At 43.4% G+C, this 57,671-nt stretch carries 53 protein-coding genes; 48 read left to right on the top strand and 5 right to left on the bottom strand.

From position 1 onward, the window contains the following. Positions 1-253: 253 nt before the first annotated feature. From hprK to pfkA, 7 genes are all read left to right on the top strand, one after another. Positions 254-1,219: an HPr(Ser) kinase/phosphatase gene (gene hprK, locus GMA13_RS04350; protein WP_255882917.1), complete on the top strand. Its 966-nt coding sequence runs from the start codon at positions 254-256 to the stop codon at positions 1,217-1,219. A 4-nt stretch (positions 1,220-1,223) separates the two neighbouring features. Beyond that, on the top strand, positions 1,224-1,946 hold the full coding sequence (locus GMA13_RS04355) for a phosphatase (protein WP_255882918.1): 723 nt from the start codon (positions 1,224-1,226) through the stop codon (positions 1,944-1,946). A gap of 9 nt (positions 1,947-1,955) precedes the next feature. Further along, a complete protein-coding gene (gene murB, locus GMA13_RS04360) occupies positions 1,956-2,870 on the top strand; it encodes a UDP-N-acetylmuramate dehydrogenase (RefSeq protein ID WP_255882920.1) in 915 nt (304 codons plus the stop codon). A 144-nt stretch (positions 2,871-3,014) separates the two neighbouring features. Beyond that, a complete protein-coding gene (gene rapZ, locus GMA13_RS04365) occupies positions 3,015-3,878 on the top strand; it encodes an RNase adapter RapZ (RefSeq protein WP_255882921.1) in 864 nt (287 codons plus the stop codon). A 12-nt stretch (positions 3,879-3,890) separates the two neighbouring features. Further along, positions 3,891-4,808, top strand: a complete 918-nt coding sequence (whiA, locus tag GMA13_RS04370; RefSeq protein WP_255882923.1) for a DNA-binding protein WhiA — start codon at positions 3,891-3,893, stop codon at positions 4,806-4,808. Positions 4,809-4,817: 9 nt separating this feature from the next. Next, complete coding sequence (locus GMA13_RS04375; protein WP_255882925.1) at positions 4,818-8,360, top strand: DNA polymerase III subunit alpha; 3,543 nt, start codon at positions 4,818-4,820, stop codon at positions 8,358-8,360. Positions 8,361-8,521: 161 nt separating this feature from the next. After that, the gene (gene pfkA, locus GMA13_RS04380; RefSeq protein ID WP_255882926.1) at positions 8,522-9,490 is read left to right on the top strand and encodes a 6-phosphofructokinase; all 969 of its coding nucleotides are present in this window, start codon (positions 8,522-8,524) and stop codon (positions 9,488-9,490) included. Positions 9,491-9,548: 58 nt separating this feature from the next. Here the strand turns inward: pfkA and GMA13_RS04385 are convergent, their stop codons facing one another. The 3 genes from GMA13_RS04385 to GMA13_RS04395 are packed head-to-tail and all read right to left on the bottom strand — an operon-like array spanning position 9,549 to position 11,511. Next, positions 9,549-9,878 (bottom strand): inorganic pyrophosphatase, encoded by a 330-nt coding sequence (locus GMA13_RS04385; protein WP_255882927.1) that lies wholly within the window; start codon positions 9,876-9,878, stop codon positions 9,549-9,551. After that, the gene (tadA, locus tag GMA13_RS04390) at positions 9,875-10,330 is read right to left on the bottom strand and encodes a tRNA adenosine(34) deaminase TadA (RefSeq protein ID WP_255882928.1); all 456 of its coding nucleotides are present in this window, start codon (positions 10,328-10,330) and stop codon (positions 9,875-9,877) included. The genes GMA13_RS04385 and tadA overlap by 4 nt, the downstream gene beginning before the upstream one ends. A gap of 2 nt (positions 10,331-10,332) precedes the next feature. After that, positions 10,333-11,511: a type II CAAX prenyl endopeptidase Rce1 family protein gene (locus GMA13_RS04395; protein ID WP_255882929.1), complete on the bottom strand. Its 1,179-nt coding sequence runs from the start codon at positions 11,509-11,511 to the stop codon at positions 10,333-10,335. A 276-nt stretch (positions 11,512-11,787) separates the two neighbouring features. On the opposite strand from GMA13_RS04395, the gene nusB reads away from it, so the two are divergent. From nusB to GMA13_RS04525, 26 genes are all read left to right on the top strand, one after another. Beyond that, the gene (gene nusB, locus GMA13_RS04400) at positions 11,788-12,243 is read left to right on the top strand and encodes a transcription antitermination factor NusB (protein WP_255882932.1); all 456 of its coding nucleotides are present in this window, start codon (positions 11,788-11,790) and stop codon (positions 12,241-12,243) included. Next, positions 12,236-13,165: a peptidase M22 gene (locus GMA13_RS04405; RefSeq protein ID WP_255882933.1), complete on the top strand. Its 930-nt coding sequence runs from the start codon at positions 12,236-12,238 to the stop codon at positions 13,163-13,165. Before nusB ends, GMA13_RS04405 begins: the two co-directional genes overlap by 8 nt. Positions 13,166-13,170: 5 nt before the next feature. After that, a complete protein-coding gene (gene xseA / locus GMA13_RS04410) occupies positions 13,171-14,364 on the top strand; it encodes an exodeoxyribonuclease VII large subunit (protein WP_255882934.1) in 1,194 nt (397 codons plus the stop codon). Beyond that, positions 14,357-14,560 (top strand): exodeoxyribonuclease VII small subunit, encoded by a 204-nt coding sequence (gene xseB, locus GMA13_RS04415; RefSeq protein ID WP_255882935.1) that lies wholly within the window; start codon positions 14,357-14,359, stop codon positions 14,558-14,560. Before xseA ends, xseB begins: the two co-directional genes overlap by 8 nt. Next, positions 14,550-15,434, top strand: a complete 885-nt coding sequence (locus tag GMA13_RS04420; RefSeq protein ID WP_255882936.1) for a polyprenyl synthetase family protein — start codon at positions 14,550-14,552, stop codon at positions 15,432-15,434. Before xseB ends, GMA13_RS04420 begins: the two co-directional genes overlap by 11 nt. 34 nt (positions 15,435-15,468) lie before the next feature. Beyond that, a complete protein-coding gene (gene dxs / locus GMA13_RS04425; protein ID WP_255882937.1) occupies positions 15,469-17,337 on the top strand; it encodes a 1-deoxy-D-xylulose-5-phosphate synthase in 1,869 nt (622 codons plus the stop codon). 2 nt (positions 17,338-17,339) lie between these two features. Further along, entirely contained in the window at positions 17,340-18,158 is an 819-nt protein-coding gene (locus GMA13_RS04430) for a TlyA family RNA methyltransferase (protein ID WP_255882938.1), read from the top strand. A 5-nt stretch (positions 18,159-18,163) separates the two neighbouring features. Further along, entirely contained in the window at positions 18,164-19,027 is an 864-nt protein-coding gene (locus GMA13_RS04435) for an NAD(+)/NADH kinase (protein WP_255882939.1), read from the top strand. A gap of 12 nt (positions 19,028-19,039) precedes the next feature. Beyond that, positions 19,040-19,486: an arginine repressor gene (gene argR / locus GMA13_RS04440; RefSeq protein WP_255882940.1), complete on the top strand. Its 447-nt coding sequence runs from the start codon at positions 19,040-19,042 to the stop codon at positions 19,484-19,486. A 12-nt stretch (positions 19,487-19,498) separates the two neighbouring features. Further along, entirely contained in the window at positions 19,499-21,163 is a 1,665-nt protein-coding gene (recN, locus tag GMA13_RS04445; protein WP_255882941.1) for a DNA repair protein RecN, read from the top strand. 35 nt (positions 21,164-21,198) lie between these two features. Next, positions 21,199-23,253, top strand: a complete 2,055-nt coding sequence (recJ, locus tag GMA13_RS04450; RefSeq protein ID WP_255882942.1) for a single-stranded-DNA-specific exonuclease RecJ — start codon at positions 21,199-21,201, stop codon at positions 23,251-23,253. 27 nt (positions 23,254-23,280) lie between these two features. After that, positions 23,281-25,461 (top strand): bifunctional (p)ppGpp synthetase/guanosine-3',5'-bis(diphosphate) 3'-pyrophosphohydrolase, encoded by a 2,181-nt coding sequence (locus GMA13_RS04455; RefSeq protein ID WP_255882943.1) that lies wholly within the window; start codon positions 23,281-23,283, stop codon positions 25,459-25,461. A gap of 11 nt (positions 25,462-25,472) precedes the next feature. Beyond that, entirely contained in the window at positions 25,473-25,928 is a 456-nt protein-coding gene (dtd, locus tag GMA13_RS04460) for a D-aminoacyl-tRNA deacylase (RefSeq protein WP_255882944.1), read from the top strand. Next, positions 25,928-26,569, top strand: a complete 642-nt coding sequence (locus tag GMA13_RS04465) for an MBL fold metallo-hydrolase (RefSeq protein WP_255882945.1) — start codon at positions 25,928-25,930, stop codon at positions 26,567-26,569. The genes dtd and GMA13_RS04465 overlap by 1 nt, the downstream gene beginning before the upstream one ends. Before the next feature lie 60 nt (positions 26,570-26,629). Further along, positions 26,630-28,102: a coproporphyrinogen dehydrogenase HemZ gene (hemZ, locus tag GMA13_RS04470; protein ID WP_255882946.1), complete on the top strand. Its 1,473-nt coding sequence runs from the start codon at positions 26,630-26,632 to the stop codon at positions 28,100-28,102. Continuing rightward, complete coding sequence (locus tag GMA13_RS04475) at positions 28,089-29,045, top strand: uridine kinase (protein ID WP_255882947.1); 957 nt, start codon at positions 28,089-28,091, stop codon at positions 29,043-29,045. Before hemZ ends, GMA13_RS04475 begins: the two co-directional genes overlap by 14 nt. 101 nt (positions 29,046-29,146) lie before the next feature. Next, complete coding sequence (locus GMA13_RS04480) at positions 29,147-29,614, top strand: hypothetical protein (RefSeq protein WP_255882948.1); 468 nt, start codon at positions 29,147-29,149, stop codon at positions 29,612-29,614. Positions 29,615-29,687: 73 nt separating this feature from the next. Further along, positions 29,688-31,454, top strand: coding sequence for a polysaccharide biosynthesis protein (locus GMA13_RS04485; protein ID WP_255882949.1), 1,767 nt, complete (start codon positions 29,688-29,690; stop codon positions 31,452-31,454). Between the two features lie 56 nt (positions 31,455-31,510). Continuing rightward, complete coding sequence (mazG, locus tag GMA13_RS04490) at positions 31,511-32,305, top strand: nucleoside triphosphate pyrophosphohydrolase (protein ID WP_255882950.1); 795 nt, start codon at positions 31,511-31,513, stop codon at positions 32,303-32,305. A gap of 27 nt (positions 32,306-32,332) precedes the next feature. Beyond that, a complete protein-coding gene (locus GMA13_RS04495; RefSeq protein ID WP_255882951.1) occupies positions 32,333-32,608 on the top strand; it encodes an HU family DNA-binding protein in 276 nt (91 codons plus the stop codon). 68 nt (positions 32,609-32,676) lie between these two features. Next, positions 32,677-32,916, top strand: a complete 240-nt coding sequence (locus tag GMA13_RS04500) for an RNA-binding S4 domain-containing protein (protein ID WP_255882953.1) — start codon at positions 32,677-32,679, stop codon at positions 32,914-32,916. Positions 32,917-32,971: 55 nt separating this feature from the next. Next, entirely contained in the window at positions 32,972-33,253 is a 282-nt protein-coding gene (yabP, locus tag GMA13_RS04505) for a sporulation protein YabP (RefSeq protein ID WP_255882955.1), read from the top strand. Then, entirely contained in the window at positions 33,253-33,828 is a 576-nt protein-coding gene (gene yabQ / locus GMA13_RS04510; protein WP_255882956.1) for a spore cortex biosynthesis protein YabQ, read from the top strand. Before yabP ends, yabQ begins: the two co-directional genes overlap by 1 nt. Continuing rightward, positions 33,773-34,096: a septum formation initiator family protein gene (locus tag GMA13_RS04515; RefSeq protein WP_255882957.1), complete on the top strand. Its 324-nt coding sequence runs from the start codon at positions 33,773-33,775 to the stop codon at positions 34,094-34,096. Before yabQ ends, GMA13_RS04515 begins: the two co-directional genes overlap by 56 nt. Positions 34,097-34,126: 30 nt before the next feature. After that, positions 34,127-34,573 (top strand): S1 RNA-binding domain-containing protein, encoded by a 447-nt coding sequence (locus GMA13_RS04520; RefSeq protein ID WP_255882958.1) that lies wholly within the window; start codon positions 34,127-34,129, stop codon positions 34,571-34,573. A 178-nt stretch (positions 34,574-34,751) separates the two neighbouring features. Beyond that, positions 34,752-35,366: a hypothetical protein gene (locus tag GMA13_RS04525; protein ID WP_255882959.1), complete on the top strand. Its 615-nt coding sequence runs from the start codon at positions 34,752-34,754 to the stop codon at positions 35,364-35,366. A 111-nt stretch (positions 35,367-35,477) separates the two neighbouring features. On the opposite strand, the gene GMA13_RS04530 is transcribed toward GMA13_RS04525, so the two are convergent. Beyond that, positions 35,478-35,903, bottom strand: a complete 426-nt coding sequence (locus GMA13_RS04530) for a hypothetical protein (RefSeq protein ID WP_255882960.1) — start codon at positions 35,901-35,903, stop codon at positions 35,478-35,480. A gap of 203 nt (positions 35,904-36,106) precedes the next feature. On the opposite strand from GMA13_RS04530, the gene GMA13_RS04535 reads away from it, so the two are divergent. The 14 genes from GMA13_RS04535 to glgA all read left to right on the top strand — a co-directional run bounded on the left by GMA13_RS04535 (position 36,107) and on the right by glgA (position 56,017). Continuing rightward, on the top strand, positions 36,107-36,676 hold the full coding sequence (locus tag GMA13_RS04535) for an ANTAR domain-containing response regulator (RefSeq protein WP_255882962.1): 570 nt from the start codon (positions 36,107-36,109) through the stop codon (positions 36,674-36,676). Between the two features lie 34 nt (positions 36,677-36,710). Next, positions 36,711-37,784 carry a carbamoyl phosphate synthase small subunit gene (locus tag GMA13_RS04540; protein ID WP_255882963.1) on the top strand — a complete coding sequence of 358 codons (1,074 nt, stop codon included), beginning with the start codon at positions 36,711-36,713 and terminating at the stop codon, positions 37,782-37,784. Positions 37,785-37,829: 45 nt separating this feature from the next. Next, positions 37,830-41,876, top strand: coding sequence for a carbamoyl-phosphate synthase large subunit (gene carB, locus GMA13_RS04545; RefSeq protein WP_255882965.1), 4,047 nt, complete (start codon positions 37,830-37,832; stop codon positions 41,874-41,876). Positions 41,877-41,967: 91 nt separating this feature from the next. Further along, positions 41,968-43,569 (top strand): CTP synthase, encoded by a 1,602-nt coding sequence (locus tag GMA13_RS04550; RefSeq protein ID WP_255882967.1) that lies wholly within the window; start codon positions 41,968-41,970, stop codon positions 43,567-43,569. A gap of 38 nt (positions 43,570-43,607) precedes the next feature. Beyond that, positions 43,608-44,819: an LL-diaminopimelate aminotransferase gene (locus GMA13_RS04555; RefSeq protein WP_255882969.1), complete on the top strand. Its 1,212-nt coding sequence runs from the start codon at positions 43,608-43,610 to the stop codon at positions 44,817-44,819. Positions 44,820-44,853: 34 nt separating this feature from the next. After that, on the top strand, positions 44,854-45,141 hold the full coding sequence (locus GMA13_RS04560; protein WP_255882970.1) for a hypothetical protein: 288 nt from the start codon (positions 44,854-44,856) through the stop codon (positions 45,139-45,141). Positions 45,142-45,259: 118 nt separating this feature from the next. Beyond that, a complete protein-coding gene (locus tag GMA13_RS04565; RefSeq protein ID WP_255882971.1) occupies positions 45,260-46,309 on the top strand; it encodes a D-alanine--D-alanine ligase in 1,050 nt (349 codons plus the stop codon). A 13-nt stretch (positions 46,310-46,322) separates the two neighbouring features. Then, positions 46,323-47,693 carry a UDP-N-acetylmuramoyl-tripeptide--D-alanyl-D-alanine ligase gene (gene murF / locus GMA13_RS04570; RefSeq protein ID WP_255882972.1) on the top strand — a complete coding sequence of 457 codons (1,371 nt, stop codon included), beginning with the start codon at positions 46,323-46,325 and terminating at the stop codon, positions 47,691-47,693. Continuing rightward, positions 47,693-49,048, top strand: coding sequence for a sodium-dependent transporter (locus GMA13_RS04575; RefSeq protein WP_255882973.1), 1,356 nt, complete (start codon positions 47,693-47,695; stop codon positions 49,046-49,048). Before murF ends, GMA13_RS04575 begins: the two co-directional genes overlap by 1 nt. A 24-nt stretch (positions 49,049-49,072) precedes the next feature. Then, positions 49,073-49,654, top strand: coding sequence for a uracil-DNA glycosylase family protein (locus GMA13_RS04580; protein WP_255882974.1), 582 nt, complete (start codon positions 49,073-49,075; stop codon positions 49,652-49,654). 351 nt (positions 49,655-50,005) lie between these two features. Further along, positions 50,006-52,111, top strand: a complete 2,106-nt coding sequence (gene glgB, locus GMA13_RS04585; RefSeq protein WP_370687051.1) for a 1,4-alpha-glucan branching protein GlgB — start codon at positions 50,006-50,008, stop codon at positions 52,109-52,111. A 94-nt stretch (positions 52,112-52,205) separates the two neighbouring features. Further along, positions 52,206-53,429: a glucose-1-phosphate adenylyltransferase gene (locus GMA13_RS04590; RefSeq protein WP_255882975.1), complete on the top strand. Its 1,224-nt coding sequence runs from the start codon at positions 52,206-52,208 to the stop codon at positions 53,427-53,429. Beyond that, complete coding sequence (gene glgD, locus GMA13_RS04595; RefSeq protein ID WP_255882976.1) at positions 53,429-54,556, top strand: glucose-1-phosphate adenylyltransferase subunit GlgD; 1,128 nt, start codon at positions 53,429-53,431, stop codon at positions 54,554-54,556. Before GMA13_RS04590 ends, glgD begins: the two co-directional genes overlap by 1 nt. A 24-nt stretch (positions 54,557-54,580) precedes the next feature. Then, entirely contained in the window at positions 54,581-56,017 is a 1,437-nt protein-coding gene (glgA, locus tag GMA13_RS04600) for a glycogen synthase GlgA (RefSeq protein ID WP_255882977.1), read from the top strand. Between the two features lie 80 nt (positions 56,018-56,097). On the opposite strand, the gene GMA13_RS04605 is transcribed toward glgA, so the two are convergent. After that, positions 56,098-56,559, bottom strand: a complete 462-nt coding sequence (locus GMA13_RS04605; RefSeq protein WP_255882978.1) for a low molecular weight protein-tyrosine-phosphatase — start codon at positions 56,557-56,559, stop codon at positions 56,098-56,100. A gap of 238 nt (positions 56,560-56,797) precedes the next feature. Here GMA13_RS04605 and GMA13_RS04610 point away from each other — a divergent pair, with 238 nt between their 5' ends. Continuing rightward, positions 56,798-57,445, top strand: a complete 648-nt coding sequence (locus tag GMA13_RS04610) for a sugar O-acetyltransferase (protein ID WP_255882979.1) — start codon at positions 56,798-56,800, stop codon at positions 57,443-57,445. The last annotated feature ends 226 nt before the right edge of the window (positions 57,446-57,671 follow it).

Raw genomic sequence — 57,671 nt, forward strand, 5'->3', positions numbered from 1 at the left:
GGTGTTCTCGCATATCCATTATAACACCTATTTTGAATTCTGCACTATATACTTTGTTTTTTCTTCCTGTTTTACCCATAAAAATATGCACCTCCAAAAGTGTCTAACTTTTGGGGTGCATATCAAAGTTCCGTCCTGCATTTTTTATCTTTATTTTTGTTTATAATAAAATAATGGAATTTTCTCTTTAAATTTTTGAATTGATACGATATAATAACTATGTATAAATTATTCCGCTGAAAGGAAGATAATAATGGAACCCACCTTTACAGTCCCTCTTTCCGAGATTATTAAGGAGCTTGCTCTCGAAACAGAGTACACTCCTTGCGACACGAAGGAAATTTTAATTTCATCAAGAGATGTCACCCGTCCGGGGCTTGAGCTTACGGGATTTATGGAATTCTTTGACCCTCAGAGAATCATACTGTTCGGTAATACCGAAACAGGTTTTTTAAATAAGTACGGCAGCGAACAGAAGTTCCATGTGCTTGAACGCTTATGCAAGCTGAAGCCGCCTGCAATAATAGTTACAAGAAATCTTCAGCCGTTTGACGAGCTGATGAAGGCTTCAAAGATGCACGGCGTGCCCATTTTACGCTCAAGCGACACAACCTCTGCTTTAAGTGCTGCGCTTGTGTCATACCTTAACGTTCAGCTTGCTCCGAGAGTCACCCGCCACGGCGTTCTTGTCGAGGTTTACGGCGAAGGTATACTTCTTATTGGTGACAGCGGTGTAGGTAAAAGTGAAACGGCGATTGAGCTTATTAAGAGAGGTCACCGTCTTATTGCGGATGACGCTGTTGAAATCAGGCGTGTTTCAAGTAAATCGCTTGTCGGTTCCTCGCCTGAAAATATCCGCCACTTTATCGAGTTGCGAGGCGTGGGCATTATCAACGCACGCCGTATCTTCGGTATGGGTGCTGTTAAGCTTACCGAGAAGATTGATATTGTTATCAATATGGAGGCATGGGACAGCTCAAAGGTGTATGACAGAATGGGTATAGACAATGAATACACTGAAATACTCGGCATTGATGTTCCGGTTCTGACAATCCCAGTAAAGCCGGGCCGTAATACGGCGGTTATTATTGAGGTTGCCGCAATGAACAACAGACAGAAGAAGATGGGTTACAATGCTGCGCAAGAGCTTCTGCAAAGCCTCGGTATGGAGGTTGAAACAGACGAAAGCAGCGGCAAGACTAATATAAACTGGTTGTGATTTTATGAGAATTATTGCTGATACACACACTCATACTATTGCATCAACTCACGCATACAGCACGGCTCAGGAGATGATAGCCGCAGCAGCCGAAAAGGGGCTTTATGCCATTGCGCTTACAGACCACGGCTATGCTATGCCCGGCTCGCCCGGAAAGTGGTTTTTTGAGTCGCTCGGGGCTATTCCATCCACTTATAATGGTGTTCGTGTTCTTAAAGGTGTTGAAGCAAATATACTGGATAAGGACGGCACTCTTGATATGACGGATGAGGTGCTTGCCGACCTTGAGTGGGTGGTAGCTTCTATTCATGGTTTGCTTTGGAAGGGCAAGCCGAGCGTTGAAGCCGTAACAAACGCATATCTGAACCTTGCGAAGAATCCAAATGTAAATGTAATAGGTCATTCAGGTACGCCAAAATTTAAGTATGATTATAATACGGTTATCCCTGAGCTTGCAAGAAACGGTAAGCTCATTGAGATAAACGACAACACCTTTTTCTTCCGTAAAAGCTCTTGCGAAAACTGTGTAGAAATTGCAAAGACCTGCAAAAAGTTTGGCGCATATGTTGTGGTTAATTCAGACGCTCATTTTTCCTCAAAGGTAGGACATTTCTCATGTGCCATTGAAATGCTTAATGAAATTGATTTTCCGCAGGAGCTTATTATAAATTCAGATGAAATCCGTTTCAAAAAGTATCTTGAGCAAAACGGAATTTCACTTGTATAGGAGTAGTATATGGTAAATATTGAAAATATAAAGCAGCTTGCACTCTCAAGAGGCTGTGACGTTAAGGAAAATGAGCCTATGAGCCGCTACACCACTTTTAAAATCGGTGGTGAAGCACAGCTTCTGGTTTCAGTGCCGAGCATTTCGGTGCTGAAAGCAATACTTATGCAGTGTGATAAGGACGAAGTTCCGGTATTTATTCTCGGCAAAGGCTCTAATTTGCTTGTTTCAGACAAAGGAATTGAGGGTGTTGTACTTAAGCTTGAGGATGATTTTAAACAGATAACGCTTGTTGAAGATGACACTGTTTATTGCGGCGCAGGGGTTAGCCTTGCAAGGCTTTGCCGCTTTGCGCTTGATAACGGACTTTCCGGTCTTGAATTTGCCTGGGGAATACCCGGCAGTGCAGGAGGAGCGGCGTATATGAACGCCGGAGCCTACGGCGGCGAGATGAAGGATGTTCTTATAAATTGTAACCATATAACAAGAAGCGGCGAAATCGGCAGTCTTTCGGGTGAAGATTTAAAGCTTTCTTACCGCCATAGTGCTTATACCGAAAACGGCAATATTATTACAGGTCTGTCGGTAAGGTTAAAAAAGGACTCTAAATCAGAGATTAACCGCAGAATGGACGAATATATGCAAAGGCGTAAGGATAAGCAGCCTCTTGAATATCCGAGTGCGGGCAGTGTGTTTAAGCGTCCGGAGGGGTATTTTGCCGGTGCGCTTATACAGGAAAGCGGACTTAAGGGAGCAAGCGTGGGCGGAGCTATGGTAAGTCCTAAACATGCCGGCTTTATTATTAATGCAGGCGGAGCAAGCTGTGATGATGTGCTGTCGCTTATTGAACATATTAAGAAAACGGTTAAGGATAATACCGGCGTTGAGCTTGAATGTGAGGTTAAGCCTGTCGGCGTTTTCTAAGGCAGGTTTTACTTTGACGAAGGCAAAAGTTCACTTCAACAGTTATTGCAAGAGGAGTAAGGCTCTCTGAGTTTCACTTTGAAGAAGGCAAAAGTTCACTGCAATGTTGTTAATATAACAATATAGCCATTATGGGGGTTAGTTATGGAATTTTTAATAATTGCGGGTCTTTCCGGCGCAGGCAAAACAGTTGCTATGCATTCGCTTGAGGATATCGGCTTTTACTGCGTTGATAATTTGCCCTCAGCGCTTATTACAACCTTTTATGATTTGTGCGGCAATTCAAATGATGAAAAAATGAAGCGTGTTGCGCTTGTTACGAATATCAGAAGCAAGGATGACTTTCTGCTTTATGACGATAGTCTTACAAAGCTTAGAAACGATAAGAAAAGTTTCAAGGTTTTATTTCTTGACGCAGCTGAAAATGTGCTGCTGACACGTTACAAGTCAACTCGCCGTAAGCATCCTTTGCACGGCAGCGGAGCATCAACAACCTCAGCCGCCGTCAAGTTAGAGTATACTCTGCTTGAGCCTATAAAGGAAAGAGCCGATTTTGTAATCGACACAACAAACCTGTCTGCCGCACAGCTTAAGGAGCGTGTTACAACGCTGTTTTTGGGTGACAGCCGTTTAGGCTTTTCAGTTACCTGTATGTCGTTTGGTTTTAAATACGGTCTGCCAATGGAGGCCGACCTTGTTTTTGACGTGCGCTGTCTGCCAAACCCGTTTTATATTGAGGAGCTTAAGTTTAAAACAGGTCTTGATCAGGATGTGCGTGATTACGTTCTCAAATGGGAGCAGACAAAAGGACTTTATGAAAAAATTGAACAATATATAGACTATGCTCTCCCGCTTTATATCAAGGAGGGTAAAAGCCAGCTTATAATCGCTTTCGGCTGTACCGGCGGTAAGCACAGGAGTGTAACTTTCGCCGGAAAAATGTATGAGCATCTGCTCGAAATCGGGCAGCCTGCGGCGGTACACCACAGGGATATTCGCAAAGCATAAAGGAATGATAATATGTCATTTTCGTTTGAAACCAAGAAAGAGCTGTGCAGCTTCGTCAACCAAAACGCTGTTTCACTGCGTGCGGAGTGCTACGGCCTTTTGCTTTTTGCAAAGCTTTTTTCACACGATAATATAATTTTTAATACAGAAAACCCGTACACAGCGGCTCGCTTTATGGATTTAATGGTTGAAGCCTTCAATGCAATAACGGAAAAAAAGACAGCCCTCACGGGTAAAAAGGATAGAGAACGGCTGTTTACACTTAGTATTCCGCTTGAGAGTGACTGCAAAAGAATTTTTTCAGAGCTTGGTCATTCGCGCAGAAGCGTTAGCCTGAGAATTAACAGGGCGAATCTTGAGGACGATATGTCGGTAGCGTCATTTTTACGGGGCGCATTTTTGTGCTGCGGAAGTGTGTCAGACCCGAAAAAGGACTACCACCTTGAATTTTCTGTGCCGTACAAAAACGCCTGTAATGATTTATGCAGGGTTATATCTGAGGTTTCCTCTCGTGGAAAAGAACCGAAGCAGCTTATGCGCAAGGGTGTGTATGTTGCTTATATAAAGGACAGCGAGGAGATAGCAGACCTGCTTGCACTTATGGGAGCGCCGATAGCGTCGATGAATCTAATGCAGGAGAAAATCCTTAAAAGTATAAGAAACGATGTAAACAGAAAGATGAATTCTGAGATGGCGAACATCAATAAAACAGCAAAGGCGAGTGCTGTTCAGCTTGAGGCAATAGAGAAGATAAAAAGGCTCAGAGGGCTCGACAGCCTGCCCGATGACTTGAGGAGCATAGCGGATTTGCGTATTGAATACCCTGAGCACTCTTTGCGTGACTTGGGTGAAATGCTGCTGCCGCCGATAAGCCGCAGCGGCGCAAACCACAGAATGAAGCGTATTTTAGAGATAGCCGAGAATATATAGGAGGAAATTATGGCGTTTGTTCATTTGCATAACCACAGCGAATACAGCTTGCTTGACGGTGCGTGCCGCCTTGAGGAGCTTGTTAAAACGGCAAAGGAAATGGGTATGAGTGCCGTTGCCGTTACAGACCACGGCTGTATGTACAGCGCCGTTGATTTTTATAAGCTTGCAAAAAAGAACGGAATAAAGCCTATTATAGGTTGTGAGGTTTATGTTGCCCCTAACAGCCGATTCGATAAAAACGGAGAGCTTGACCGTGCCAATTATCATATGGTGCTTCTGTGTGAGAACAACACAGGATATAAAAACTTAGCACAGATTTTGTCGCAGGCGTGGACAGAGGGATTTTACAATAAGCCAAGAATAGACGATAGCTTGCTTGAAAAGCACCACGAGGGGTTAATCTGCCTTTCAGCCTGCCTTGCCGGTGAAATTCCACGTCTTATCAGCCGAGGAAACTTAAATGCCGCTAAGGAAAAGGCTCTTTATTACAACAGCCTTTTCGGGCAGGGAAATTTCTATCTTGAAATGCAAAATCACGGCATTGACGAGGAACGACACGTTGCCCTTAAAATACAAAAATTAGCGGAGGAAACGGGAATACCGCTTGTTGTTACAAATGACTGTCACTACATAAATAAAGATGACAGCTACCTGCACCAGATTCTTTTGTGCATACAGACAAACCACACGATAAACGACCCTGACAAAATGGAGTTTACAACAGATGAATTCTATTTTAAGTCAGAGGAGGAGATGCGCTCACTTTTCAAGGCGTATCCTGAGGCATATGACAATACGGTGAAAATCGCACAGAGGTGCAATGTTGAATTTGAGTTTGGCAAAACAAAGCTTCCGCACTTCGAGATTCCGAACAATCAGGACCACTTTGAGTATTTTAAAAACTTATGTATTGCAGGACTTCACCGCAACTACGGCGAAAATTTATCTGATGAGCTAAAAAAAAGACTTGATTATGAGCTTTCAATAATTAAGGAAATGGGCTACACTGACTACTTCCTGATTGTTGCAGACTTTATAAACTATGCAAAATCGCAGGATATTCCTGTTGGCCCCGGCAGAGGCTCCGGCGCAGGCAGCTTGGCGGCATACTGCATAGGCATAACGGGAATAGACCCTATAAAATACAATCTTATCTTTGAAAGATTTCTCAATCCGGAAAGAGTAAGCATGCCCGACTTTGACGTTGACTTCTGCAAGGACAGACGTCAGGAGGTAATAGACTACGTTATAAGAAAATACGGCAGTGACCATGTTGCACAGATTATTGCCTTTGGCACAATGGCGGCAAGGGGAGCAATCCGTGATGTAGGACGTGCGCTTGCAATGCCATACGGAGCAGTTGACGCAGTTGCAAAGCTTGTTCCGAATGAACTCGGAATGACAATAAAAAAGGCTCTTACAATGTCCAAAGAGCTTGAGGAAAGATATAGAAATGAGGAACAGGTTAAGGTTCTTATAGACACCGCAATGAGTCTTGAGGGAATGCCGAGAAACGCCACAACCCACGCCGCAGGCGTAGTTATTACAAGAGATCCGGTAAGCTCTTATGTTCCTCTTGCAAAGAACAACGAGGCGGTTGTAACTCAGTACACAATGACAACTCTTGAGGAGCTTGGTCTTCTTAAAATGGACTTCTTAGGACTTAGAAACCTTACGGTTCTGAAGGACGCCGAAAATATGATTCTGAAGGTCAATCCGTCTTACAGCGAGCAGGACATAACCGAGAACGATAAAGCGGTATTTGAAATGCTGTCAAAAGGACAGTCGGACGGCGTTTTTCAGTTTGAGTCGCCCGGAATGAAGAGTGTGCTTGCACAGCTTAAGCCAAGCTCTGTCGAGGATCTCATAGCTGTTATTTCGCTCTACCGACCCGGACCGATGGATTCAATTCCAAGATATATCGAAAACAGGCATAATCCCAATAAGATAAAATACAAGCATCCGCTTTTAAAGAGCATACTTGACGTTACCTACGGCTGTATAGTCTATCAGGAGCAGGTAATGCAGATATTCAGAACTCTTGCAGGATATAGCCTTGGCAGAGCAGATATTGTTCGCCGTGCCATGTCAAAAAAGAAAAAGGACGTAATGGAACGTGAGCAGGAGATTTTTTTAAACGGACTTGTAGGCGAAAACGGAGAGATTGAGGTTGAAGGCTGCCTGCGCAGAGGAGTAGACAGGGAAACAGCCGTTTCTATTCTCAAAGAGATGGAGAGCTTTGCTTCCTATGCGTTCAACAAATCGCACGCAGCGGCATATGCAAACGTAGCTTACAAAACAGCGTGGATGAAGTGCCATTATCCAAAGGAGTATATGGCAGCCCTGCTTACCAGCGTGCTTGATAACCCGAACAAGCTTGCTGTTTATACATCCGAATGTGCAAGGCTGGGAATAAAGGTTTTGCCGCCGGATGTGAACATAAGTAATGTAGGCTTTACTGTATCGGGAAATGATATACGCTTTGGCTTGCTTGCAATTAAAAATCTTGGCAAGAATGTTATCGACGCTGTTATCACTGAGCGACAGACAGGCGGCAGATTTACAGGTTATTACAACTTCTGTAAGCGTTTAAACGGCAGAGGACTAAACAGTCGGGCACTTGAAAGCTTGGTGAAAAGCGGCTCGCTTGACGGTTTAGACCTTAACCGTCGTGAAATGCTCATAAATTCATCGGTAGTTCTGGACAGCCTTGACTGGGAGAGAAAGCACAATGCCATAGGACAGCTCAGCTTTTTTGACGACGAGGTAAGTGAAAAAAGCATAAACCTTGTTCGCATGGATGATTTCGGGCAGAATGACAAGCTGGCTATGGAAAAGGAAACAACAGGTATGTACTTAAGCGGCCACCCGTTGTCGGAATACGCACCGTTTTTGAAAATGATGAGAGTAGACCAAATCGGAAGAATCCTTGACCAACCTGAGCAGGGAAGCCGTGGGTACAATGATGGACAAAGAGTACGTCTGCTTGCGATAATAACCGCAGTCAAGATAAAGTCAACAAAAAATAACGATATGATGGCTTTTGTGACTGTCGAGGATATGACAGGTTCGGCAGAGCTTATTGTATTCCCTCAGCCTATGCGTGAGGGCGGCGGTGCAATTTTTGAGGGTGCAATAGTCGATGTTCAGGGTAGTGTAAATGTACGTGAGGACGAGGAGCCGAAAATACTTTGCAATGTAATCAAGCTTGCTCCCGATATAGCGCATATAGAGGAGATAGCAAAAAACGCCGCAAGGCAAGGTAATGCGCAAAATCAAACTGCTCATACACAAAACAACACTTGTCAAGCAGGCGTTGAGTGTCTGTGCCTGAGAGTGCCGAGTCTTGAAAGCGAGGAATATTTTGAGGCAAAGCTGCTTATAGATGTTTTTGACGGCAGAACGCCGCTTGTATTATATCTCTCTGAGGAAAAGCGTTATGTAAAAGCTCCAATGAATATGTGGGTAGATTTAAACCCTGTCTTGGTTTCGGAGCTTAAGCGCAGAATAGGCGAGAGCAATGTTGTTGTTAAAACAATGAGGATGTAATATGCGGTAAAATGTAAAATCAAATGACATCCTTGTTAATCTTTTGTCAATTTTGCAAAAATTAGGAAAAAGGTCTTGATTATAGACCGGATTATGTACTATAATAGTAAAAAGTAAATAGGTATAACTACTGAAATTATATATACATCGGAGGAATAAAAATGTTAAAAGATGCTATTGCTGTATTAACAAGCGGAGGAGACGCACCGGGAATGAATGCGGCTGTAAGAGCCGTTACAAGGTCTGCTATTCAAAAGGGTATCAGAGTTATAGGTGTTCACCGTGGTTACAACGGTCTTTTGAACGGTGACGTTTTCGAGATGAATCTGCGCAGTGTTTCAAATATTATTCACATCGGCGGTACAATTCTTTACACCGCAAGAAGTGAGGAGTACAACACTCCCGAAGGTGTTAAAAAGGCTGCCGACACCTGCCGTGAGCTTGGTGTTAAGGGCGTTGTTGTTATAGGCGGCGACGGTTCTTTCAGAGGCGCAAGAGATTTAACAGGTCAGGGCATACCGTGCGTTGGTATACCGGGCACAATTGATAATGATATTGCCTGCAGTGAATATACAGTTGGCTTTGATACTGCTATGAACACTGCAATGGAAATGGTAGATAAAATCCGTGATACTGCTCAGTCACACGACAGGTGCAGCGTTGTTGAGGTTATGGGAAGACGCTGCGGCGATATTGCGCTCCAGACCGGTATTGCAATCGGCGCAACTTCAATTCTTGTTCCTGAGGTTCCGTATGACCTTGATAAGGACGTTATTGCAAGAATGCTTGATTCACAGCGCAGCGGCAAAAAGCATTTCATCATTGTTGTTGCCGAGGGTGTTGGCGGCGTTGATAAGATTGCGAAGGAAATTGAGGCTAAGACGGGTATTGAGTCAAGAGCCACAGTTCTCGGTCACGTTCAGCGTGGCGGATCGCCGTCACTTCGTGACAGAGTTGTTGCAAGCGCAATGGGTCACAAGGCTGTTGAGCTTCTTTCACAGGGAATTGGAAACCGTGTTGTTGCAGTTACAGACGGCAGAATTGTTGATTATGATATTACCGAGGCTCTAAATAAGAAGAGGAAGTTTGACTATGACCTCTACAAAATTGCAATGGAGATTTCCATCTGATAATAAAATACATAGTAATATATCAGCCGAGCGGTTTTGTCCGCTCGGCTGTTTTGCGTTATATCTCAATTTCGGTTTTAAAATATTGCTCCTGAAAATTCACCTGCGCCATTATCTGCTCAGCGGTATAGTGCTTGCCAAAAGGAGCAACAACCCATTTGTCTTCAATATCATCAAGCCGGTGTATTACTGCAATTACTATGCCGGTAAATTTCTGCACAGGTGTTGATATACCGATAATGTAAGCGTCCTGTTCTTCTCCGTCAAAAGCATATATATCCTTTACATAACCGTAGTTAATCGGGTAATATATATCGGCGTGTTCCGGGTGATATGTTCCCATTTTTCTGTCAACCGTAACGGTGACTGTTTTTCCGATAATACTCATTTTTTGCTCCTCATCTCCCTGAAAAAGCTTTTCAGTATCTCGGCACATTCTTCCTGCAATACACCGCCTAAATACGGCGGTCTGTGATTATACGGCAGCTCAAGCATTTTAACAACACTTTCAATCGAGCCTGCTTTTTTGTCGGAAGCACCGTATACAAGCCGCCTTATCCGTGAGTTGATTATAGCCCCTGCACACATCGGGCAAGGCTCAAGAGTGACGTAAAGCTCACACTCCCACAGCCGCCAGCCGCCGAGCCTTTTGCAGGCGTTGTCAATTGCAATCAGCTCAGCGTGAGCTACTGCATTTTTGTCGGTTTCACGGCGGTTGTAGCCTGTGCCGACTACCTCTCCGTTTCGCACCACAACAGCTCCAACCGGGACTTCTCCTATTTTATAAGCTAAATGCGCCTGCTCAAGTGCAAGGCGCATATATTTTTCATCATTGTTCATAGTTAACCAAAAGAATAGTATGCAAAAACCGTTTCAAGCGCCATAATGACGATAAAAACTATCATTCCGGGCGACGAGATGAATGCAAGCGATTTCTGCGAGTCGGATATTTTAGATTCGGGTCGTTCAAAGTGCATAAAATCCTTGTCTCGCTTTGAAAGCATTGCAAAGGCTACAATTGCCAAAATGGAGAAAAGAACATAATACGCAATCATAACGGCGTACACTATATTTTCGTCAACTACCTGAACAAGAATACTCTGCACAACAGACAGCAGATTATTAATGCAGTGCAAAATCATTGAGGGAATAAGCGAGCCGGTATAAATCGTTAGAAATGCAAAGAACATTCCACCGGCGATTGCAAACGGAATTTGCCCCAAGTTGCCGTGAATCAAGCCGAATATAACTGAGGACATAACTATTGCAAACCCCTGACCGTAAGGCTTTAGCGAGCCGAGCAGTGCTCCACGAAAGAAAAACTCCTCGCTTATCGCCGGAACAATGGCTGTGCAAAGTATTTGAACGACAATATAGAATAAATCTATCTCAGTAGAAAAACCGCTGGTTTCATATGATTTGTTTTCAATGCCGATAAGAGAAAGATTGTTTGCAACAAGCTGGGCAAGAAGATTGCAAACAGGGATTGCGCCAAGCCCTACAAAAAAAGCGGCAGTGCAGCGTTTTAAGCTTTTGGTGCGCTTAAACGTCATCACGTTCTTAAGCTTTGTGTGAGTAAGCCCAAGAAGCATAAAGCCGGAGATGAACATTGCAATCATCGCTCCAATTGAGTTGACAAGGCTTGCAATATTTTCGTATTGCGGTGAATCCTGAGATGGCAATAGGGCGATTGTAAGAAAAATAACTATTATATACATTGCCATATGCACAGTAAAGGCTGCCCAGCCGGCTCTGTTTCCGAGCTTTCGTACAATGTGTTCTTCATTATGCTTTTGCCGAACGAGTATCTCTTCCGGTGAAGGAGTATAGCTGTATTGCCGTTGCTGAGGCGGTGCGTACATAGCAGGCTCAGGCGGTAAAAAATAATCCTGCGGATTTGTGCCTGCGGTGTAGCCTTGCTGAGGGCTGCTGTTATAAATTTGCGGCTGAGTATATCCCTGAGGTGGTTGATTGAATGGCGGATAAACACTGCCGTTTGGGCCAAAGCTTTGATTGTTCATTATAAAACCTCGTTGTTTTTGATAAATTTTTACAATGCAATTATAGCATTTCAGGGTAAATAAATGCAACCTTATAAATATAAAGTTTTAATTAATTTGTAGATAAGGCAAGGACGTTTGGCTTATCTTTACGCTTATGTTATTTCTCTCAAGCTTTTGCACATAAATTTTTCTTGAAAATAATTGGTTATTATGTGAAAATTTATTTGAATGATTGATAAAAATAAATTTTATGGTATAATTATAAGAATAAAATACAAGAGGATGGGAAAGCAGATGGGTTCAGATAACAACAGAATTAAAGCCAGAGAACAGGCATTCTGCCTTTGCTTCAGCGCAGAGCTTGCACAGGATAAGCCGGACGAGGTAATTGAGGCATATTCAGAGGTTGAAAAGCCGCTTGAATTTGCCTGTGAGCTTGCAAGAGGTTGTGTGAGCAATGCTGAGAAATGCGACGAAATTATTAGCCGCTACCTTAAAAAATGGAAGCTGTCAAGAATTCCGAAGGTGTCTAAAACACTTTTGCGCCTTGCGGTATATCAGCTTGTCTTTTGCCCTGACAATACAATAGGTGAAAACCCCGTCGGAATTATTATAAACGATGCGGTTCGCCTTGCAAAAATATACGCAACAGACGAGGACGCCGCCTTTATAAACGGTGTTTTGGGCAGCGTTGCAAATGCGCTTGAAAGCGGCGAGCTTACAGCTGAGGGTGTAAAAGCCGATGAATAAGGCTTATCTTGCATTCGACACAAGTAACTACACAACCTCGGCGGCTGTATATTCAGGCGGTGAAATTCTTCAGAGCAAAAAACTTTTGCCCGTAAAAAAGGGTCAAGCAGGACTTAGGCAGAGTGATGCGGTGTTTCACCATACGGCGCAGCTTCATACAGTTTTAGATGCGCTTGATTTGTCGGACTGTAAAATTGAGGCGGTTGGAGCGTCGTTCACACCGAGAAGTGAGGAAGGCTCATATATGCCGTGTTTTACAGTCGGAAGCTCGTCAGCACATATAGCGTCAAAGCTTTTGGGTGTGCCGCTGTATTCGTTTTCACACCAGCAGGGGCATATTGCCGCCGCAGTTTATTCAAGCGGAAGAAACGACCTTTTAAACCGCACCTTCATTGCCTTTCATATTTCGGGCGGCACAACCGAGGCTGTGCTTGTTTCTCCCAATGAAGAAAAAATAATATCAACTCAGATTATTGCGCAAACCCTTGATTTAAACGCTGGTCAGACGGTTGACAGAGTGGGACTTATGCTCGGACTTGATTTTCCTTGCGGAGCGCTTCTTGAACAGCTTGCACTGAAAAGTGAGAAAGACTACAATCCAAAGCCGACACTTAAGGGCTGCAACTGCTGTTTGTCGGGACTTGAAAACAAGTGCAGAAAAATGCTTGATGACGGTGTATCCGGCGAGGATGTTGCTCTTTTTTGCCTAAAATATATCGAAAAAACGCTCATATCAATGAGCCGTGAGCTTATCAAAGAATATGGAAGTCAGCCAATACTCTTTGCAGGAGGAGTAATGAGCAACTCAATAATAAAAGAAGGCTTAAGTCGAGAGATTGACTGCTGCTTTGCAAAACCTGAGTTTTCCTGTGATAACGCCGCAGGTGTGGCGTATCTTACATATCTTGCACATCAGAGGTGAACGCTTTGAGCGTTGGAATACTTACTGTATCTCAAATTAACTTTTATATAAAATCAATAATAGATAACGACCCAAAGCTTAAAACTGTATTTGTCTGCGGTGAGCTGTCAAACTTCACAAGGCACTATAAGTCCGGTCACCTGTACTTTTCGCTTAAGGACGATAAGGCGGTCATCAAGTCGGTTATGTTCTCGTTTGCTGCGTCAAGGCTCCGCTTTGCACCGTCAGACGGTATGAAGGTTATCGTAAGAGGAAAAATATCCGTTTATGAGCCGAGCGGTCAATATCAGCTATATGTTGAGGATATGCAGCCGGACGGAGCAGGTGCACTTGCGCTTGCATATGAGCAGCTTAAATCAAAGCTTGAAAATGAAGGGCTTTTTGGTGTTGAGCATAAAAAGCCGCTGCCGCCGTTTCCAGAAAGGGTCGGCGTTATTACCTCGCCGACAGGAGCTGCAAGGCGTGATATTGAAAACATTATCTCTCGCCGTTATCCGTCAGCCGAGATTATTCTGTATCCTGTAACAGTTCAGGGCGATACAGCACCGGGGCAGCTTATCAGGGCTTTGGAGTATATGGACAGTAAAAGCGACGTTATAATAATCGGCAGAGGCGGAGGCTCGGCAGAGGATTTGTGGGCATTCAACGATGAGGGACTTGCACGGAAAATATTTGACTGCAAAACACCGGTCATCTCAGCAGTAGGGCATGAAACCGATTTCACAATATGCGACTTCGTTTCGGATATGCGAGCACCGACACCGTCTGCTGCGGCAGAGCTTGCCGTTCCGGACAGAGAAGAGCTTTTAAATTCGATTATGCAAAGGCGTTTCACGCTTTTACAGCTTATGAAATCAAGAATAAACAACGGTGAGGAAAAGCTAAGAGCGGTGCGCCGCAGTGTGCTTTTTTCTCCTGAAAAATATATAGCTGAGCAATCGCTCAAGGCAGACGTATGTACACGCAGATTTAAATCGGCGGTTGACAAATATATTTCTGACAAAGAAAATTCGCTCAAATATTCGGCGGCAGCTTTAATGCATTTAAGTCCGCTTAATATTCTCTCAAGAGGCTACGCTTTGCCGACAAAGGATGGAAAAACGGTAAAATCGGTTAAGGAAATATCATTGGGCGAAAAATTCAGATTAATTTTAAATGACGGCAGTGTTAACTGCATAGCGGAGGAAATAAATGGATAATAATATTTCATACGAGGAAGCGTTGAAAAGAATTGACGAGATTGTTGATTGTCTTGAAAGGGGAGAGGTACCTCTTGACGAGGCGTTAAAGCTATTTGAAGAGGGTACGGCGCTTACAGGCTTGTGCTATGAAAGGCTTGAAAACGCAAAGCAAAAAATAACCGAAATAAAGGTGGATGAGAAAATTGAGCAATAACGCTGTAAATCAAGATATAAGGCTTATTGAGGAGGCTCTTGAAAAATTTCTGCCGAACGATAACTGCCTTGAAAAAAATGTTATTGATTCTATGCGATACAGCCTTATGGCAGGCGGCAAACGTGTTCGTCCGAGATTGGTGCTTGAGTTTGCACGCTTGTGCGGCGAAAGTGTTGACGATGTTATGCCGTTAGCCTGCGCAGTTGAAATGATTCATACCTATTCGCTTATACACGATGATTTGCCGTGTATGGATGATGACGATACACGCCGAGGAAAACCGTCTAACCACAAGGTTTTCGGTGAAGCTGTTGCCCTGCTTGCGGGGGATGCATTGCTGACTCTTGCATTCAAGACGATTTTTTTCGGTCTTAACTCTAAAAATGCTTGCAGAAAAGCAAAATGCGCAGAGCTTCTTGCTGAATTTTCGGGCGCTTTAGGAATGATAGGCGGACAGATAATAGACATTGAAAGCGAGGGAAAGGCTCCGCAAAGAGAAAGACTTGAAATAATGGATAAAAAGAAAACAGGCTGTCTTATTAAGGTTGCTTGCTTGCTCGGCTGTGTTGGCTCCGGCGTATTTGACGAAGAAAAGCTCAACGCCGCTGAAAGCTACGGCGAAAGCATCGGGCTTGCGTTTCAGGTTATTGACGATATACTTGACGTTACCTCCACCACTCAGCAGCTTGGCAAGCCTGTCGGCAGCGACTTGGAGCAGAATAAGGCTACATATGTTTCATTGCTCGGCATTGACGAGTGCAGACGTCTTGCAGGCGAACTGACAGATAAGGCGATAAAAAGCTTAGATGCGTTTGACGGTGACAGTACAGCTTTAAAGGAGCTTGCACTATCACTTTCAAAGCGCAAGATTTAAACAATGGGGATAGAAATAAAAGGGACAGAGAGAAATGGAAGATAAATCAGTTGTTGAAACGGTGAAATCACCGAAAGAACTTCAAAAACTGAATGAAGAACAGCTTGAGCAGCTTTGCAGCGAAATACGCCGGATAATAGTGAGTGTCGTTTCAAAAAACGGAGGGCACCTCGCTTCAAACCTTGGAACTGTTGAGCTTACAGTTGCCCTGCACAGAGTTTTCGGCAATGAAGGCGACAGCCTTGTCTGGGACGTAGGACATCAAAGTTATACCCACAAGATACTTACAGGCAGGCTTGACGATATATATTCAATCCGCACAGAGGGCGGTATATCAGGCTTTCCAAAAAGGGAGGAAAGCCCGTATGACGCATTTAATGTCGGTCACAGCAGCACCTCAATTTCAGCAGCTTTTGGCATAGCCGTTGCAAAGCAGCTTCGTTCATTAAGCGGCAGCACAGTCGCTATTATCGGTGACGGTGCGTTAAGCGGCGGTTTGGCTTTTGAGGGACTCAACAACGCAGGTAAATTCAAGAAAAATTTTATAGTTGTGCTTAATGACAACAAAATGTCAATTTCACGCAACGTTGGTGCGCTTGCAAGATACCTTGGCGGTATAAGAATGAGCCCGAAGTATTTAAGGCTTAAATCAAGAGTTGAGCGTGTTCTTATAAAAACACCGATACTCGGAAGTCCTGTTAGAAAGCTTCTTAAGCGTTCAAAATCAAGAATGAGGAACCTTGTTTATAAGAGGACTATTTTTGACGATTTGGGCTTTGCATATTACGGACCTGTTGACGGTCATAATATTCAGGAGCTTGAGCGTGCCTTTTTAGCGGCAAAAAGTGTAAACGGCCCGGTTATGGTTCATGTTGTTACAACAAAGGGCAAGGGCTACACCTTTGCCGAGAATGACCCTAAGAGCTTTCACGGCGTCGGCAGTTTTGACATTGACACAGGTGAGTCGATAAGCTCAAAACGAGATTTTTCGGGTGTATTCGGCGATAATCTGCTTGACCTTGCTTATGACAATGACAATATTTGCGCCATTACAGCCGCAATGGCAACAGGCACAGGTCTTGTTAAATTTGCGAAAAAGCACAAGGAACGCTTTTTTGATGTCGGCATAGCTGAGGAACACGCCGTTACCTTTGCCTGCGGTCTTGCTGTAAAGGGAATGATTCCGGTGTTTGCCGTTTATTCTACCTTCTTACAGAGAAGTATTGACCAAATTATACACGATGCTGCTATGCAGAACCTGCATATTATTCTTGCCGTTGACCGTGCAGGAGTAGTCGGAACAGACGGCGAAACGCACCAGGGTGTTTTTGATGTTGCACTGTTAAACTCCGTTCCGAATATCACAATATACAGTCCGTGCTATTTTGACGAGCTTGAATACAACCTCAGGGCGGCAATTTACAGCGACAGCGGCGTTGTAGCCGTGCGCTATCCTAAAGGCGGTCAGCCGTACAAGCCGCTTGACTATAACTGCACAAATAATTCGTTTGATTTTTATGGCGACAAAAATGCCTCTGTTTTGCTCGTAACCTACGGCAAGCTGTTTTCAAAAGCCTGCCGTGCGCTTGAAATGCTTAAGGAGAGCGGAAAGAGCCTTTGCATCTTAAAGCTTAACAGGATAAAGCCTGTTGACACAAAGGCTATTATGCAATCGCTTAAATTTAAGAAAATTCTCTTTTTTGAGGAGGGAATGAAATCAGGCGGAGTAGGCGAAAGCTTTGAGATAAAGCTTGATGAATTGGATTATTGCGGCAAATGCAAGGTGTTTGCCATAGAAGATGAATTTGTGAAGCAGGCAAGCGTTGACCGCTCGCTTGAAAAACTGGGACTTGATGAAAAATCAATGGCTGACGCTGTTTTACAGGCGGAGCAGGAGGTGTAACTATGGCGGAGAAGAAAAGGCTTGATACCCTTGTGTTTGAACAGGGCTATGCTCAGAGCAGAGAAAAGGCTAAGGCGTATATTATGGCAGGCCTTGTTTACTGTGACAACCAAAAGGCGGATAAGCCCGGTGCTGTCTACCCTGTTGATGTTAAATTGGAGGTTCGTGCCTCAGCTCCAAAATACGTCAGCAGAGGCGGCTTTAAGCTTGAAAAGGCAATGGCTGAATTTGGAATTGATTTGAACGGAAAAATCACAATGGATATAGGAGCCTCAACAGGTGGCTTTACCGACTGTATGCTTCAAAACGGCGCACTAAAGGTGTATTCGATAGACGTTGGCTACGGCCAGCTTGACTGGAAGCTCAGAAATGACAGTCGAGTGGTAAATATGGAGCGGCAGAATATCAGAAAGCTCCAAAAGGAGCAGGTGGAGGATGAAATTGACTTCTTCAGCGTTGACGTTTCGTTCATCTCACTTCGTCTTGTTCTGCCGGTTGCAAGGCAGTTCCTTAAGGACGGCGGCAGGGCGGTTTGCCTTATAAAGCCGCAGTTTGAAGCAGGGCGTGAAAACGTGGGCAAAAAAGGCGTTGTGCGTGACCCAAAGGTTCATCAAAGCGTAATTGAGCAGATAACCGCATTTTGTCTTGATAACGGCTTTAATGTTTTAGGTCTTGACTTTTCGCCAATCAAGGGACCCGAAGGGAATATAGAATATCTTATATACATTGAAAAAACAGACGGTGAAACACAGATGCTCACCGATAAAACGCCGCTAATGCTCACTGAGGACTCACATAAGGCGCTTGACAAAAGGGAGTGAAAGCGTTGAAAACAGCAATTATACCGAACCCGACTAAAAATGGCGCTGTTGAATTTACAAAGAAAGCAGTAAGAGTAATAGAAAGCTGCGGCGGCACTGTATTGATGAATGATGAATTCAAAGACGCTTTTTCGGGGTTTGAAAATATAGTTTTTTATAATGATACGGAGCTTATGGTAAAGCACTGCGATATAGTAATAGCAGTAGGTGGTGACGGCACGATAATAAAGGCGGCAAAATACGCCTGCGCCGAAAGCCGCCCCATACTCGGTGTAAACTTTGGCAGAATCGGTTTTGTAGCCCAGCTTGAGCCTTCCGAGCTTGATAAGCTCTACGGCATAATTAAGGGTGAATTCAAAACCGAGAAGAGAATGATGCTTAAGGCAGAAATAAATACAAAAAGCGGAGAGCACAGCGTTTTTTACGCACTCAATGACGTTGTTATCTCAAGAGGCTCATTTTCAAGGATAGTTGATTTTACAATAGGACACAACGAGCGTGAAATCTGTTCCTACCGTGCAGACGGTTTAATCTTCTCAACGCCGACAGGCTCAACGGCTTATTCTTTGTCAGCGGGCGGTCCTGTTGTCGAGCCGACAATGGATTGTATCGTTTTTACTCCGGTGTGTACACATTCGATTTTTTCCCGTCCAATCGTTTTTTCTGCCGACTCAGTCTTAAGTGTTTCGGCGGAGTGTGACGATTCCTGCGAGGCTATTGTAACAGTTGACGGGCAAAACTCAAAGAAGCTGTGCGCAGGCGATGCTGTAAAAATCTCACGAGCAGACAGGGAAGTACAGCTTATTATTACAAACGAAAAAACCTTTTACAGTGTGCTCGGCGATAAACTAAATCGCCGTACCGAATGAGGATGAAATGAAATGAAATCAAAAAGACAGACCAAAATACTGGAGCTTATTAGTACAAGCGAAATAAACACACAGGACAGCTTGCTTGCAAAGCTTAACGAGTGTGGCTTCAATGTAACGCAGGCAACAGTTTCAAGAGATATAAAGGAGCTTAAGCTGCAAAAGGTTGTGACCAGCGGCGGCAAATATAAATACGCTTCCGCTTCAAAGGTGCCGCAAAGCCTTACAGGCAGCTTTAATTCGCTGTTTTCTGGTTCCGTAACCTCAATTGACTACGCAGGAAATATGATAGTTTTGAAAACAGTAAGCGGAATGGCGCAGGGTGTTTGCGCCGCAATGGACGCAGTTGAAATTGACGGAGTTGTTGGCACTATTGCAGGTGACGACACTATATTTGTAGTGGCAAGGAACGATGCACAGGCGGCTTCGATTGTGTCCTTTCTTAAAAAAATTGTCTGAGAGGTGACAAAAATGCTCGATACCCTATACATCGAAAACATAGCTGTAATTGAAAAAACCTCAATTGATTTTACCGAGGGTTTTAATGTTCTCACCGGTGAAACAGGTGCGGGCAAATCAATTGTCATTGACTCTATAAACGCTGTTTTGGGTAACAGAACATCAAAGGAGCTTATACGAACAGGTGCTAAAAAGGCTGTTGTGAGCGCTCAATTCTCAGACATTTCCGATAAAACCGTAAATGTCCTTGAAAAGCTCGGGTGTAAAAATGATGACGAGCCGAAAAGTCTTGTTATTAACCGAGAGATAAGCGCAAGCGGCAAGAATTTGTGCCGTGTCAACTGTATTCCTGTTCCCGTTGCCGTGCTTAAGGAGATAGGCTTGACGCTTATCGACATTCACGGACAAATGATGAGCTACGAGCTTATGAACGGTGAAAAGCACCGTGAATATATTGACGATTACGCTAATACAGCGCTTCTTTTGGGCGAATATCGTCAGGTTTTCCATCAGCTTAAGGACTGCAAGCACCGACTTGACAAAGCTGAAACCGACGATAATGAGCGTGAAAGCAGAATAGATATTTTAAAATATCAGATAAACGAGATTGAGCAGGCAGACGTAAAGGACGGCGAGCTTGAATTACTCAAGGAACAGCGCATAGTGTGCAGAAACAGGGAAAAAATTGCCGAGTCGCTTGCCTATGCTTACGCACAGCTTTGCGCAGGTGAGGAATACAGCGTATTGTCCGCTATTCAGAATGCGGTGCAAAGCCTTGGGCAAACATCAGCACTTGTGCCGGAGCTTGCAAAAATCGCTGAAAGACTCGATAATGTGTATTACGAAATTGACGATTGCATAGACTGTGTTTCCTCTGTTATGGAGGAGCGTGAAAACGACGAAATAAGCCTTGAAGATGTCGAAAACCGCCTTGACCTTGTGCAGAAAATAATTAAGAAGTACGGGCCTGAATATTCCGATATTCAGAGTTTCCTTGAAAATGGCAAAAAGGAGCTTCAAAGTTTGTTGTCCTATGAGGAGAATATGGAGGCTCTGCTTGATGAATACAACGAGCTTGCCACCCGTGCGCTCGGCTTGGCAAATGAGATTTCACAGCTTAGAAAAACCGGAGCGCAGGAGTTTGTCGCTGCTGTTGAAGCACAGCTTACTTATCTGGATATGCCGAATGTTCGTCTTGTGGTTAACATAGAAAAGACAAAGCTTACAGAAAACGGCATTGATAAAATAGAGTTATTAATTTCGGCAAACCCCGGTGAAGAGCCGAAGCCTGTGTCAAAGATTGCGTCAGGCGGCGAGCTGTCAAGAATTATGCTGTCGATAAATAATGTGCTTACCGATTCTGACTCGGCTTCAACTATGATATTCGATGAGGTCGATGCAGGTATAAGCGGCAGTGCGTCGCAGAAGGTAGGTCAGAAGCTTAAGGCTGTGTCAAGCGGACGTCAGGTTATATGCGTAACACATCAGGCTCAGATTGCCGCACTTGCAGACACGCATTTTCTAATCAAAAAAAATGTTAGGGACGGCAAGACCTTCACTGAGGTTAAAAAGCTGAGCTATGAACAGCGCAAGACGGAGCTTGCAAGAATTATCGACGGTCTGAATATAACTGAAATATCGTTAAGACACGCAGAAGAAATGATGAATAAGAAATAAACAAGTTTTGTGAAAGGGTTTCGTGGTCATAAATTATGAAAATCTGGAATGTCTCAAAACTTAATAGAGAAGCGGCAAAGAGCATAGCTTTAAATTCCGGAATTCCGCAGCTTGCCGCCTGTGTAATGGCGGCAAGAGGAATAGAGGACGAGCAGACAGCTGCACAGCTGCTGCCTTTTGACGGTGAGCTTTTTGACCCGTTTTTAATGAAAGATATGGAAAGGGCAGTGCAAAGAATAACCGCCGCCATAGAAAACGGCGAGAAAATCTGCATCTATGGCGACTACGACGCAGACGGAGTGTGCGCAAGCACACTGCTTTTTTCAAATCTTTCCGATATAGGCGCAGACGCTTTTTATTACATACCGTCACGCCTCAGCGAAGGGTACGGGATGAATTTTGAAGCTGTTGACAAGATAGCGCAGCAGGGAGCAACGCTGATAGTAACGGTTGACAATGGAATCTCTGCAATACAGGAGATAGAATATGCTAAGGGTTTAGGTATTGACACCGTTGTAACTGATCACCATAAAGTGGGGCAGAAGCTGCCAAATGCTGTGGCAGTGCTAAATCCTCACAGGAGTGACTGCAATTATCCGTTCAAGGATTTGTGCGGAGTCGGCGTTGCGTTCAAGCTTGCCGCCGCAATGGTAAGCGACACGATAAGTCAGGAGGATTTGCTCTGTGAATACGCTGATTTTATAACAATCGGTACTATCGGCGACATTGTTCCGCTTGTTGGTGAAAACAGACTTTTCGTTCGGCAGGGACTTCAGCTTATAAGAACTATGCCCAGACCCGGTATCAGCGCACTGCTCAGAGCCGGCGGAATTGAACCGGAAAAGATAAGCTCAGGAAGAGTCTCATATTCACTCGTGCCGAGAATAAATGCCTGTGGCAGGCTTAAACATTCGCAGACAGCGGTTGAGCTGCTTTTGTGTGAGGACGAAGATTTGGCTTATGAGTCAGCACTTGAGCTTGACGAGGATAACTCAAACCGTCGCAAAATTGAACACGATATACTCAACGAGGCAATTGAAATAATAGAGAGTAAGCCGGAAATAAAATATCAAAGTATTATCGTTGTATCAAAGGAGGGCTGGAATGCCGGAGTAATCGGTATTGTAGCCTCACGATTAAGAGAAATATACGGCAGACCTGCAATAATAATCGCAGTAAGCGACGGTGTTGCAAAGGGCAGCGGCAGAAGTATAGCGGGCTTTTCACTTGTTGACGCTGTTTTTGCCTGCAAGGATATTTTGCAGCATTACGGCGGCCACCCTATGGCGGCAGGAATAACGCTTGCCGAGGACAAAATTGATACCTTTGCTAAGATGATAAACGGCTATGCCGACACAATCGGCGAAATGCCGTATCCAACTCTTAATATAGATTTAAAGCTCAATCCCTCCGGCATTAACTGTGACTTGGTGCGTGAGCTTGAATACCTGGAGCCATATGGCGCAGGAAATCCTCAGCCGCTGTTCGGCCTTTACAATATGAAAATCGCAGGAATTACTGAGCTTGGCGGCGGTAAGCATCTGCGGCTGAGCGTTTGCAGAGGTGAGCAGTATTTAACGGTTATGTATTTTTCACACACAAGGGACAGTTTTACCTTTAGCCTCGGCGACTGCGTAGACCTTGCTGTTACTCTTGATATTAACGAGTATAACGGCTATGAAAATGTTTCTGTTGTTGTGCGTGATATAAAGCTTTCCGAGGAAAACCCTTTTGAATGCTTGCAAAGTATAAGAATATATGAGAAAATGAGTATCAACAGCAGGACAATGGCAGAAAAACTAAGCGGAATACTGCCGAGCAGAGCCGACTTTGCCCTTGTTTATCGTGAGATAAAGGCACACGGCGAGCTGAAAACAAGTCTTGCAAGGCTTTGGTGCTGCTTCGGGTGCGGTAAATTATCCTGTGGAAAGCTTAAGGTTATTCTTACGGCTATGGCGGAGCTTCAGCTTATCAGCTGTGAGGAAAACGGTGACATTCTAACAATTAAAGCACTTGAATACAACGGAAAGGCTGATTTGTCAAGCGCACCGGTTATGTTGAAATTGAAAAAGGGAATTGATAAAGGCTGATATTGATGCTTTGGGGAGGAATAGAAAATGCCTGTTGGAACAATACATTATCAGGATTACGAGCAGCTTGTTGAAATGCTTAAAAAGAGTGAAAACAGCTTTGATATGGAGCTTATTGACAAGGCGTATAAGCTTGCGCTTGAAGCTCACGGCGACCAGCGCAGAGTGTCGGGCGTGCCGTATATTCTCCACCCGACCTCAGTTGCCTGTATTCTTGTTGATTTGGGTATGGACACCGAGTCGGTGTGTGCAGCACTTCTTCACGATGTTGTTGAGGACACCGATGTAACCTATGACGAGGTGAAAAAGGACTTCGGCAAGGAAATTGCCGACCTTGTTGACGGGGTAACAAAGCTTGCAAAAATTCCGTATTCAAGCCGTGAGGATCAGCAGGCGGAAAACGTCAGAAAGATGCTTATTGCAATGTCGAATGACATCAGGGTTATCATTATCAAGCTTGCCGACAGACTACACAATATGCGTACAATAGAGTGTATGCGTGAGCAAAAGCGACGTGACAAGGCTCTTGAAAATATGGAAATTTATGCCCCAATTGCTCACCGTCTTGGTATCAGAGCAATCAAGGAGGAGCTTGAAGACTTAAGTATTCTCTATCTTGATCCTGTTGGCTACCATGAGATTGAACACGCTTTGGCACTGACTAAGGACGGACGAGACGCTTTCATTAAGAGAATCAAGGAGAGAATAGTTGAAAAAACAAAGAATCTCATTCCCGATGTGTATGTTGAGGGAAGAGTAAAGAGTATAAACGGCATTTACAGAAAAACATATATGCGAGGCAAAACGATAGAACAAATTTTTGATATTTTTGCCGTTCGTGTAATAGTAAACACAGTCAACGACTGCTACAATGTTCTCGGTGTTGTGCATGAAATATTCAAGCCAATACCGAACCGCTTTAAGGACTACATATCAACCCCAAAGCCAAATATGTACCGTTCACTTCACACAACTGTAATAGGCGAAGAGGGCATACCGTTTGAGGTGCAGATAAGAACATGGGAAATGCACCGGACAGCGGAATACGGTATTGCGGCGCACTGGAAATACAAGCTCGGAATTTCTAAAAAAGGCAGTTTGGAGGACAAGATAACCTGGATCAGGAAAATGCTTGAGAATCAGACGGACGATGACAACACTGATATTCTGAGAAACATAAAAACAGACCTTGACCCGGAGGATGTTTTTGTATTCACCCCAAAGGGCGATATTATAGACTTGCCCTACGGCTCAACGGTTATAGATGTTGCCTATGCAATCCACTCGGCTGTCGGCAACCGTATGATGGGAGCTAAGGTTGACGGCAAGATAGTGCCGATAGATTATAAAATTAAAACAGGTGAGATTGTTGAAATCCTTACCAAAAAGGAGGGCGGATGCCCTAACCGTGATTGGTTGAAGATTGTAAAAACAAGCGAAGCACGCAGTAAGATAAGACAGTGGTTTAAAAAGGAAAAGCGTGAAGAAAATATAGAAACAGGCAAGCTTGAGATTGAAAGAGAGTTCAAGCACGCCAAAATCGTACTCAATGAAACAGAGATGGCTGAGCTTGTAAACAGCGTGCTGAAAAAGCAGAGCTATCAGTCGCTTGATGATTTGTATGCCGCAATAGGCTACGGAGGAGTTTCGCTGTGGAAACTTATGCCGAGAATAAGAGAGGAATATCTCAAAAAATACGGCACAGCGCAGGTTGAGCCAAAGCCGATTGTGCAGGAAAAGCCAAAGAAAACAAAGGTAAGCAGCGGTATAATTGTAGAGGATCATGACGATGTTCTTATTAAGCTTGCAATGTGCTGTAAGCCTCTGCCGGGCGATGATATCATAGGCTTTATCACAAGGGGTAACGGTGTTTCAATACACAAAAGAAGCTGTTCTAATATTCCAAAAGATATAAAGCACTGCGAACAGCCTGAACGATATGTTAATGCGGTTTGGGCGCAGGATGTGAATGAAACATTCCAGACCACACTTGAAATTATGTCAACGGACAGAACAGGGTTGCTTGCCGATATTACAAACCAGCTGTCGGCTATGCATATCTTTATAAATAATATGGACTCCAAGGAAGCTAAGGATGACCTTGCGATAATGCACTTCTCAATTACAGTAAACGGAATGGATCATCTTAGAAGCGTTATCTCAAGGCTTTCAAACGTCAAGGGAGTTATATCAATATCAAGACAGTAACGGAGGATAATATGAAGGCGGTTATACAGCGTGTAAAACGGGCAAGCGTAAAAGCAGACGGCGTTTTGACAGGCGAAATTGAGCAGGGGTTTGCCGTGCTGTTGGGTGTTGAAAAGGGTGACGATGACAAAGACGCCGAGATTTTGGCAGACAAAATATGGGGGCTGCGTGTTTTTACCGATGAAAACGACAAGATGAATCTTTCGCTTGAAGCAGTCGGCGGTCAGGTGCTTGTTGTGTCGAACTTTACGCTGTGTGCAGACTGCTCCCACGGCAGACGTCCAAACTTTTTTGGGGCGGCTCCGCCCGATGAAGCCGACAGGCTTTATGAGCATTTTATCTTCTGCCTTAAAAACGCAGGTGTAAGCAAGCTTGCATGCGGTGTTTTTGGCGCTGATATGGAGCTTGAAATTACGAATGATGGACCTGTTACGATTATTCTTGATTCACGGGAGTTGAAAAAATAATGCTAAAGGTTGAACGCTATGAGGTTGGTGCTCTTGCGACCAACTGCTATATATTAACTGACGAAAAAAGTGGTGACTGTGCCATTGTTGATCCGGGTGAAAAGTCAAAGGCATTGATAGCGGCAATTGACGCTATACAGCCGGAAAAGCTTAAATTTATTCTGATTACGCACGGTCACTTTGACCACATAGGCTATGTTGGTGAAACCTACAAAAAAACAAATGCGCAGGTTGTAATCGGCGAGAAGGATATGTGCTTTTTAAGCAGACCGGATTTTAACCTTTCTGCTTCTGTGAGAAAGGAAATATCCTACGATATGCCTGTAAAATCAGTGTCGCAGGACGATGTTATCACTCTTGGCAATACTGAGATAAAGGTTATTGAGCTGCCTGGACACACAAGAGGCGGAGTCGGATATTTAGCCGACGGTATGCTTTTCTGCGGCGATACGTTGTTCAAAGGCTCAATGGGCAGAACAGACTTCCCGACAGGCAGTGAACAACAGCTGCTTTGCTCACTAAAAAAGCTGTCAGCTCTGCCCGATAACACAGTGGTGCACTGCGGCCACGGTGAGGACACTTTAATCGGCGAGGAAAAGCGTAGAAACTACTGTATGAAATACGCTATGGAAAATTGTTAGGCGAATTTGCCCTTTCAAATTTAGGCGTTTGCAAGATATAAAAAATTAAGGAAACTGTAAATGAAGGTATTTGTTGATAACCATAAATTCCACTATGAAATAGAAAACCTGACAAGGGTGTTCTTCCCCAACGAAAAAATAGAAATAATTAAGCAGGCGTGTGACCTTTCGCATAGCGGTGAGCCTTATATTGTTACAAAGCGTGAAATTCTTGAAAACGAAATTGTGCTTAGCTGTACCGCTTCATTCGGCGCATATCAAAAAAGCAAGAGTATATGCCTGCCGGCTGACGCCTTGGATGACGAGCAGGAAAGAGAGCTTGCAATCACTCTGTATAAGCTTCTCAGTGAATATACATCAATCACTCCGCCTTGGGGAATTCTTACCGGAGTTCGTCCGATAAAGCTTTTCAGAAGGCTGCGTGAGGACGGCGGTGAGGACTACGCAAAGTCATATTTTAAGGATAAGCTGCTTGTATCACAGCCGAAAATTGATTTATCGGTCATTACAGAGCGAAACGAAAGAAAAATTCTTAAAACCTCATCACCGAACTCTTTCAGTCTGTATGTTTCAATTCCGTTTTGCCCGTCAAGGTGCAGCTATTGCTCGTTTGTATCTCAGTCTGTTGAAAAAAGCTTCAAGCTGATAGAGCCGTATGTTGAGCTTTTGTGTGATGAAATTGAGCAAACAGGAAAAATAGCTGCACAGCTTTCACTCAAGCTTGAGAGCGTGTATATTGGCGGCGGAACGCCAACAACGCTGAACGCCCAGCAGCTTCAGGCTGTAATGGGCGCAATAAACAAAAGCTTTGATATGAGCGCTTGCCGTGAATTCACCGTAGAAGCTGGTAGACCCGACACAGTAACTGAGGATAAGCTTTTGGCTATAAAGAACTGCGGCGGTGACAGAATAAGCATTAATCCGCAGACCTTAAATGATAAAATACTCGAAAAAATCGGCAGAAGGCATACCTCAGACGATTTCTTAAGAGCGTATGAGATGGCTGTAAATGCAGGCTTTGACCATATCAATACCGACCTTATTGCAGGTTTACCGGGAGAGAGCTTTGAAAGCTTTAAATCAACGCTTGACCGAATTACTGCACTTGACCCGAAAAGCGTTACCGTCCACACACTTTCAATGAAGCGTTCCTCACAGCTTACGCTTGATGGTATGGAAACACTCAGACGTGACATAAAGGCGGCTGAAAATATGCACCTTTACTGCGCAGAGCTTCTGCCAAAGTGCGGCTATGAGCCATATTATCTTTACAGGCAGAGCAGAATGGTCGGCAACCTTGAAAATGTCGGTTGGTCAAAAAAAGGCAGCGAGGGTATTTATAACGTGTTCATTATGGACGAAACTCACACGGTTCTCGGCTGCGGCGCAGGTGCAACAACTAAGCTTAAACAGCCAAACGGTTCGTATATTGAACGCATATTTAACTACAAATACTCGTATGAATATTTAAACGGCTTTGACGAAATAATCAAGAGAAAAGGCAGGTTTAAATCATTTTATGAAGAATACTGATTATAGCAGCGCAAAGGTTTATTCTATTGAAGAAATAAATGCTGAAGCAATAAGCAACCCCAAAACTTTAATTGAGGATAGTGATGTTCACTTTCGCCTTGAAATTCATTCAGCTGTTGATGAAATTATAGAACGCTCGGACAACGGCGGAGTTATTATGCTGTCGGGTCCGTCCTCGGCAGGAAAAACAACAACATCAATGATGCTGCGCCATTTGATTTCTGACAAGGGCAGGTCAGCGGTTAAAATATCTTTAGACGATTTTTTCATTGCAGCTGAAGAAACTCCGTTTGATAAAAACGGCAAACGTGATTTTGAGAGCATAAGAGCCTTGAACTTGGAGGAGATAAGAAGCTGTCTTTTAAGCCTTACCGAAACAGGCGAGTGCCTTATGCCGAAATATGATTTTGAAAAAAGACGTCCGGCTGACACAAAACAGCACATTAAGATTGAGCCAAACGGTTTTGTAATTATTGAGGGGCTTCACGCAATTAATCCTGCGCTGACATCGAAAATTCAAAAGAGCAGCGTTACAAAGCTCTTCCTTAATATAGAAAGTTCGGTTGTAATTGATGGAGAGGTACTCACCGGTCAGATGTTGAGAATGCTCAGACGTCTTGTCAGAGATACAAGCTACCGTTCAATAAACGCCGAGCAGTGCTTTGAGCTGTGGGACAGTGTAATTGAGGGCGAAAAGGTCAATATCTTGCCGTTTGTCGGTAGCAGCGACATAGTTATCGATTCTTTTCACAAAAGCGAGCTCGGCATTATAGGCTGCCGTGCAATTCCTATACTTTTATCTGTACCAAAGGGCAGTGCACACTATGACAAGGCTCAGAGCCTTGTGTCACTTCTCAGACGTGTTCAGTGTATTGACAATGATTTGCTCGACCCAAAATCACTGCTTACAGAGTTTGTGGGCGGCGGTAGCTATGAATATTAACAATATTTGTCTTGAATCCCGTTAAAACGGGTGATATAATGTATTATCCCTGTAAATTCGTTACAATAATAAAAATTATTAATTCAAAAAGGATGGTTTATATGAGTCTGTTTGATGATTTCTTTACCAATGCAAAATCAGCTGTAAACGCAGTAGGCAAGAAGGCTGAAAAAGTGATTGATGTTTCTAAGCTTAAGTACGCCGAGGCAGGGCTGCAAAGCGAAATCAACAAGAAGTGTCAAGCTCTTGGTAAATTCGTGTATGACAGCTATCTGTCAGGCGAAATGGATAAGGATGCGCTGAGCGACAAGATTGACGAGCTTAAAGAGCTTAACGAAAACCTTGAGTCAACAAGAAAACTTATCAATGCGCAGAAGAACAAGGTTGTCTGCAATGCTTGCGGCGCTTTAGTCAGTGCTGATTTGCAGTATTGCGGCAAGTGCGGCGCAAAGCTTTACAGCGATGACCCTGCTTCTCCGACATCAGATAATTCATGCGAAAATGACGACCCTGTAAGCCGTGATGCACAGCAGGCAGTAAAGGAAGCGCAGGAGGATGCTGTTCAGTAATTTTGATATAGTCAATCGCATTTACAGGCGGTTTAAAAGCCGCCTGTGTTTGTGAATAAAGGAGAGGTGCGTTTTGGAGCGACAAACTCTGCAAAACGGCGAAAAGCAAAAGCAGACCTTCCTAAAGGGCGCAATGGTTATGTCGATGAGCATGATTGTTGTCAAGGTCATCGGTATGATTTATAAAATCCTGCTCGGTCAGTTTCTTGACGGTGTCGGATACGGTATGTTTACGCTCGCCTACAACTTTTACGATCCGCTTTTTATGCTTGCAACAGGCGGCTTTCCAATAGCCATTTCACGCCTTGTATCTAAAAGCGTTGCCGAAAACCGATTCAGAGATGTAAAAAAGCTGCATAAAATCTCAATACCTATTTTTATTTTTACCGGCGCAGTGTGCTGCTCGCTGATGTTCATTTTCAGTGAAACCTACGCCGATCTTGTTCATAATAACGATGTAAAATACGCTATCCGAGCACTTGCTCCTACAATAATTTTCGGATGTCTTATGGCTATATACCGAGGCTATTTCGAGGGAATGCGAAATATGGTGCCTACGGCGATTTCCGAGATTATGGAGGCGTCAGGCAAGCTTGTTTTGGGACTTTCCGCAGCAGCCGTTATCTCAACAATAGCAACAAATGAATACACCGCCTCCGGCACCGTATTCGGCACGCCGTACAGCGACCCGGTTGCCGCTGAAAACACAATAATGATTTACACCGTTTGCGCAGCTTTGCTCGGTATAGTTGCAGGTGCGCTTATGGGTTTTGTTTTTCTGTTTTTACGCTACAAGCTTAAGGGATGTGACGTTACTCGCCGCCAACTTTATTATTCCGAGCCTGCCCGTTCAGGAAAGGATATAACAAAGGAGCTTGTAAAAACAGCTATACCAATCGGTGTAAATTCACTTGTATTAAGTATTTCAAGTATGATCGATTCAACGCTTATACAGATAAGAATTGATGATTTAACAAATACAAACAGGCAGCTTATGCAGGAGCTTTATCCGCTTGTTGATAAGCACGTTTTCGACGACGGTATTTTTCAAACCTACTTAAACGGCTGTTATGGCTATGCGTTAACTCTGATGATGCTTGTAACCGCGCTGACACAGGCGTTTGGCTCAAGTGCGCTGCCAAGCCTTACCTCCGCATGGACAAGGGGAGATAGGGAGGAAATCAAGGATAATATAGAGATGATTTTAAAGCTTACGCTCTGTGTGGCTTTGCCGGCAGGTCTTGCGCTGTCTATGCTGTCATGGCCGCTGCTCAATTTGCTTTACGGTAACGGCAACTTAAGCGTTGAGGTTGATATAGCTTCAAAAATTCTGCAAATTCTCGGTATATCCGTAATTTTTATAGCAACCAGTACGCCTATTTGCAGTATGCTTCAAGCTGTCGGCAGGGTGGATTTGCCGCTTAAGCTTATGAGTATAGCTATGGTAGTGAAAATATCATTGAATTACACGCTTGTAGGTATTCCTACAATTAACATTCAGGGCGCAGCTGTCGGCTCGCTTGTGGCTTATCTGTTCGTTGTTGTTGTCGGACTTTACTTCCTGTGCAGGGAAACAAAAATTGTGCCAGACTTTGCGCAGGTGCTTATTAAGCCGCTTATCGGTTCGCTTGTATGCGTACTGCTTGGAACAGTGGGATATAATCTGCTCGCTTCAAGTATTTCAGCAAAAATTTCTATCATCATAACGGCAGTATTTACGGTGATAATATATTTTATTGCACTGCTTTTACTTAAGGTTGTCAGCAGACGTGAAATATGTATGCTGCCAAAGGGAGAAAAAATTGCAAAACTACTTGAAAAAGCGCACATTTTAAGGTAAAATATCAAAGTGCTGGCATTATCTACCACTGATTTTTAATCGGAGGGACGTTTAAAATGGACTTTGAGCAAAAAGACCGCTATGGTTTTAAAGATCTTGTGACAATTGTAAAGCTCTTAAGAGGTGAACACGGCTGTCCTTGGGATAAGGAACAGACACACCAATCAATAAGACAGAATTTTATCGAGGAAACCTACGAGGCTGTTGAGGCTATCGACACAGCCGATACTGAGCTTCTCAAAGAGGAGCTTGGCGACGTTTTACTTCAGGTTGTCTTTCATGCCGTAATGGAGGAAGAAACCGGCAGCTTTGATATTGACGACGTTGCAGACGGTATCTGCAAAAAGCTTATTATCCGCCATCCTCATGTTTTTTCGGACGTTGTTGCGAACGATACGGCTCAGGTGCTTAAAAACTGGGATAATATCAAAATGCAGACAAAATCCCAAAGAACTCAGACAGACGCCATGAAAAGTGTTTCAAAGGCTCTGCCGTCGCTTATGAGAAGCCAGAAGCTTCAGCAGAAGGCGGCTAAGGTTGGCTTTGACTGGGACAGCGTTGACGGCGCTCTTGATAAGCTTGATGAGGAAATAGCAGAGCTTAAGCAGGCGGTAAGAAACAACGACGTTAAAAACCAAAACGAGGAGCTTGGCGATGTACTGTTTTCGGTTGTCAATGTTTCACGCTTTTTAAAAGTTGACCCCGAAAAGGCGCTGTATGACAGCTGCGATAAATTCACAGACCGTTTTGAAAGGGTTGAAAAGGCAGCGGTTGAACAGGGCATAGATATGAAAAACTCGAACCTTAATACGCTCAATTCCCTGTGGGACAGAGCTAAGGAAATAAATTAATGTGAAATTTCAGGAGGATATTTTAAAATGAACAAAACAGAATTAGTTGCAGCAGTTGCTGAGAAGAGCGGCTTGACAAAGAAGGATGCAGAAAAGGCAGTTTCATCTGTTATTGATGTTATTGTTGAGTCAGTAGCAAACGGTGAGAAGGTACAGGTTGTCGGCTTCGGTACATTTGAGCAGCGTCAGCGCAATGCAAGAACAGGTTGCGACCCAAGAACAAAGCAGCAGATTGAAATTCCTGCTTCAAAGGTTCCTGCATTCAAGGCAGGCAACGCTTTCAAAGAGGCAGTCAATAAATAATCACAATAATCAAAGCGCCTGCCAACAGCATTGATTGGCAGGCATTTTATTTATAGGGAGTGAATATAATGCGACTTGATAAATACTTAAAAATTTCAAGAATAATTAAAAGAAGAACCGTAGCCAATGAAGCGTGCGACGCAGGCAGAGTTTTGGTGAATGGCAAACCTGCAAGAGCGTCGTATGATGTTAAAATCGGCGATGTTGTTGAGGTAACTCTCGGCAGCAAGCCGGTCAAAATCAGTGTTACTGCCATAAACGAGTACGCAAAAAAAGAGGACGCTTCGGATATGTATAAGCTTCTGTAAGCATAATCCTGAAAGCTCTATCATAATATTATCCATAAAGTAATGGAGTGGTATTATGGCAGAGTATAAAAATTCAATGAAAAAGCCGCACAGCCTTATGCTTGAATGTCGCAGCGCATTGACGCTTACCGGAATAAACGATATAGGCAGCTTTGACTCTCTAACGGTAATGCTATATACCGATTACGGCGGGCTTTGCATAAAAGGTTCATCGCTTCATATAAGCAAGCTGAGCCTTGATACCGGCGAGGTAACTATTGACGGTCAAATCAGCGCAATGATTTATACCGAAGCCTCGGGCAAGAAGTCGGGCGTTTTTCAAAAGCTGTTTAAGTAATGGAAATATCAAGCTTTCCGCAATGGCAGATTTTTTTGTTCTGTCTTGCGTGGGGACTTCCTGTCGGCGTGTTATATGATGTGTTCCGCTTTTTGCGCAAGGCGGGGCTGAATTCAAAAATTGCCCTTGTTGTAGAGGATGTCGTTTTTATGTGCATATGCGCCGTGTGGCTTTTTTTGCTTGCCTGTGCCGTAAACCTCGGCATTATTCGTTTTTATATGGGTGCGGCGTTTTTTGGCGGAGCAATTTTATACCGTTTAACGCTCGGCGTTCTTACAGGCAAATGCTTTGACAGTATTATTTTGTTCTTTACAACGGTTTACAGGGCGGTGAAACGCATTATAAAGCGGATTTTTTCGTTTTTTTGCAAACAAACAGGCAAAATTACTGTTATATTTTGTTTCTTACAGAAAAAATATAAAGAAAAATCGAAAAACCGCTTGAAAGTTAAATCAAACAAGGTGTATAATTATAAAAAGCATTTTCCGATTGCTGTATTTAGGGGAAGGAGAAACAGCCGTGAAGGAAGTTGTAAGAGAAATAGAACCGACAAAAAAGCCGAAAAAAAAGCGTAACATTGTTATCGGCACATTGCTCGGGTTTTTTGCTGTCTATGCTGTTGTTACTCTTATTTCTCAGCAGGTTCAGATAAACCGGAAGCAGTCGGAGCTTTCACAGTTAGAGGATAAGATTCTTATCCAGGAAGTGAAGAACGGCGAGGTTGAAAAGGTGTATAACTCGGACGATAAGGAGAACGAGGAATACATAAGAAGAATAGCGAGAGAAGAGCTTGGCTACGCCGAGCCGGACGAGCGTGTTTTCATAAACATCGCCGGCGAATGACGGTTTAATTAACAGGGGGATTTTTTCTTTATGCGGCTTGAAGTGGGAAGTATTGTTGAGGCCAAGGTTACGGGTATTACTAATTTCGGAGCGTTTGTTGAATTGCCGGAGGGCAAAAAGGGAATGGTGCACATTTCTGAGGTTGCGCCAACCTATGTTGAAAAGATTGCGGATCATTTATCAGTAGGACAGCAGGTTAAGGTTAAGGTGCTGTCGATAGGCGAGGACGGCAAAATCAGCCTTTCTATCAAAAAGGCTATGGAGCGTGAAAAGCCTCAGTTTACCCCAAAAAAGAACCGAACAAGCCAGCAGCCTGCAACGGCGTCAAAGGGGCCGGGCAGCTTTGAATGGCAGCCGAAAAGGAACGACGGCAATTTTGAAGATATGCTGTCACGCTTTAAGCAGACAAGCGACGAGAAAATCTCTGCGCTCAAAAAGGGCGAGGCTGCGCCAAGACGCAGAAAGCCGCAGAAATAATGCAACAATTAAAATAATTTTCAGGAAATTTTACAGGGCTGTCACAGACAGCTCTTTTTTGCGTTATTTTTGGCTGTATTGTAAATTTATGAATAATATATCAAAATGCTATGGAAAATCGTTTTAATTTATGTTACAATATCAATGATTTTATATTTAGTTTGAAAGGAATTTCAGTATGGACGTGTTATTAAAGGTTATTTCTCAGCAGTGGATTTTTATTTTGCTTGCGGGTCTGTTAATCGGCTTTCTTTATCTTGTTAAGGCAAAGCGGCCAAAGGATTTTCAGAAAATTGCTCTGATTGAGCTTGTCGTTTCTATTGCGGCATTAGTGCTGTTTGCACTGTTCGGATTTCCGGATTTGTTCCTGCTTGCGCCGATTATAATAATTTGCTGTGAGCTTTTCGGCTACATAATTACCGGCAAGTGCGTAGGTGTGCTGCTTATTGACTTTTTGCTGATTCAGTTCTTGTGGTTCCTTGAAACCAAAACAATTATTAACTCAAGCTTCAGCCAGATTATATTCTATGTGCTTCAGCTTGTCGCTGCTGTTGCTATCGGAATTCTTATCGACAATCATATCAGAGCGCTTAACAAGGAAAAAAAGCAAAAGATTGCTGCCAACAAGGAGCAGGAAGAATTGCAAAAAAAGAAAATGGATAAGCACGTTGACGAGATTATCTCAAAATACGGCGACGGAAAAAAAGCTGATGACGACACTGATAAAATAGAAGAGCTTGAAGTCAGCGATATTCTGAAGAAATACTCTCTTGACGATGACAGTGATAAATAATTCCTAAATAAAAAGGTCCTCAGCAAAACCGAACAGTCAGCTTGAGCTTATAAAGCTCAACCCTGTATGCAGCTCAATTTTGCTAAAGACCTTTTTTATTACAATAATATTTCAGTTTGACGAATTGTCTGACGCTTCAGTAGCGGCTGATTCAACGGCGGTTGCGGCGGAAGTCTTCTCGGTATCCTCACCTTTAGGGTACTGCATACCGTTGATAAACAGTGTGTCCTCGGTGACATACCAGTGTTCAAAGTCAACGCTTTCTTCGTTTGACGCCCACTCAAAGCTGAGCGGCTCGTCACTGCCGTAAACGCTGAGAGTTATTGAATTATCATCCTTTATTTTGTATTCTCCTGCCATACCGCCGATTATGCAGGTGCTGTCATCATAAAACTCGCACCATGTTTGATTGCGGTATTCCCAGTTGCCAAGAATAAGCTCTGACGGAGCCTTGGCTTGATTGCCCGAACATCCGACAATTGTAAGGCATAAAAGCACAGCAGGAAGAAAGGCTTTAAAAATTTTAAATGGCTTCATTTTTATTCGCTCCTATAAAATACTAATTATGAGTTCTGTTAATTTAATAGTATAATCAGCAGGAATTTATGTCAACAAAATTTTTGTTAACATTTTATTTTAAATCACCTTGTTAATTTTAACGAATAATAACGGATAATAAGTCGAAAATTTTCATTGATTTTTTTCGTGATTTCAGTTAAAATATTATGATGGTGATAGTTATGAAAAGCGTTTTGGTAATATCAAGAACGGATGCGCTTGCAGCTCCGCTAAAGGAGCTTATGCAATCCGAGGGATATAGCGACGTAAGCACAGCTTGCAGCACACAGCAGGCAAAAGCTCTTATGCGTGAGCGCAGCTTTGATGTTGTTATTATCAATACGCCTATTCTCGACGGCGGCGGAATAGATTTGTCCGTCGAGCTTGTAAGCTGTTCCCGTTCAGGTGTTTTTGTCCTGATGAAAAGCGACGTTTACGAAAAATGCTGTGATGCCGTTGAAGAAAAGGGTGTTTTTGCAATGCAAAAGCCGCTTAACCGTGCAGTGTTTCATCAATGCCTGAAAATATGGGAAATTTCCAAAAATCGGCTTTTTAGCCTTGAGAGTGAAAATCTTCAGCTAAAGCACAAGGTGGAGGAAATGAAAGTAATTAACCGTGCAAAATGTACTCTGATGCAGTGCCTTACTATGAGTGAACAGCAGGCGCACCGCTATATTGAAAAGCAGGCTATGGATATGCGCATAAGCCGCTTTCAGGTGGCGCAGAGAGTGCTAAGCACATATGAGCTTTAAGCTATAACTAACTTTTGTGAAAGGATTTGATTGCATGAGCCAAAAGGCGTATCTGATACTTGAAAACGGCAAAACCTTTGAGGGCATTGGCTTTGGTGCCCGTAAAGAGGCTGTTGGAGAGCTTGTTTTTACAACTGCTATGACAGGATATCTTGAAACACTAACTGACCCAAGCTACTATGGTCAGGTAGTTATTCAAACATTCCCTTTAATCGGAAATTACGGGGTAATTCCCTCTGATTTTGAGAGTAAGCATCCTGCGCTTAAAGCATATATTGTTAGAAACAGGTGTCAAGAGCCGTCCAACTTCCGTTGCGAGGGTCTGCTTGACACTTTTTTAAAAAACGAGGATATACCGGGAATATATAACCTTGACACAAGAGCAATCACAAGGATTGTTCGTGAATACGGCGTAATGAACTGCAAGGTAACCTATACTCTTGATAATCTCGAAAGTGATATTGAGGAGATTAAGAAGTACAGAGTAACAAACGCCGTTACTTCTGTAACTCCGAACGAGAGGCAGGAGCTTAAGGCGGAAAATCCTGAACACAATGTTGTGCTGTGGGACTTCGGCGCAAAGGGCAATATTGCAAGAGAGCTTGTTAAGCGTGGCTGCAATGTTACAATCGTTCCTGCGTCAACTACTGCTGATGAAATTCTTTCTCTCAATCCGGACGGAATAATGCTTTCAAACGGACCGGGAGATCCACAGGAGAATACAGGAGTAATTTCGGAGCTTAAGAAGCTTTGTGAGAAAAAGCTGCCTACCTTTGGCATCTGCTTGGGACATCAGCTTCTGGCTATGTCACAGGGAGCAAAAACACAAAAGCTTAAATACGGACACAGAGGAGCAAACCAGCCGGCAACCGAGACTGCCACAGGCAGAGTTTACATCACAAGCCAGAACCACGGTTACGCTGTAATGAGCGACACCCTTCCGGCAAACGCTGTTGAGAGCTTTAAAAACGGCAACGACGGCACCTGCGAGGGGGTAAGCTACACCGATATGCCTGCATTCTCTGTTCAGTTCCACCCAGAGGCATGCGGCGGTCCTCTTGACACTGCGTTCCTGTTTGATAAGTTCATTTCAATGATGGAGAAATAAAACAGAATAATTATATTATTACGTCTTTTGAAAGGAATGTGACAAATGCCACTTAATAAGGATATTAAACGTGTAATGGTAATCGGCTCCGGCCCTATTGTTATTGGACAGGCTGCTGAATTTGACTACGCAGGAACACAGGCTTGCCGTGCGCTTAAAGAAGAGGGTCTTGAGGTAATCCTCATCAACTCGAACCCTGCTACAATAATGACAGACAATGCAATGGCAGACAAGATTTACATTGAGCCTTTGAATCTTGAAACTGTTAAAAGAATTATAAAGAAAGAAAAGCCGGACAGCCTTTTGTCAACACTTGGCGGACAAACAGGTCTTACTCTTTCAATGCAGCTTGCAAAGGAAGGCTTCCTTGAGAAGGAGGGAGTTCGTTTGCTTGGTGCAGATCCGGAAACAATTGACAAGGCAGAGGACAGACAGATGTTCAAGGACACAATGGAGTCCATAGGTCAGCCTGTTATTCCGTCGAAGGTTGTTAATGATGTTGAATCTGCTGTTGATTTTGCAAAGGAAATAGGCTACCCTGTTATTATCCGTCCTGCTTTTACACTTGGCGGTACAGGCGGCGGTATTGTAAACAATGAGGAGGAGCTTCGTGAGATTACGGCAAACGGCCTTGAGCTTTCGCCGATTACTCAGGTGCTTGTTGAGCGCTGCATAGCCGGATGGAAGGAAATTGAATTTGAGGTTATGCGTGACAGCAAGGGTAACGTAATCACCGTCTGCTCAATGGAGAATTTTGACCCTGTCGGAGTTCATACAGGCGACAGTATTGTTATTGCTCCTACCGTTACGCTTTCAGATAAAGAGTATCAGATGCTCAGAAGCGCATCTCTTGATATTATCTCGGCTCTCGGCGTAGAGGGCGGCTGTAACTGCCAGTTTGCGCTCAATCCTGAAAGCTTTGAGTATGCCGTTATTGAGGTTAATCCGAGAGTATCACGTTCTTCGGCTCTTGCTTCAAAGGCAACAGGCTACCCGATTGCAAAGGTATCGGCTAAAATAGCAATCGGATATACACTTGACGAAATCAAAAACGCCGTTACGGGTACAACCTATGCTTGCTTTGAGCCGGCTCTTGACTATGTTGTTGTTAAGTTCCCGAAATGGCCGTTTGATAAATTTGTTTATGCTAAGAGAACACTCGGTACTCAGATGAAGGCAACCGGAGAGGTTATGTCAATAGCTCCGACCTTTGAGCAGGCTATAATGAAGGCTGTAAGAGGCGCTGAAATTTCTCTTAAAACCTTAGACCACGAGAAGTTTATTAATATGTCGGTTGAAAATCTCAGAAAACGCCTTGAAATCTGCGACGACGAAAGACTATTCTGTGTGTTCTCAGCTCTCAAAAAAGGAATTACCGTTGATGAAATCCACAAAATCACACTGATTGACGAGTGGTTCCTTAATAAGCTTTTGAATATTATCAACCTTGAAAATGAGCTTGCAAAGGGCGAGCTTACAGACGAGCTTTATATGCAGGCTAAGCATATGGGCTTCCTTGATGAGTCTATCAAAAAGATAAGCGGCTGTGAGATTAACAATCCTGCTCTTCCTGTTTATAAAATGGTTGACACCTGTGCCGCAGAATTCAAAGCTGAAACACCTTACTTCTACTCCACTTTTGACAGTGAGAATGAAGCCGAGGAGTTTATTGAGGAGACAAACGACGGCAAAAAGACAATTATCGTTTTTGGTTCAGGTCCTATCAGAATCGGTCAGGGTATTGAATTCGACTATGCCTCTGTTCATTGCGTATGGGCGCTTAAACAGGCAGGCTTTGATGTAGTTATAGTGAACAATAACCCTGAAACTGTTTCAACTGACTTCGACACAGCTGACAGACTTTATTTTGAGCCGCTTACTAACGAGGACGTTATGGGCGTTATCAACACCGAAAAGCCATATGGTGTTGTAGTTGCCTTTGGCGGTCAGACAGCTATAAAGCTGACAAGCTATTTAAGCTCACAGGGCGTAAATATTCTCGGAACATCTGCCGACAGCATTGATATGGCGGAGGACAGAGAGCGTTTTGACGAGCTTCTTGAAAAACACCACATCAAGCGTCCTCAGGGCTTTACCGTAATGACAACCGAGGAAGCACTCGACGTTGCCGACAAAATTGGCTACCCTGTACTTATGCGTCCGTCATATGTACTTGGCGGTCAGAATATGATTATCGCTTATAACAGCGACGATATTATAGAATATATGGCAATTATCCTGTCGCAGAATATTGAAAACCCAATCCTCATCGACAAATACCTTATGGGTACTGAGATTGAGATTGACGCTATCTGCGACGGCGAAGATATACTTATTCCGGGTATTATGGAGCATATTGAAAGAGCCGGAGTACATTCGGGCGACTCAATAGCCGTATATCCTGCATGGAATATCAGCGATGAAATGACAAAGCGCATTGTTAAAAGCTCCAAGGATTTGGCGCTTTCACTTAACACAAAGGGTCTTGTTAATATTCAGTACCTTATCTACAAAGGTGACCTTTATGTTATTGAGGTTAACCCACGTTCTTCAAGAACAATTCCTTACATCAGCAAGGTAACAGGCGTTCCTATGGTTGATTTGGCTACAAAGGCTATGCTCGGCGAAAAACTCAGTGATATGGGCTACGGCACCGGACTTTATAAGAAATCACCTTATATAGCCGTTAAAGTTCCTGTATTCTCATTTGAGAAGCTTATCAATGTTGATAACCATTTGGGACCGGAAATGAAGTCAACCGGTGAGGTTCTGGGTGTTGCCGGAACACTTGAGGAGGCACTGTATAAGGGCCTTGTCGGTGCAGGCTACAAGATGACAAAGTCGGGCGGCGTTCTTATAACAGTTAGAAATTCAGACAAAAGCGAAATCGGTGACCTTGCCAAAAAATATCAGGAGCTTGGCTTTGAGCTTTACGCAACTAAGGGTACTGCCGAGGTGCTTAAGACCTACGGCATAAAGGCTCATGTTGTAAACAAAATTCATGAGGCTGACGAAAACACCTTAACACTTATTGAAAGCGGAAAAATCAGTTATGTTATTTCAACCTCGTCTAAGGGAAGAATCCCCTCACGTGACAGCGTTAAGATTCGCCGTAAGACTGTTGAAAGAAACATTCCGTGTCTTACATCTCTCGACACGGCAAACGCACTTGCAGAGTGCCTTAAGAGCAGATATTCACCAAGCAACACAGAGCTTGTTGACATTAACCATATGAGGAGAGATAAAGTGAAGTATAATTTTACTAAGATGCATGGCTGTGGCAATGACTACATCTATTTTAACTGCTTTGACGAAATGATAAACAACCCTGAAGGGCTCAGCGTTCGTCTATCTGACAGACGTTACGGAATCGGCGGCGACGGTATTATTCTTATCTGCAGGTCTGATGTTGCAGACGCAAAGATGAGAATGTTCAATCTTGACGGTTCTGAAGGTAAAATGTGCGGCAACGGTATTCGCTGCGTTGGCAAGTTCCTTTACGATCACAACCTTGTTGATACAAGCAAGGATACAGTTTCTGTTGAAACCTTAAGCGGCATAAAGACCCTTACAGTTTACAAGCAGGACAACGAGGTTAAGAGCCTGCGTGTTGATATGGGCAAGGCGGAGCTTAACCCGAAAAATATACCTGTTGCTATGGATAAGGATAAGATTGTAAACGAGCCTGTAACTATCGACGGCAATGATTACAACATCACTTGTGTTTCAATGGGAAATCCACACTGTGTTGTATTTATGGATGATATAGACGGTCTTGACATTGAGAAGGTAGGTCCGAAGTTTGAGTTCGACCTGCTTTTCCCTGAGAGGGTAAATACAGAGTTCGTAAGCGTAATTGACAACCATACAATCAGAATGAGAGTATGGGAGAGAGGCAGCGGCGAAACATGGGCTTGCGGTACAGGTGCCTGCGCTGTTGCTGTTGCGGCTGTTGAAAACGGCTTCTGCCCGAAGGGTGAGGACATTACAATTAAGCTTAAGGGCGGCGACCTTGTAATAAACTACACGGATGAAACAGTATTTATGACAGGCGCTGCAGAGCGTGTATTTGACGGAACAATAGAGCTTTAATTAACTGAAATACAGAAAAATAATTGAATAAGTGCCGCCCATAAGCAATTGGCGGCACAAGCTTGTTAATAAAGAAAGGAAAGTTTGGGGAATGACTAAATATATATTTGTAACAGGCGGAGTTGTGTCGGGTCTTGGCAAGGGAATTACAGCCGCTTCACTCGGACGACTTTTAAAGGCAAGAGGCTATAAGATAGCGGCTCAGAAGCTTGACCCGTATATCAATGTTGATCCGGGTACAATGAGTCCGTTCCAGCACGGTGAGGTTTATGTAACAGAGGATGGAGCCGAAACCGACCTCGACCTTGGCCACTATGAACGTTTTATCGACGAAAACCTCAACAAATATTCAAACCTCACAACAGGCAAGGTTTACTCCAACGTTCTTGAAAAGGAGAGAGCAGGAGATTATCTTGGTGAAACAGTTCAGGTAATACCACACATCACAAATGAAATCAAAAACTTCATCTTTAACGTAGGTAAAAAATCAAATGCCGACATCGTTATAACAGAAATCGGCGGTACAGTAGGCGATATTGAAAGTCAGCCATTTTTGGAGGCTATCCGTCAGGTATCTCTTGAGGTAGGACAGGAAAACTGCATCTTCATTCACGTTACTCTTGTACCGTATATTAAAGGCTCTGAGGAGCATAAATCAAAGCCCACTCAACATTCTGTTAAGGAGCTTCGCTCACTCGGTATTAACCCTGACATTATCGTGCTTCGCTGTGACGAACCGCTTGAGGAGAGCATATTCAAGAAAATTGCGCTTTTCTGCAATGTTAAGCCTGACTGCGTAATTGAGAACATAACTCTTCCTGTTCTCTATCAGGCTCCGCTTATGCTTGAGAAAAACAATTTTTCAGATATTGTTTGCCGTGAGCTTAACCTTGACAGCAAGCCAGGCGATATGTCAGAGTGGCTTGAAATGCTTAACAGAATAGAGTCAAGAAACAAAGAGGTTAAAATTGCTCTTGTCGGCAAGTATGTTCAGCTTCACGACGCTTACCTTTCTGTTGCAGAGGCGCTTCACCATGCAGGTTATGAAAATGCTGCTCATGTTGAAATTAAGTGGGTTGACGCAGAGCTTGTAACAGCATACACAGTAGAGGATTTACTTGGCGATTGTGACGGAATTCTTGTACCGGGTGGTTTCGGTGACAGAGGCGTTGACGGCAAAATTACAGCTGCAAAGTACGCAAGAGTGAACAACGTACCGTATCTTGGAATTTGCCTTGGTATGCAGACAGCAGTTATCGAGTTCGCAAGAGATGTGCTCAAATATGAAGACGCAAACAGCGGTGAATTTAACCCGAAGAGCGAGAACAAGGTTATTGACCTTATGCCCGACCAGCTCGGCGTTGTTGATATGGGCGGCACAATGCGTCTTGGCGCATACCCTTGTAAAATTAAGGCAGGCAGTAAAATGTCGCAGGCTTACGGCAAGAGCGAAATTGCTGAGCGTCACCGCCACCGCTATGAGTTTAACAACGAGTACCGTGACGAATTTGAGCAGAATGGTATGATGGTAACGGGTACTTCCCCGAACGGTATGCTCGTAGAGGCTGTTGAAATTCCGTCAAACAGATTCTACATAGGTGTTCAGTATCATCCGGAATTCAAGAGCAGACCAAACCACGCTCACCCATTATTCAGAGAGTTTGTTAAGGCTTCAATCGAAAACAAGGGCTGAGTTTTTTAGAAATTACGATTTAGAAAGGGAGAAATATTATGCCATACATTAACGAAAACTTTTTAAAGCTTGAGAAAAACTACCTTTTTATCAACATCGCGAAAAAGATAAACGAGTTTATTGCAAACAACCCCGATAAGAAGGACAATATCATAAGAATGGGTATTGGCGACGTTACCCTTCCGCTTGCACCGTGTGTTGTAGAGGCTGTAAAAAAAGGCGTTGAAGAGATGGGCGTTAAGGAAACCTTCAAAGGCTACGAGGACAGCGGCACAGGCTATGACTTTTTAAAGGAAGCGGTTTCCGGCTACTACAAGAGCTTTGGAGTTGACGTACCGGCTGACGATATAAGAATCAGTGATGGCGCAAAGTCAGACTGCGGCAACATAGTTGATATTTTCAGCGACAAAAACACAGTACTTATCTCAGATCCTGCTTACCCGGTTTATGTTGATTCAAACCTTATGAGCGGCAGAGAGGTAATCTATATTGACTCAACGCAGGAAACAGGCTTCAACGCCGTTCCTGACCCGAACATCCATGCCGACTTAATCTATCTCTGCTCACCGAACAACCCGACAGGTGCAGCTTTTACAACTGCACAGCTTAAGGCTTGGGTTGATTATGCGCTTGATAATAAGGCTATAATAATCTATGATGCAGCTTACGAGGCATTTATTACAGAGGAAGATGTTTCGAGAAGTATTTATGCAATTGAGGGTTCAAAGAAGTGTGCTATTGAAATCTGCTCACTTTCAAAAACAGCAGGTTTTACAGGTCTTCGCTGCGGCTACACAGTGGTTCCGAAGGAGCTTGAGGTTGTAGCTGAGGACGGAACTGTTGTCAATGTTTCACAGATTTGGGGCAGAAGACAAGGTTCAAAGTTCAACGGCGTTTCTTATCCTGTTCAGTGCGGTGCAGCAGCAGTGTTCTCTGAGGAGGGTCAGAAGCAGTGTGCTGAAAACCTTGAGTATTACAAGGAGAACGCAAGAATCATTGCAAAAACCTTTGACGAGCTTGGCATTTGGTATTCAGGCGGTAAAAACTCGCCGTATATTTGGCTCAAGTGCCCGAACGGTATGGGTTCATGGGAGTTCTTTGACTATCTTCTTACTGAGGCTAATGTTGTCGGAACACCGGGCGCAGGCTTTGGCAAGAACGGCGAAGGCTACTTCAGACTAACCTCCTTTGGTGACCGTGACAAAACTATTGAGGCAATGGCAAGAATAAAGAAGCTTCTCACAAAATAAGAATATACAATAAGAATAAAAAGGAGGACGAAAAATGGCAAAGCAGAAATCTGCATTTCCAACCTATAAGGGCAGACCGCTTGTTCGTGTCGGAAACGATCTGTATTACGGCAATATGGACGAAAAATATGTTATTCGCCTTCAGGTTAAATCGACTAAAAAAGTTAACGACCTTGATGTGGCAGAAAAGGTTACGGTTCAGCTTATGTGTACTGACCCCGACCTTCCGCCGAGAAAGCAGGTTGTAAAGACGAGCGAGAAAAAAGGTCTTTATCTTGCAATGGATATAGGCGAGATTTGGCTTAACCGTGCTTTAGGCTAATACTCATACAAAATCCAAACAAAACCCCGTGAATTTCCACGGGGTTTTTCTTGCAAAATAGGCTCTGAGGTAATATAATATTCATATATTGTCTTTTTTGAATGAGGTGTATATTATTATGAAAATCGTTGTTCTTGCAGGAGGACTCAGCACTGAGAGAGATGTGTCCATTACATCCGGTTGTCTTGTGTCTGAGGCTCTTAGAAAAATGGGACACAAGGTTGTTTTGCTTGATGTATTTATGGGATACGAGCAGGACGAATGTGATATAGAAAAGCTTTTTGAAAGCAATTACAGCTTTACAACTAATGCTCCTATCGGAAACACTGTTCCCGATGTTGCAAAAATTAAGGCAAGCCGCAAGGATAAGTCTGACCGCTTTCTTGGGCAGAATGTTGAGGAAATATGCAAAAGTGCCGATATAACCTTTTTGGCTTTGCACGGCGATGTGGGGGAAAACGGCAAGCTTCAGGCAACTTTGGATCTCCTCGGAATTAAATATACAGGCTCAGGCAGTCTTGGCAGTGCCTTGGCTATGGATAAGGGAATATCAAAGAGCATTTTTCTTTACAACAATGTTCCTACTCCGACCGGCAGCGTCTTTTCAAAGGCTGATTTACAAAGCGGCAGAGTTGACGAGTGGGACTGTTTTCCATGCGTTGTTAAGCCTTGTTCGGGCGGAAGCAGCGTCGGTGTTTCAATAGTTAGCGACCGTGATGAGTACAAAGCTGCAATGCAAGAGGCGTTTAAGTACGAGGACGAGGTTTTGGTTGAGCAGTTTGTTAAGGGCAGAGAGCTGTCGGTAGGTCTTATTGACGGTAAAGCACTGCCTATTATCGAAATTGTTCCGAAGCAGGGCTTTTACGATTATGTGAATAAATATCAGCCGGGCAGCACAGATGAATTCTGCCCAGCCGACATTTGTCCGGAGATAACGCAGAAAATTCAGCGTGAAGCTGAGCATGCATACAAGGCTCTGAAGCTTGACGCTTATGCAAGAATAGATTTTATCCTCTGTGCGGACAACAGCTTTTATTGCCTTGAAGCAAATACTCTGCCGGGTATGACCCCGACAAGCCTTTTGCCGCAGGAGGCGGCTGCAGTCGGCATTGATTACCCGGAGCTTTGCGACAAGCTTGCAAAAATTTCTCTTGAAAAATACAACTGATTGGAGCGAAGCAATGAATACCTTTACAATTAATGACATTCTCAGTTCCTGCGGTGGACGGTATGTCGGCGATGAAAGCCTTAAGCAGACTGAGGTTTCTACTATCGTCACTGACAGTCGCAAGGTTACAAACGGCGCCTGCTTTGCAGCTATCAAGGGTGAGCGCAGTGACGGACACGCATACATTGAGCAGTGCTTTGATAACGGCGCGGTCTGTGCAATATGCGAGGATGAGCCGGAAAATCCGTCAAAGCCATGCATTGTAGTTAAGTCAACACTTGTTGCTCTGAAGCAGGCGGCTGAATATTACCGTTCTCAGTTTGACATTCCTGTTATCGGAATTACGGGCAGCGTTGGCAAAACCTCAACTAAGGAGATGGTTGCCGCTGTTTTGTCGCAGAAATTTAATGTTCACAAGACGCAGGGCAATTTTAATAACGAGCTTGGAGTGCCGATTACGCTGTTCGGCTTGAATGAGAGCCACACTGCGGCTGTTGTTGAAATGGGAATTTCCGACTTCGGCGAGATGACCCGTCTTGCAAAAATGGTAAGACCGACTCACTGCATAATTACCAATATCGGTAATTGTCATCTTGAAAATCTGCGTGACCGTGACGGCGTTTTGGCGGCGAAAACAGAGGTTTTTGATTATATGACCGGCAACCGTGAAATTTTCTTAAACGGAGATGACGATAAGCTTGCAACCCAAAAGGACAGAGAGGGTATAGATCCGGTATATTTTGGAATTAATACATCTAATGAGTATTACGCTGAGGACGTTCAGAACAACGGTGCAGACGGCGTAAGCTGTACGCTTGTGCATGGGGAAAGAAAAATTTCTGTTCACATTGATGCGATAGGAACATATATGGTTTCAAACGCTCTTGCGGCTTTTGCCGTCGGAGAAAGCCTTGGAATGACTGACGAGGAGATAGCAAAGGGTGTTGCAGGCTACAAAACGGTCGGCAGCCGTGATAACCTGATTAAAACAGGAAGAATTAATATAATTGATGACTGCTACAACGCTAACCCAAACTCTGTTATGGGTGCGATTGATACCCTTATGAATTTCAAAGGCAGGCGTGTGTGTATTCTTGGAGATATGAAGGAGCTTGGTGAAAACGAGCTTGAGCTTCATAAAAAGGTAGGTAAATACGCAAAGGAAAAAGGCGTTGAGCTTTTGGCGGCGGTAGGGCCTCTTGCTGAAAAAATAAAGGACGGTTTTGGCGAGGGTGCGCTCTGGTACAACACTGTGGAAGAGCTTGTTGAAAGCTTAGACGGTATTATCAAGGATGGCGACAGTATACTTGTTAAGGCGTCAAGAGCAATGAAGCTTGAGCGTGTTGTTGACGCTTTAAAAAATAAATTTATGAGGTTGAAATAATGGAAAAGAAAAGAAGCACTTTTACCGGCAGAATCGGGTTTGTCCTTGCAGCGGCAGGCTCGGCAGTCGGACTTGGTAATATCTGGCGATTTCCATATCTTGCAGCTAAGTACGGCGGCGGAACATTTTTGATTGTGTACATCATACTTGCAATTTCCTTTGGCTTTGCGCTGATGGTGACAGAAATTGCGATAGGCAGAAAAACAGGTCTTAGCGTTATAGGTGCATACAAAAAGCTTGATAAACGTTTTTCACTTCTCGGTTGGCTTGCGGCGGCTGTACCGATAATTATTTTCCCGTATTACTGCGTTATCGGAGGTTGGGTAACAAAATACGGCGTAACATTTGCAACAAATCAGATGAACGCTGCGGCACAGGACGGATATTTCGGAAGCTTTATCTCAAACACATGGGAGCCGCTCGGTTGGTTTGCTTTGTTTATCGCCCTGACTGCGCTTATAGTACTGCTTGGTGTTAAGGACGGCATTGAGAGGGCAAGTAAAATTCTTATGCCGCTTCTTGTTGTAATGACAATCGGTATATGTATTTTCGTTATGTGTCAGCCCGGAGCGCTTGACGGTGTGCTTTATTACTTCACACCAACGCTTGATGGACTTAATGTAAATATGATTTTGGCGGCTCTCGGTCAGCTTTTCTACTCAATGTCGCTTGCAATGGGCATTATGATAACCTACGGCTCATATATGAAGAAGGACGTTGATATTGAAAAATCAGCAAAACAGATTGAAATATTTGACATTGGCATTGCTGTTCTTGCCGGCTTGATGATTGTTCCGTCTGTGTTCGTTTTTTCAGGCGGAGATTTGTCAAAGCTTCAGGCAGGACCATCGCTTATGTTTATAACACTCCCGCAGGTTTTCCAAAACATGTGGGGAGGTCAGTTTGTAGGAACTCTATTCTTTGTGCTTGTGCTGTTTGCTGCGCTCACATCATCCGTTTCTCTGATGGAAACTATTGTTTCAATTATCACAGACAAAACGAAGCTTAAAAGACAGGCTGTATGTCTTATTGTCCTTGTATGTGCGCTTTTGGTTGGCATTCCGTCCTCGCTCGGCTTTGGCATTTGGAGCGACTTCACTATTTTAGGAATGTCGATTCTCGACTTCTTCGATTTCATAAGCAACAGCGTTATGATGCCGATTGTCGCTTTGTTTACTTGCTTGCTTGTAGGCTACTTTGTAGGTGTAAAGACAATAGGCGACGAGGTAAAACTCTCTTCAAAATTCAAGCGTGAGAAAATGTATAATATTATCACAAAGTATATTGCACCGATTTTTATCCTTGCAATTCTGATAAGCTCAGTGCTGAATTCAATGGGAGTAATCAAATTATAATATTAATACCGATGGAGGTATCGTATGTATAGCAACTGGGAGGAGCTTAAAAGCGATTGCTTAGCCTGCCGCCGATGCGGACTTTGCGAAACAAGAAATAATGTTGTTGTTGGCGTTGGCAATCCGAATTCCAAGGTTCTCTTTATTGGGGAAGGCCCCGGACAAAACGAGGATTTGCAGGGTGAACCGTTTGTAGGCAGAGGCGGAAAGCTGCTTGATAAAATGCTTGCGGCTGTTTATCTCGACAGAAAAAAGAACATCTATATTGCAAACATAGTAAAGTGCCGTCCTCCGCAAAATCGTGACCCGTTACCGGAGGAGCAGGAGCAGTGCAATATGTGGCTTAAGGCTCAGATTGAACTGATAAAGCCTAAGATTATTGTATGCCTTGGCAGAATATCGGCTATGAAGATGTTTAAGCCCGATATAAAGATAACAAAGGAGCATGGGCAGTTCTTTGAAAAGGACGGAATACTCTATATGGCTACGCTGCATCCGGCTGCGCTTTTGAGAAATCCGAACAACAAACCGGCGGCGTTTCAGGATTTTTTGAATTTACAGCAGAAAATTATGGAGCTTTGCCCTGAAACCTACGAAACAGAATAATTTTTAACACGGACTGCGGTTTTAATTTGTTTGCCGCAGTCCGTTTTTAGTTTTTTAAAAGTTTTTTATTCTCTGCCTGTCTTTGCTTATTTTCGACACAGCAGTGCGAATATAATTAACAGTAATCGCCGTATTAATGCTATGTTGGAATATTGCACAATACTCAAAAGCTTATAAAAGTAAAAATTTTATATTATCACGATAAAATTATGCAAAAAAATAAAAAAACTATTGAATTTTAATCAAAATCTTGTTATTATATAATAGAAAGATAAGGTAGATTGAACAAAGTGTATCTTTGCTGTTTCTACCGTAAAAAAACAAAAATACATAAGGAAGGAGAACATGAACATGGCTAATGAGATATATGAGGCTATGTCCATCGAAGCAGAAAAAGAAAAGGAGCTTTTTCTGTCTGGCAAAAGCACCACCGCTTATAAATATATGGGAGCTCACAGGGGAGTAAACCCGGACGGCTACGAGGGAGTAATCTTTCGTGTTTGGGCGCCAAATGCTCTTACAGTTTCGGTTGTCGGCGATTTTAACAACTGGAACAATATGGCGGACTATATGACCAAAATTGACGAAAGAGGCATTTGGGAGTGTTTTATCGGAAATGTAAAGCAGTATGACTGTTACAAGTACTGTGTTGAAACACCGTGGTTTGAAAAGCTTTACAAGTCTGACCCGTATGCATTCCATACCCAGACTCGTCCTGACAACGCTTCAAAATTCTATGATTTTTCCGATTTCAATTGGGAAGACGGCGAATTTGAGGAACAGCTCAAGCACAATAACAAGGGCGTAGAAAGTCCGATGAATATTTACGAGATTCATGCAGGCTCCTGGAAACTCCGCTCAGACGGCGAAAGACTCAGCTATTATGAGCTGGCAAGAGAGCTTGTACCTTACGTTAAGGAAATGGGCTATACACATATTGAGCTTATGCCTATAACCGAGTATCCGTATGACGGCTCTTGGGGCTATCAGGTAACCGGATACTATGCGCCTACATCTCGTTACGGCACACCGGACGACTTCAAGAGCTTTGTAAACGAGTGCCATAAGGCAGGCATACAAGTTATCCTTGACTGGGTTCCGGCTCACTTCCCACGTGACGCTCATGGTCTTGCACGCTTTGACGGTACATGCTGCTATGAATATGCAGATACAAGAAAGGGAGAGCATAAGGAGTGGGGAACACTTGTGTTCGATTACAGCCGCTATGAGGTTAAGAGTTTCCTTACTTCGAGTGCAAACTTCTGGCTCAACGAATATCATATTGACGGCATCAGAGTTGACGCTGTTGCTTCAATGCTTTATCTTGACTATAACCGCCGTGACGGCGAGTGGGTTGCCAACATGTACGGTGGCAAGGAGCATCTTGAGGCTGTTGACTTCTTGCACCAGCTCAATCACGGCATACAGGAAAACCTTCCCGGTAAATATATGATAGCAGAGGAATCAACATCATGGCCGATGGTATCAAGACCAACAGAGGACGGCGGACTTGGATTTAACTATAAATGGAATATGGGTTGGATGAACGATATGCTTCATTATATGTCGCTCGACCCGATTTATCGCCCGTTCCATCACGATGCTCTTACCTTTAGCTTTTTCTATGCATTCTCCGAGAACTTCCTGCTGCCGATTTCGCACGATGAGGTTGTTTACGGAAAATGCTCGCTTATCAATAAAATGCCCGGCGACTATGATTTGAAATTTAAGGGAGTCCGTGCTTTCCTTGCATATATGATGATTCACCCTGGCAAAAAGCTTACATTTATGGGCACTGAAATCGGTCAGTTTGATGAATGGGATTCTACAAGCCAGCTTCAATGGAATCTGCTTGAGTTCCCAAGACATCAGCAGCTACAATACTTTATTAAGGAAATTAACCGCTTCTATCTTGAAAATCCGCCTCTTTATGAGGTTGACTTCTCTTGGGAAGGCTTCCAGTGGATTCACCACAATGACTACACTCAGAGCGTTATTGCGTTCCAGCGTATTGACAAAAGCGGCGAGAGAATTATTGGCGTTTGCAATTTCCAGCCCATGCTTCGTGAGAATTATGCTATCGGCGTTCCGCAAAACGGTATTTACGCCGAAGTATTCAATACCGACGATGAGCGCTTTGGCGGTTCAGGCATTACAAACGGACAGCATATTGATTCAAACGGCGAGGAAATGCACGACCTTGACCAGTCAATTATGCTTACACTTCCTCCGATGTCTGTTATGTACTTTAAGTGCATAGAGAAAAAGCCGCCAAGACCAAAGAAGAAAAAGACCACAGGGGTTAAAAAGGCTTCAGATAAGGCAGACGCAAAGGATGCTGCTGAAACCAAGACAAAGAAAACAACTAAGACAACTAAAACAACCAAAACTGCAAAGACAACTAAAAAGGCAAAAGCAGAAGAAACACCGAATGAGGAAAGCAAAACAGAAGAATAAATGATTATATTTTCCGATTGCTTTTTCTAAAAATATATATTATTATTTATTTGCACTTGTCTTTAGTTGTGAAATATAAGGAGGTAAACAAACAATGCAGAACTATCCTAAGCAGGAAGTAGTTGCTATGCTGCTGGCAGGTGGACAGGGAAGCAGGCTGGGCGTTTTAACGCAAAACATTGCAAAGCCTGCAGTTCCTTTCGGCGGCAAGTATAGGATAATAGATTTTCCGCTTTCCAACTGTGTAAACTCCGGCATTGATGAGGTCGGTGTGCTTACACAGTATCAGCCGCTCGTTTTAAATGAGTATATAGGCACAGGTCAGCCGTGGGACCTTGACGGCATTTTTGAGGGCGTTCATTGCTTAAGTCCATATCAGCAGATTAATGGTGCGGCGTGGTATTCCGGTACTGCAAACGCAATTTACCAGAATATCAACTATATAGACCGTTACAGACCTGAATATGTTGTTATTCTTTCCGGTGACCATATCTACAAGATGGACTACTCAAAGATGATCGCTGAGCACAAGAAGAATAAAGCTGACTGCACAATTGCGTCAATTGAGGTTCCTCTTGCAGAGGCATCTCGTTTTGGTATTCTAAATACCAACCCTGACGGCTCAATTTATGAATTTGATGAAAAGCCTGCTGTTCCAAAGAGTACAAATGCTTCTATGGGTATATATGTGTTCACATGGAGCAAGCTGCGCAAGTACCTTGTTGAGGACGCTGAAAAGGAAGAATCAAGCCATGACTTTGGTAAGGACGTTCTTCCGACAATGCTTAATGCAGGCGAGAGAATGTTCTCTTACCGATTTGAGGGATATTGGAAGGATGTTGGAACAATCGACAGCCTTTGGGAAGCAAATATGGATTTGCTCGACCCGAATGTTCCTCTCGACTTAAGCGGCGAAAAGGACAAGATTTATTCGAGAAATCCTGTTATGCCACCGCAGTATATTTCACAGACTGCAAAAATTCAGAACGCTCTTGTGGCTGACGGCTGCAACATTTACGGCGAGGTTGAATTCTCCGTATTGTTTGCCGGTGTAACAGTTGGAGTTGGCGCAGTGGTTAAGGATTCAATTATTATGCCGGGCGCTGTTATTGAGGACAACGCTGTTATTCAGTATGCAATAATTGGCGAGAATGCTCATATTGGCAGCGGAGCAGTTGTCGGAAAGCGTCCTGAGGATGTTGAGGATAAGGAGCAATGGGGTATTGCCGTTGTTGGCGGAAATCTTAAGATTGGTAAAAATGCCGTTGTTGCCGCTAAAAAAATGATTTACAACGATGTAGAGGGGGATTGCGAGTAATGAAAGGAACAAACATTTTAGGATTGGTTTTTCCTAACGTGAACGACATCTGCATTCCTGAGCTTACATCTAAAAGAGCTATTGGCTCAGTTCCGTTCGGCGGAAAGTACAGACTTATTGATTTTACACTTTCAAACTTTGTAAACTACGGTATTGACAATGTTGGTGTTGTTGCCGAGCAGAAATTTGCTTCCCTTATGGATCATCTCGGCACAGGTAAGGCTTGGGATTTGTCAAAGCGCCGTGGCGGTCTTACACTTCTTTCTCCTTACAGTCTTGGCAATGAAAGCTTCAGTACAACAATGGAGTGTATGTATAACGTTAAGGGCTTTATTGAGAAAGCAAATGAGGAGTATGTTCTTATTTCTACAAGCAACACCGTGTTCAACTTTGATTACAGCAAGATGGTTGCCCAGCATACTGATACAAACGCCGATATAACATTTATGTATGTTCACGGCAAGGTTTCCAAAGGAGCTATTGCACCTATTATAATCACAACCGATACCGATAACAAGATTACAGATATGGTTATCAATCCACGTGTAGGAAATCCAAATGAGGCTGAGTGTGATTATCTCTTCTCGTCTGCTTTTATGAAAAAGGAGCTTTTCCTTGACTTGCTTGTTGACTGCGTAAGCAGGAATGCGCTTGATTTCAGACGCAACTTTATTCTTGATAATTTCAAGAAATTAAAAGTTTACGGCTATGAATTTACAGGCTACTATTCGTCTATAACCTCGCTTGATACGTATTTCAAGTCAAATATGTCACTTATGGACCCGCTTGTTAGAGCTGATTTGTTTAATCTGGACAGACCGATTTTCACAAAGGTTCGTGACGATATGCCAAGCAAATACGGACTTGGCTCGTCTGTTAAAAACTCGCTTGTTGCACAGGGCTGCGTAATTGAAGGCGAGGTTGAAAACTGCATTATTTCAAAGGGTGTTCACATTGGCAAGGGAGCCAAGGTTGCAAACTGCATCATAATGCAGGACACAAAAATAGGCGAAAATGCGAGCTTAAGCTATGTTATCTGCGACAAGGATGTTGTTATTAAAAATGAAAGAGCTCTCATGGGCTACGACACCTATCCGATTTATATTGCCAAGGATAATATTGTTTGATTAAATTAGATTGGAGATTATGTTATGAGAGTTCTTTATTGCACAAGTGAATCGAATCCCTTTGCTGGTTCGGGCGGACTTGCCGATGTTGCAGGTGCAGGCTCGCTGCCGAAGGCACTTAAGGAAAAGGGAGTAGACTGCCGAGTTGTAATGCCGCTTTACGGCGATATTCCGTATGCTCTTAAGCAGCAAATGCGTTACAGAACAAACTTCACCGTTCCTGTTGGTTGGAGAAGTCAATACTGCGGCGTGTTCGAGGCATACTACAATGACATTGTGTATTATTTCATAGATAACGAGTATTACTTCAAGCGCAGCGGTCTTTACGGCTTCTATGATGACGCTGAGCGTTTTGCATTCTTCTCAAGAGCTATTATGGAAATGCTGCCGAGGGTTGATTTCCACCCTGATATACTCCAGTGCAATGACTGGCAGACAGCGCTTGTGCCAACCTATTACTATATGTTCTACTGCCATAACCCTTGGTACTATAACATAAAGAGTGTTTTCACAATCCATAACATTCAGTATCAGGGAATGTACGGCTGGGAGGTTAACACCGAGTGCGTTGGTGTTCCCGCTGACAGAACAAAGCTTTTGGAGCAGGACGGTAAGCTCAATTTTGTTAAGGGTGCTATTGAAACCTCAACAAGAGTTACAACAGTAAGCCCGTCCTATGCCGGCGAGATTTTGAATCCGTGGTACTCGCACGGTCTTGATACAATTTTGAGTCGCCGTCAGTACAAGCTTTGCGGTATACTCAATGGTATTGACAACGCAAGCTATAACCCTGAAAACGACATTCAGCTTTACGCCCATTATTCGGTTAATGATTTGAGCGGAAAGGCTGTCTGCAAGAGCGCACTTCAGGAGCGCTTAGGCCTTGAGCGCCGTTGGGAGCCGCCGATTATCGCTATGGTATCAAGATTGGTAAGCCATAAGGGACTTGATCTTGTAAGACTTGCTCTTGATGAGATTATGTGTGACCACGATGTTCAGTTTGTAATTCTTGGTTCAGGCGATAAGGAGTATGAGGACTTCTTCTCATATGCTCACAGTAAATATCCGGGCAGACTTTGCTTCTGTTACGGCTATGTTCCTGAGCTGGCAAGAAAAATTTACTCAGGTTCAGATATTTTCCTAATGCCTTCAAAGAGCGAGCCTTGCGGACTTTCACAGATGATAGCTCTGCGCTACGGCTCAATCCCTGTTGTAAGAGAAACAGGCGGTCTGCGTGACTCAATTCACGACAGTATGGACGGCTACGGAAACGGCTTTACCTTTGCCAAGTACGAGGCTTACGATATGGTTCAGGCTCTTAAGCGTGCTATAAACGGTTATTGGAACAGGGACGGCTGGTCACAGCTTGTTAGACGCGCTATGCAAAGCGACAACAGTTGGGCACGTTCTGCACAGGATTATCTTAATGTTTACACTGACACAGTAGATCACTGGAACTAAGATACGGTATAAATTAATCAAGCAGACGCTCATATTTGGGCGCCTGCTTTGTTCATTGGTCAGTCTTTAGTTTTGCTTATTTATTGCTTGTCCTTTATAATATGCTCCAACAATCCACGGCAGCCCCTTACAATATCGCTGAATGTTATGTCGAAATTCCCCGTGTACCAAGGGTCTGCAATATCACCGCCTGCTTGTGTAAAGTCGAGCAGCTTATATATTTTCTGTTTGTCATCACTTTTTATTATCCGTCGCAGATTTTTCATATTAAGGCTGTCCATAACTATTATATAATCATACCGTTGATAGTCTGATGCTTTAATTTGCACGGCACGCTTACCCTCGCAGGATATTCCGTTTTCACTGAGCTTACGCCTTGTTCCGGTGTGAACAGGGTTTCCTATTTCTTCTGTGCTTGTGGCGGCAGATGAAATATAGAATTCATTGCTAAGTCCCGCTTTATCTACCATATCCTGCATAACAAACTGTGCCATTGGTGAACGGCAGATATTGCCGTGGCACACGAACATAATCTTTGTCATATCAAACCTCCGAATGAAATATCAAAATGAATTTTCATAACTGAGTATATCAAAGTCGGTAAGGTTATTCAACTGTTGTTTGCTGAGTCTTGCTTTACGTTGAAAAAGATAGTATAAGATTTGTTCTTTACAATGGGTGTTTATGAAATTAAATTTACTTAATAGAAAGACGAAATCAGGTTTAAAGTCCTACACGAAAACTAACAACATATTTATAATATATTTACGGAGGTCAAAAATGAATCATATTGAACGTAGAGATAAGGGATTGCCATATATTTCCGATAAAGCAGTATTCGAGCAGCAAAAAATTTGCCGCAAGCTTACGCAGCAGCTTAACACGATTGACCGTTCAGACTTTGAAGGAATCAGCAAAATCGTAAAGGAGCTGTTTGGCAAGTCAGACGGAGCGTTTGTAAATCCGCCTTTTTACTGCGACTATGGCTTTAATATTGAGGTTGGTAAGCATTTGTTTGTAAATTATAACTGTACGATTATTGACGTTGCAAAGGTAATAATCGGCGACAACTGCCTGCTTGCGCCTAATGTTGCAATATACACGGCAGGACACCCTGTTTATCCTGACACAAGAAATACCGGATACGAATACGGCGCAGAGGTTGTTATTGGTGACAATGTCTGGATTGGCGGTAATTCCGTAATCTGCCCCGGCGTGCATATCGGCAGCAATACCGTAATCGGGGCAGGCAGTGTTGTAACAAAGGATATTCCGGATTGGGTAGTTGCGGCAGGAAACCCGTGCAAGGTTATCCGTAAGATAACCGAGTCAGACAAGAATAAATATTTTAAAAATAAAGAGTTTGACGATGAGGCGTGGCAGGACGTACAGCGTATAATTCAAAGCGGCGGTAATTGGTTGCTGTAATTTGTTAAGCGGATTTCTTCTTTGCCGGTAAATGATCAGGAAGATTTTGCTTAGGACGGAATTTATTTCTAACTAAATTCAGCATAAAAAACAACTTTTATTAAACTTGACGTTTTTGCCAATGCACAGCGTTTTATCACCTGATATTAATTGACGATATACACTTTTTATGATAAAGTTACAAAGGTTGAATTTTGACAGAATTTGATGTTGATTTTGTCTAATG

This window comes from Ruminococcus sp. zg-924 (assembly GCF_024433635.1).
In the GTDB taxonomy this organism is placed as follows: domain Bacteria; phylum Bacillota; class Clostridia; order Oscillospirales; family Acutalibacteraceae; genus UBA7067.

Coding starts and splice junctions, on each gene's coding strand:
- hprK (WP_255882917.1), top strand. CDS start 254: ATGGAACCCACCTTTACAGTCCCTCTTTCCGAGATTATTAAGGAGCTT.
- GMA13_RS04355 (WP_255882918.1), top strand. CDS start 1,224: ATGAGAATTATTGCTGATACACACACTCATACTATTGCATCAACTCAC.
- murB (WP_255882920.1), top strand. CDS start 1,956: ATGGTAAATATTGAAAATATAAAGCAGCTTGCACTCTCAAGAGGCTGT.
- rapZ (WP_255882921.1), top strand. CDS start 3,015: ATGGAATTTTTAATAATTGCGGGTCTTTCCGGCGCAGGCAAAACAGTT.
- whiA (WP_255882923.1), top strand. CDS start 3,891: ATGTCATTTTCGTTTGAAACCAAGAAAGAGCTGTGCAGCTTCGTCAAC.
- GMA13_RS04375 (WP_255882925.1), top strand. CDS start 4,818: ATGGCGTTTGTTCATTTGCATAACCACAGCGAATACAGCTTGCTTGAC.
- pfkA (WP_255882926.1), top strand. CDS start 8,522: ATGTTAAAAGATGCTATTGCTGTATTAACAAGCGGAGGAGACGCACCG.
- GMA13_RS04385 (WP_255882927.1), bottom strand. CDS start 9,878: ATGAGTATTATCGGAAAAACAGTCACCGTTACGGTTGACAGAAAAATG.
- tadA (WP_255882928.1), bottom strand. CDS start 10,330: ATGAACAATGATGAAAAATATATGCGCCTTGCACTTGAGCAGGCGCAT.
- GMA13_RS04395 (WP_255882929.1), bottom strand. CDS start 11,511: ATGAACAATCAAAGCTTTGGCCCAAACGGCAGTGTTTATCCGCCATTC.
- nusB (WP_255882932.1), top strand. CDS start 11,788: ATGGGTTCAGATAACAACAGAATTAAAGCCAGAGAACAGGCATTCTGC.
- GMA13_RS04405 (WP_255882933.1), top strand. CDS start 12,236: ATGAATAAGGCTTATCTTGCATTCGACACAAGTAACTACACAACCTCG.
- xseB (WP_255882935.1), top strand. CDS start 14,357: ATGGATAATAATATTTCATACGAGGAAGCGTTGAAAAGAATTGACGAG.
- dxs (WP_255882937.1), top strand. CDS start 15,469: ATGGAAGATAAATCAGTTGTTGAAACGGTGAAATCACCGAAAGAACTT.
- GMA13_RS04430 (WP_255882938.1), top strand. CDS start 17,340: ATGGCGGAGAAGAAAAGGCTTGATACCCTTGTGTTTGAACAGGGCTAT.
- argR (WP_255882940.1), top strand. CDS start 19,040: ATGAAATCAAAAAGACAGACCAAAATACTGGAGCTTATTAGTACAAGC.
- recN (WP_255882941.1), top strand. CDS start 19,499: ATGCTCGATACCCTATACATCGAAAACATAGCTGTAATTGAAAAAACC.
- recJ (WP_255882942.1), top strand. CDS start 21,199: ATGAAAATCTGGAATGTCTCAAAACTTAATAGAGAAGCGGCAAAGAGC.
- GMA13_RS04455 (WP_255882943.1), top strand. CDS start 23,281: ATGCCTGTTGGAACAATACATTATCAGGATTACGAGCAGCTTGTTGAA.
- dtd (WP_255882944.1), top strand. CDS start 25,473: ATGAAGGCGGTTATACAGCGTGTAAAACGGGCAAGCGTAAAAGCAGAC.
- GMA13_RS04465 (WP_255882945.1), top strand. CDS start 25,928: ATGCTAAAGGTTGAACGCTATGAGGTTGGTGCTCTTGCGACCAACTGC.
- hemZ (WP_255882946.1), top strand. CDS start 26,630: ATGAAGGTATTTGTTGATAACCATAAATTCCACTATGAAATAGAAAAC.
- GMA13_RS04475 (WP_255882947.1), top strand. CDS start 28,089: ATGAAGAATACTGATTATAGCAGCGCAAAGGTTTATTCTATTGAAGAA.
- GMA13_RS04480 (WP_255882948.1), top strand. CDS start 29,147: ATGAGTCTGTTTGATGATTTCTTTACCAATGCAAAATCAGCTGTAAAC.
- mazG (WP_255882950.1), top strand. CDS start 31,511: ATGGACTTTGAGCAAAAAGACCGCTATGGTTTTAAAGATCTTGTGACA.
- GMA13_RS04495 (WP_255882951.1), top strand. CDS start 32,333: ATGAACAAAACAGAATTAGTTGCAGCAGTTGCTGAGAAGAGCGGCTTG.
- GMA13_RS04500 (WP_255882953.1), top strand. CDS start 32,677: ATGCGACTTGATAAATACTTAAAAATTTCAAGAATAATTAAAAGAAGA.
- yabP (WP_255882955.1), top strand. CDS start 32,972: ATGGCAGAGTATAAAAATTCAATGAAAAAGCCGCACAGCCTTATGCTT.
- yabQ (WP_255882956.1), top strand. CDS start 33,253: ATGGAAATATCAAGCTTTCCGCAATGGCAGATTTTTTTGTTCTGTCTT.
- GMA13_RS04520 (WP_255882958.1), top strand. CDS start 34,127: ATGCGGCTTGAAGTGGGAAGTATTGTTGAGGCCAAGGTTACGGGTATT.
- GMA13_RS04525 (WP_255882959.1), top strand. CDS start 34,752: ATGGACGTGTTATTAAAGGTTATTTCTCAGCAGTGGATTTTTATTTTG.
- GMA13_RS04530 (WP_255882960.1), bottom strand. CDS start 35,903: ATGAAGCCATTTAAAATTTTTAAAGCCTTTCTTCCTGCTGTGCTTTTA.
- GMA13_RS04535 (WP_255882962.1), top strand. CDS start 36,107: ATGAAAAGCGTTTTGGTAATATCAAGAACGGATGCGCTTGCAGCTCCG.
- GMA13_RS04540 (WP_255882963.1), top strand. CDS start 36,711: ATGAGCCAAAAGGCGTATCTGATACTTGAAAACGGCAAAACCTTTGAG.
- carB (WP_255882965.1), top strand. CDS start 37,830: ATGCCACTTAATAAGGATATTAAACGTGTAATGGTAATCGGCTCCGGC.
- GMA13_RS04550 (WP_255882967.1), top strand. CDS start 41,968: ATGACTAAATATATATTTGTAACAGGCGGAGTTGTGTCGGGTCTTGGC.
- GMA13_RS04555 (WP_255882969.1), top strand. CDS start 43,608: ATGCCATACATTAACGAAAACTTTTTAAAGCTTGAGAAAAACTACCTT.
- GMA13_RS04560 (WP_255882970.1), top strand. CDS start 44,854: ATGGCAAAGCAGAAATCTGCATTTCCAACCTATAAGGGCAGACCGCTT.
- GMA13_RS04565 (WP_255882971.1), top strand. CDS start 45,260: ATGAAAATCGTTGTTCTTGCAGGAGGACTCAGCACTGAGAGAGATGTG.
- murF (WP_255882972.1), top strand. CDS start 46,323: ATGAATACCTTTACAATTAATGACATTCTCAGTTCCTGCGGTGGACGG.
- GMA13_RS04575 (WP_255882973.1), top strand. CDS start 47,693: ATGGAAAAGAAAAGAAGCACTTTTACCGGCAGAATCGGGTTTGTCCTT.
- GMA13_RS04580 (WP_255882974.1), top strand. CDS start 49,073: ATGTATAGCAACTGGGAGGAGCTTAAAAGCGATTGCTTAGCCTGCCGC.
- glgB (WP_370687051.1), top strand. CDS start 50,006: ATGGCTAATGAGATATATGAGGCTATGTCCATCGAAGCAGAAAAAGAA.
- GMA13_RS04590 (WP_255882975.1), top strand. CDS start 52,206: ATGCAGAACTATCCTAAGCAGGAAGTAGTTGCTATGCTGCTGGCAGGT.
- glgD (WP_255882976.1), top strand. CDS start 53,429: ATGAAAGGAACAAACATTTTAGGATTGGTTTTTCCTAACGTGAACGAC.
- glgA (WP_255882977.1), top strand. CDS start 54,581: ATGAGAGTTCTTTATTGCACAAGTGAATCGAATCCCTTTGCTGGTTCG.
- GMA13_RS04605 (WP_255882978.1), bottom strand. CDS start 56,559: ATGACAAAGATTATGTTCGTGTGCCACGGCAATATCTGCCGTTCACCA.
- GMA13_RS04610 (WP_255882979.1), top strand. CDS start 56,798: ATGAATCATATTGAACGTAGAGATAAGGGATTGCCATATATTTCCGAT.